The sequence below is a fragment of the Methylocystis sp. H62 genome (assembly GCF_015709515.1).
GTDB lineage: Bacteria > Pseudomonadota > Alphaproteobacteria > Rhizobiales > Beijerinckiaceae > Methylocystis.
In genome coordinates this window covers 1-52,709 of sequence record NZ_JADNQZ010000051.1, presented here as the reverse complement: position 1 = coordinate 52,709, position 52,709 = coordinate 1, and the positions used below count along the sequence as shown (strand labels likewise).

Sequence of the window (52,709 nt, the reverse complement as noted above, 5' to 3'; positions counted from 1 at the left end):
TCCGGCCGTCGAGAATATCGTCAATGAATTGCTCGGCCAGTGGCTGGAGGAGCATCCGGCCGAAGCCAAGACCATCGTTTCCAAAGTGTGCGAAGCGGCCGCTGCGCGCGAAGCGGCGCGCAAGGCGCGCGAGCTGACGCGCCGCAAGGGCGCGCTCGACGTCGCCAATCTTCCAGGCAAGCTTGCCGATTGCCAGGAACGCGATCCGGCCAAGGCCGAACTCTTCATCGTCGAGGGCGACTCCGCCGGCGGCACGGCCAAGCAGGGCCGTAATCGCGAATTCCAGGCGGTGCTGCCGCTGCGCGGCAAGATCCTCAATGTCGAGCGCGCGCGTTTCGACAAGATGCTGTCGTCCGAACAGATCGGCACGCTGATCACTGCGCTCGGCACGGGCATCGGCCGCGACGAGTTCAACGCCGATAAGCTGCGCTATCACAAGGTCATTATCATGACCGACGCCGACGTCGACGGCGCCCATATCCGCACGCTGATCCTGACCTTCTTCTATCGGCAGATGCCGGAGCTGATCGATCGCGGGCATATCTTCATCGCCCAGGCGCCGCTCTATAAGGTGATGCGCGGCAAGTCGACGCAATATCTGAAAGACGAACGCGCGCTTGAAGATTATCTGATCGAAAGTCTGCTCGACGGCGCCGTGCTGCGCACCGGCACAGAGGATCGCGCCGGCGCCGACCTGCGCCAAACGCTCGAAGATACGCGCGCGTTCCGCAACGTGATGCTGAGCCTGCATTCACGCTATGACCGCGCCGTCATCGAACAGGCGGCGATGGCCGGCGATCTGACGCCGCTGACGGATGCAGCGGACGCGAAGCGCTACGCCGACGACATCTCGCGGCGCCTCGATGCGATATCGGAGGAGACCGAACGCGGCTGGACGGGCGAGGTGCGCGACGGCGGCCAAAGTCTCGAATATGTCTTCAAGCGCACGCTGCGCGGCGTGACCCATGCGGTGACGCTCGACGCTTCGCTGTTAAATTCCAGCGAGGCGCGCAAGCTCCATGAGCGCGCCGAGAGCCTGCGCGAAATCTTCGCCGCGCCGGCGACTCTGATCCGACGCGGCGACGAGGCCCCGCTCTCCGGTCCGCTGGCGCTTTATGAAGCGATGAACTCGATCGGCCGCAAGGGCCTGATGATCCAGCGCTACAAGGGTCTCGGCGAAATGAACGCCGAACAGCTCTGGGAGACGACTCTCGACCGCGACGCGCGTTCGCTCCTGCAGGTGAAGGTGAAGGAAGCCGTGGAGGCGGACGACATTTTCGTCAAGCTGATGGGCGATGTCGTGGAGCCGAGGCGCGAATTCATTCAGGAGAACGCGCTGAACGTCGCCAATTTGGATGTGTGAGCCAAAGGCCCTCATCCTGAGGAGCGCGCAATGCGCGCGTCTCGAAGGACGAGGCCGCCTCCAGAAACCAACGAGTGTCAGCGCAGCCCTCGTGCTTCGAGACGGCGCCTTTCAGGCGCCTCCTCAGCATGAGGACTGCTTAGGCAAACGCGGCATAAGTGAAATATGCACTGTCTGTTCCAATTCACCTGCGGGCGAACCCATCGTTGTACGAGGAGTTCGCGTTTGACACTACGCGCACGACGATGACTTCGTATTTGGATTGATCGAGAGAAGTGTCGGCGCCACAAAACTGAGTAATGATGACGGCGCATAGTCCATACTTAGACCTCGGCCTCTCCGCTGATCCCGAGCTCGCCTCGGCCATCGCCGGCGAGTTGCGGCGCCAGCAGGACGGCATCGAACTGATCGCTTCCGAAAATATCGTCTCGCGGCTCGTGCTCGAAGCGCAGGGCTCGATCCTCACCAACAAGACCGTCGAGGGCCTGCCCTTTGCGCGCTATTACGGCGGCGCGCGGTTCGCCGACGCCATCGAGGCGCTCGCCGTTGAGCGCGCAAAGAAACTCTTCAACTGTCGCTTCGCCAATGTGCAGCCGCATTCGGGCTCCAACGCCAACGCCGGCGTCTTTCTCGGCCTTCTGAAGCTCGGCGATGTGATCCTGTCGATGAATGTCGCCGCCGGCGGCCATATCAGCCATGGCCATCCGGCGACGCTGACAGGACGCGATTATAGAATCGTCTCCTATGGCGTCAGCCGCGAGTCCGAACGCATCGATCTCGACGAGGTGCGCGATCTCGCGCGGCGCGAAAGACCGCGCATGATCATCGCCGGCGGCTCCGCCTATGCGCGCGCCATCGATTTCGCGTCGATGCGCGCGATCGCCGACGAGGTCGGCGCCTATCTCCTCGTCGACATGGCGCATTTCGCCGGCCTTGTCGCGACCGGCCTCTATCCCGATCCCCTGCCCCATGCGCATGTCGTGACGACGACGACATACAAATCGCTGCGCGGCGCGCGCGGCGGCATGGTTCTGTGGAACGACGAAGGCCTGAGCAGCCGGATCAACGCCGGCATATTCCCCGGCGTGCAAGGCTCGGTGCTGCTGCATGGCGTCGCCGGCAAGGCCGCATGCCTTGGCGAAGCCTTGCGGCCGGAATTTACAGCCTATAACCGCGCGGTGATCGACAATGCGCGGGCGCTGGCGCGCGTTCTTGCAGACGCCGGCCTGCGCATTGTCACGGGCGGCACGGATATGGGCCTGATGCTCGTCGATCTTGCTGCTCGCGAACTCACCGGCGATGTCGCCGCCAAGGCGCTGGAGCGCGCCGGCCTCGCCGTCAACAAGAATATGATCCCCTTCGATCCGCGTCCGCCCGAGGCGCCGTCGGGGCTGCGCCTTTCGAGCAACGCCGGCACGACGCGCGGCTTCGGCGTCGCCGAATTCGAAGCGATCGCGGGATGGATCGATCGCGTGCTGAAAAACCCGAGCGATAACGCGCTGATCGAAGCTGTCCGCAAAGATGTCGCGGCGCTCTGCGCGCAACACCCAATCTATGAAGCGCCGTGAACGCTCCCCCCGTTCGTCTCCTCGTCTGCGTCGGCCCGCGCTGCGACGCGGAGGGCAAGGGTCGCACGCTGCTCGCGTCTGTGCAGCAGTGTTTTTCGCAAGACTTTTCGCAGGAGCTGGCTTCCGGCCGTCTCGCCATTGCGACGCGCGACTGTCTGCGGCTCTGCACGCGCGATCCCGTCGTGCGGTTCGAACCGTCAGGCGACGCCCTGTCCAGTCCCTCGCTCGACGACCTGTTGCGTCTCGCCCGCGCCGCCCTTGCCGAACAAATCCCAGCGCCATCGCGACGTTACGATTAACAAAGGCTTTGCAAGTTCACTGCGCTTTTCTAGGGGGCGGTTCTACGCTAAGTTTTGCGCATCACAGAATCCGTAGGCGTGAAAGGAACAACATGCGTAAGCTCATTCCGTTCTTGCTTCTCCTGGCGTTCGCCGCGACCCCCGCCTGGGCTCAGGGCACGTCGCAGGAACGCTCCGACTGCATGGGCGACGCCTTGAGATTCTGCAGCTCCGACATTCCCTTCGTCGATGAGATCGAATCCTGCCTGAGCGAAAATGTAGCGCGACTGAGCCCCGCCTGCCGCCGTGAGTTCGGCCCGACTCAGAGCACGAAGCTGCGCGAAGAACATTTCCGTTAAGTCTGCGCCAGGCGCGTCCCTTCGCCCCCGCGCTTGATCATTGCAGCCTGCGCCGAAGGCCGGCGAGCCACCTCTTGGCTCGGCCCAGATCAATCTTTTTTGCTTCGTGCAAGCCGATCTCTTGCGCGAAGCTCCCGCCAGACCTTGCAGCCGCCGGCGTGGAGTCGCGGTCGCTTCCCGACCGGAAATATCGCGCGAAGATGCGCACGACCACGTAGAAGGTCGGCGTGAACGCGAGGCCGAACAGCGTCACGCCGAGCATGCCGAAGAACACCGCCGTGCCGATGGATTGACGCATTTCGGCGCCCGCGCCTTCGGCGACGGCGAGCGGCAGCACGCCGAGAATGAACGCCAGCGACGTCATCAGAATGGGCCGAAGACGCGTACGGGCGGCGGTGACGGCGGCGTCGAATTTGGATTGGCCGGCGTCTTCCGCCTGCTTGGCGAATTCGACGATTAGAATCGCGTTCTTCGCCGCGAGGCCGATCAGCACGACCAGCCCGATCTCGACCAATATGTTGCGATCGAGCCCCCGTGAGACGACCCCGAGCATCGCCGCGAGAATGCACATCGGCACGATGAGGATCACCGAAACCGGCAGGAGCAGGCTCTCATAAAGCGCGGCGAGCAGCAGAAAGACGAACACCACCGCCAGGCCAAACGCGATGGCGGCGGTATTCCCGGCAAGCTTCTCCTGCAGGGCGATTTCGGTCCATTCGAAGCCGAATCCTTGCGGCAGCTTCTCCGACGCGAGCTTCTCGACCGCCGCGATGCCCTGGCCCGAGGAGACGCCGCGCGCGAGATTGAGCTGCACCTCGGCGGCCGGATAGAGATTGTAGCGCGGCACGCGGAACGCCCCCGTCGCATCGCGGAAGGTGGCCACCGCGCCGATCGGCGCCATCGCGCCCGAGGCGCTGCGGGTCTTCAGATTGGCGATGTCGCGCAGCGTCAGGCGAAAGGGATCGTCCGCCTGCGCCATGACGCGGTAGGTGCGTCCAAGGACATTGAAGTCGTTGACGAAGGTCGAGCCAAGATAGACCGAAAGCGTCTCGAAAACGCGCGAGATCGGCACGCCGATGAGTTCGGCTTTCGTGCGATCGACGTCAGCGAAGATTTGCGGCGTGCGCGTGTTGAACAGCGTGAACGCCTGCGTGAATTCTCCCGACTGACCGGCCGCGCCCGCCAGCGCCCACGTCGCGCCTTCGAGCGCGGGAAGTCCACGCCCGGCGCGATCCTGCACATAGCCCTTGAGGCCGCCGCCGGTGCCGATGCCGGGCACCGACGCCGGCGCCAGCACGAAGACGAAGGCGTCGTTCAGCTTGGACAATTGGCCGTAAAGGTCGGCTTGGATCTGGGCGGAGGACAGCCCCTTCTTTGCACGTTCCTCGAAGGCCTCCAGCGTGACGAAAATCACGCCGGTGTTCGGCGCATTGGTGAATGTCGCGCCATCGAAGCCGGTGAAAACGACGGCGTCCTTCACGCCCGCACGTTTCAAAATAATGTCGGTCGCCGCGCGCATGACCTTATCCGTGCGATCGAGCGTCGCCCCGGGCGGCAATTGGAAAGCGGCGATCACATAGCCGCGATCGAGTTGCGGAATGAGGCCGGTCGGCGTTCGACGCAGCAGATCGAAGGCGAAAAAGATGAGGATCGCATAGACGGCGAGCATGACGACGCCAAGCCGCACGAGACGGCCCGTCGCCGCGCCATATGCCGTCGACACCCTGTCGAATGCAGAATTAAAGGCGTCGAAGAAGCGCCGCAGCGGCGCATGCGCCCAGCTCAGCCGATGCGTCTTCTCTTCCTCCTCCACATCATGCGGCTTCAACAACATCGCCGCCAGCGCCGGCGACAGGGTCAGCGAAACGAAGGCTGAGATCAGCGTGGCGCTCGCGATGGTGATGGCGAATTGCTTATAGAACGCGCCCTGCAAGCCGCTGATGAAGGCGGTGGGGATGAACACGCCGCAGAGCACGAGCGCGATCGCGATCAGCGCCCCGCCGACTTCGTCCATGGTCTTGTGCGCGGCTTCCTTGGGCGATAGCCCTTGCGCAAGATAGCGCTCGACATTCTCCACGACGACGATCGCGTCGTCGACGACGATGCCGATGGCGAGCACCAGGCCGAAGAGCGAGAGCGTGTTGAAGCTGAGGCCGGCCGCCTTCATCACGGCGAAGCTGCCGATCAGCGACACCGGGATCGCCGCCACGGGAATGATCGCCGCGCGCCATGTCTGCAGGAACAGGATGACGACGAGAACGACGAGAACGATCGCCTCGAGCAGCGTATGAACGACCTCATCGACCGACTGCTGGATGAACTCGGTGGGATTGTAGACGACCGTGTAATCGACGCCGGCAGGGAAATTCTTCTTGAGCCGTTCCATCTCCTGCTTGACGGCTTCGGCCGTCTGCAAGGCGTTCGAGCCGGGACGCTGAAAGATGCCGAGCGCCGTCGCAACGTCGTGGTTGAGATAGGCGTTGAGCGTATAATCCTGCGCGCCGAATTCGATGCGCGCGATATCGCGCAGATGAATCTGGCCGTCGGCGTCGGCGCGGATGACGATGTCGCCGAATTGCTCCGGCGTGCTGAGCCGTCCCAGAGTCTGCACCGAAAGCTGGAAGGCGCCCGCCGAGGCCGCCGGCGGCTGATTGACCGCGCCCGCGGCGACTTGCAGATTGGCGCCGCGCAAAGCGGCGATGACGTCGCCCGCCGTCAGATCGCGCGCTTCGACTTTCGCCGGATCGAGCCATACGCGCATCGAATAATCTCTCGCGCCAAAGAGGCGCGCGTCGCCGACCCCGTCGATTCGGGCGATGGCGTCCTTCACGTAAAGCGTCGCGTAATTTGAAATATATTGCTGGTCGCGCGAGCCGTCGGGCGACAGCAGATGGACGACCATCATCAGATCCGGCGATGCCTTCTTCACCACGACGCCGAAACGCGTCACCTCCTCCGGCAAGCGCGGATTGGCGATGGCGACGCGGTTCTGAACGAGCACCTGCGCGAGATCGATGTTGACGCCCGGCTTGAACACGACGTCGATCGACACGCGTCCGTCGCCTGTCGACTGCGACGTGATATAGAGCATGTCGTCGACGCCATTGACCTCCTGCTCGATGGGCGAGGCCACGGTCTCGGCGATCACGTCCGCCGACGCGCCGGGATAGGTTGCGCTGATATTCACCGTCGGCGGCGCGATTTCCGGATATTCGGAAACGGGAAGCGCGCCTTGCGCAATCGCGCCCGCAAGCGTCAGAAGCACGGAAAGCACCGCCGCAAAGATCGGCCGCTCGATGAAGAAGTGCGAAATGCGCATAGCGTTCCTGATCTCGACGTCTATCGGTCGCTGACCGCGACAGGCGCTTCCTTGATCTCGCCTTCCTTGGGCTGAACGGTCGCGCCGGATCGAACCATCGGATTTGCGAGCCCGCCGATCACGATCCGATCCTTCGCGTCGAGGCCGGATTGGATCACGCGCAAACCATTGTGAATGGGGCCAAGACTCACCGATTTGGCGATGACCTTGTTGTCGTCCGACACGACAAGCACGGTCTTGCTCGTCTGATCGGAGACGACGGAAGCATCGGGAATGAGCAGCGCGGAGACGTCGCCGCCGAACAGGCGCAGGCGCCCAAAGGTGCCGGGCGTCAGGAAATAGTCCTTGTTGTCGAAGACGGCCCGGCCACGGATCGTGCCGGAGCGCCGATTGAGCTGATTGTCCATGAAGTCCATGACGCCGCTGCGGGTCCACTCGGTCTCGTCGGCAAGGCGTACCGAAACGCGATTTTTGAATTCGCGCGAGTTTTCTTTCTGGCGCTCCGCTGCGCGCGCATAGCGAATGTAGTCGGCCTCGGAGGCGTCGAAGATGAAGTGGATGGGATCGAGCGTCACGATCGTCGTGAGCAAAGTCGCATCCGCCTGTCCGCCCTGAACGAGATTGCCCGAATCGACGCGACGGTCCGACACCCGCCCGGCGATCGGCGCACGGACCTGCGTCCATTCCAGATTGAGCTCCGCGTTGCGAAGTGCGGCTTCGGCGCTCAAAACCTGCGCCCTGGCGATATCATTGCTCGCTTTGCGCTGATCGACGTCGCGCGCGGTGATGGTGCGACCCTGCGTCATTTCCTGAGCGCGGGCGTAATCGCGGATCGACGCCACGGCTTGCGCCTGCGCCCGAGTGAGTTCCGCCCGCGCGCTGTCGACCGCGATCAGATACGGCCGCTGATCGATGACGAAGAGGACGTCGCCGGCTTTGACGAACTGCCCATCGGTGAAATTGATCTTCTCCAGAGCGCCGGAGACGCGCGCGCGCACCTCGACCTGCTTTAGGGCCTCGAAACGACCCGTATATTCGTCCCAGCGCGGAATCGTCCTGGCGAGTGGGCGGGAGACCACCACTTCGGGGGCTGGACCCTCTGCGCGCGCCCCCGCTGATTGGCCGAGAAACACCAATGCCGCGAGCGTTTTAAACAATGCGCTAGCGACTCTCCCGTGACCATCGCCGCCGCGCGCCGCCACAAAAGCCAACAGCATCTCACCTCCGGTTTTGACGTTCGCATTGAACCGGCCATTCTTGACCGGCGCACAGCGCAGACGACGTAAGGGCAGCGCCACCAGAAGGCAAATCGTGCTCCGCTGCGCCTCGCCCGCCCGCATTGCCAAGCTTTGCTAAAACGCGCAAACTACCGCCTCCGGACGGAGGAGCTGATAACATGCCCTTGTTCCTGGCGCAGTTTGCCTATTCTCCTGCCGCTTGGGCGACCCTCATCAAGGCGCCCCAGGATCGCGCTGCGGCTTCAGAAGCGCTTCTCAGGCACTTCGGTGGCCGCCTCATCGGCTTATATTACACGCCCGGCGCAGAATATGACGGGTTCGCGCTCTTCGAAGCGCCCGATGAAACCACCGCCGCGGCTATAGAGATCGCGGACGTCGCCGCAGGGCATCTGAGCCGCAATCGCCTCACCAGAGTATTCTCGGCTGACGAGACGAGCGCGATGCTCCTGCAGGCGGCCACGGCCCCGAACATGACGCCAAAAACGACGGCGTAGCATGCCGGCTCCATGCCTTTTCCGCAATTCAATAGGCGCTGAGCAGGTCGACTTTGGCGTTTGCAAGCACTAGGCGCCTTGCCAATAAAGCTGCAAGATTTCGCATGATCAGTTCTCCGCTTGCTGAATGGCTCTTGCGAAACGACGCATAGGCGCCGAGCGGCAATTCGAGGCACTGCACCGCCGTGTCGGCCCATACGTCTGCGCTGCGCTCGCGTTCGATGAGCGCCATCTCGCCGAATGCCATGCCCGGCGAAATCGACGCCAAACGCGCGCCGCTGCGCAATTTCACGCTGACCATGCCGCTTTGCAGAAAGAACAGCGAGGCTGCCGGATCTCCGGCGGCGATGATCCGCTCGCCGGTTTTGAAATTACGCGCAAACCCGATCGCCGCGATGTGGTCTATTTCATCCGAACACAGCCCAGCGAGCAGCGCCTGCTCACTGAGATGGGTCGTCTTGGCCAGGCCTTCGAAGCCGCCATAGCGATAGATCACTTGATCTTCGGCCCATTCGATTGCGTCGTCGAGCAGCGAAAAATGACGCAGTTTTGGCAAAACGTCGCGCTCTGCGTGGATCGCCTGCCAGAGCTGCGACGCCTTTTCAAAGCCGGCGACGATAAGGGTGACGCCGCGAGTAGCGAGGCCAGCGAGCGTCTCCGCCAGAAGTCGCGCAGCGGCGGTCGTCGCGCTCGGAACGCGTCGAAAGTCCAAAATCAGCAGCTCGCCCGGCGGCCCTTCGCCATCCAGCCTGCGCGAGACGTAGTCCATTGCGGCGAATGAGAGCGCGCCGACGAGTTCGATCACCCGAATGTCGCTTGCGCGCTCTTGAAGAATCGCCAGCTCGAAATTCTGTCGGTTGCGGCGCGAGGAAACGCCGGCTGCGTTGTAATCGCTGATGATGCAGGTGCGCACATCGTCGCTGCGATTGAGCACATGCAATCCGAAATGCGCCGACAGCGCCTCGCAGACCTTTAGACCGCGGACGCTGTTGCCATGACTGTCGAGCCGGGGCGAAAACGTGCCGAGCCCCAGTTGCGCCGGAAGGGCGGCGATGATTCCGCCGCCGACCCCGCTCTTCGCGGGAATTCCCACCCGATAGATCCACTCGCCGGCATAGTCGTACATGCCGGAGCTCGTCATCACCGATAGCGTGCGCGCCACGACGTAAGGGGAAATGATCTGCTCGCCGGTGAGCGGGTTGCGGCCGCTGTTGGCTAGCGTCGCCGCCATGACCGCCAGATCGCGCGCGGTGACGAGCACGGCGCATTGACGAAAATAGACGTCCAGAACGGCGTCGACGTCGTCGCCGAGCACCGAATAATTACGAAGCAGCCAGGCGATAGCGCGATTCCTGTCGCCGGTCGCGCGTTCCGAGGCGAACACCGCTTCGTCGACGTCGAGTTCGCGTCCGGCGAAGCGGCCGAGCGTCCGATGGATGAGGTCAAAAGCGCCATCGCCTTCATGCTGATGGATCAGCCCGGAACAGGCGATCGCTCCAGCGTTGACCATGGGATTGAACGGCTTGTTGTCGCCCGTCAGTCGAATCGAATTGAAAGCCTCGCCGCTAGGCTCGACGCCGATCACCGACTCGACGCGCTCGTGGCCAAGCGTTTCGAGGGCGAGCGCGAAGACAAAGGCCTTCGATATCGACTGAATCGTAAAAGGCGTGGAACTGTCGCCGACCTCATAGACATGTCCGTCGATCGTCGCGAGGCTGACGCCGAAATGCGCTGGGTTCGCCCTCGTCAATTCCGGAATGTAATTGGCGACCGCGCCGGAATCGTCGGCGGCGAACTGTTCATGGCAGCGGCGCAAAAAGCCGCGGAGCGGTGGATACACGGCGTCTCCAAATTTTTCTCGCCTGCGGAACTGATCCCACAGTCTGATTAATCGTCACAGCAAAGTATATGCCTGTCACTAATCTTCTCCGAACTCGGCCGATCACGCGTGATCTCCCATCGATCAACTCCGCGATACTGCAGAAGTTTTTCACAGTGGACTTTTTTAAAGACGAAGGGCGGAGCGGGCCCGTCGTTCTTGCCCGCGCGGCCGCAAATAAGGCCGAAGTCGGGAGCGCCGCCCGCTCCTCGCACGCGCCGCGCGCTGTAACCTTATTCGCAGCGGTGACGAATAGCGTCCGCAGGTTCCCCGTGAACCTGGAACGCTCGTCCTGCGAGCTGAATTTCAAGGAGATGGAAATGAACGTCAAAACCGTTTCGGGCGCCTCAATGGCCGCCGCGGCGATCGCCCTGGTTCTAAGCGGCGCGGCGCCTGCGCCGGCGCTCGCCAAAAAAATGAGCAAGTCGGTCCATTGCGCCGGAATCAATTCGTGCAAGGGAACCAGCGCCTGCAAGACCGCGAACAACGCCTGCAAGGGCATGAACTCATGCAAGGGTCAGGGGTGGGTGCCCGAAAAATCAGCAGCGGCTTGCGAGGCGAAGGGCGGCAAGGTCGCCGAGATGTAAGCCAAGCGGCGCGGACGGATACGCTTTCTTCGTCCGTTCCGCGCCGTTTTTAAATTTCCGGAGCGTCAGATTAGCGACGATCCGCTTGAAAAGAGGCCATCAGCTCGTCGCGCCTGGTCCAATGCAGGAGCGCCCGGCCGAACAGCGAGGCGATTCCCGTCAGCAGGACGACGGAACCGAACTGCCAGATGCAGACCGACACTGCCGCGTCCTGTCTGAAGGAAAGACGTAGCGCCGCCGCCGCCAAGGCCGTCGATGCGAGCGCCGCAAGTCCAATCGTCACGAATGGCGCGATGGGCGCGCCGCGCTTGACCATCGACAGGATCAACACCGCCGCCGGGATGCTGATGGCGAGAATGGCGGGCAGGCAATAAATGTCCGAATGCGAGAGGAGACCGGACACGCCGAAGGCGTCAACGTCCCTCCAGCATCCAACGACGAGCGCGCCTGCCCAGAGCAAGAAGAACAATCCGGCGGCGAGCCGCTCCCAGATCGGGCGCGCCGGACAGCCGGCGCTGAAGGCGCCCGCTGCGGCGACGACGCTCGTCAGGAACGCCGCAGCCAATTCCGTCGCGAACTGCGGGTCGGCGATCTTGGCGACAAAGTCGGGCCTCACCCCCATGACCGCCACCACGATCGCGACATAACAAAGCGAAACCGCGAACCAAACGAGCGCGCGCCACGCAGGATGCGGGAGCGGGCGTATCGGCGCGCAATTGTCGGTCAGGGTTTCGATCAGGTCTTGGTTCAACATTCGCTAGCCAATCCGCTCCAGGGCCTGCCGCATCGCTTTGATGGCTCTATGGATTCCGACTTTCAGCGCGCCAACGCTCTTCCCCGTGACCTGAGACGCTTCATCCAACGAAAGACCCTGGATCTTGATCAGTTCAATCGCCTGGCGCTGGCTAGCCGGCAGGATCGCCATGGCTCTGCGAAGCGCCTCGCGATCGTCCCTCGTCTCTTGTTCGGATTTCGCGCCGTCGCCGTCAAAGGTTTCAGGCAAAACATCGACGGTCGTTTCGTTGGCGCCGCGTGCGTAACGACTTCGCGCGGCGTCGGCGACGCGCCGCGCCGCGATGGTCATCAGCCAGGGCGTAAACGGACGCCGGCGATCGTAGGTCTGGCGCACGGTGTGAATGGACACCAGGATTTCCTGAACCACGTCTTCCGTGTCGTGCGCGTTCGGCCATTTTCGCACGACGAACCGGAGCAAAACGGGAAAGAGATCGGACAAGAGCTCGCCATACGCGGCATGATCGCCGTCCTGCGCCGACGCCATCAGCGCGCGCCAGCGGCTTTCCCGATCGTTCGACGTATCGCTCAATTCGCTCATGTCCGCTGCGAATCTGCCAGCTCTAATCAATCAAGCGTCCGCGCGCCATCTCACCCTACTCGACTTTTTCGTAGTTTTCGATGAACTCCTTCGGCTGTAACCTTTGACGCCGTCGAGACGAAATTGACCCTTGAGACGGCGAACGGTCGTCTTGAATTGCACGCCGAATACGTCAGATTTCAACCGATCGCCTTTTATGGACGAATCGGACGCAAGCAGAGGGAGATCAGGATGTCAGACAAGAAGCTTTGCGCCGCCTTTGCGATCGCCGGCGCCTTCGCGACGGCTGTCGCTCTGGCGGAAACGGCTCAGGCCGCGAACGACCAGGAAAAGTGCTTCGGCGTCTCCCTGAAGGGCAAGAATGATTGTGCGGCAGGCCCGGGAACCAGTTGCGCGGGAACGTCAAAGACCAATTATCAAGGCGACGCGTGGAAATATGTTCCCAAGGGCACGTGCACGTCTATCGTGACGCCCAAGGGCAAAGGCAGCCTCGAGCCGATTTCGCACTGAGGCCCCGGCATGGGCGCGCATTCCGCCCCCGAACATAGCCGTGAGCGCGCAGCGTCCTCGCTGCCCGCCCGCGCTGGAGTCGGTTTCAAGAGCGTGCATCTCGCCGACATCGAAGCCTCCGCGCACGATCTCGGATTTTTCGAAATCCACGCCGAGAATTACATGGGCGCCGGCGGGACTCCGCACGCGCAGCTGATGCGTTTGCGCAAAGATTCGCCGCTCTCGATCCATGGCGTCGGCCTGTCCGTCGGCGGCGCTGAGCCCCTCGACCGCGCGCATCTTCGGCGCGTGAAGAGTCTTGTCGATCGCTACGAACCGGCCGCGTTCTCCGAACATCTCGCCTGGTCGACGCAAGGCGCGCGCTTTCTCAACGACTTGCTGCCCCTGCCCTATAACGCGACGACGTTGGCGCATGTCGTCGCTCATGTAGACGAAATCCAGGAGGCGCTCGGCAGGCCGATCCTCCTCGAAAACCCAGCAGCCTATCTGCGGTTCCGATCCTCGGAGCATTCGGAGATCGACTTCCTGCACGAGGTCGTGCGCCGCACGGATTGCCGGCTGCTGCTCGACGTGACCAACGTCTATGTCAGCGCAACGAACCTCGCCTATTCGGCGGAGGACTATATCGACGCCTTCCCGATGGCCTACGTCGAAGAGATTCATCTTGCCGGATATGCCGAGGATCTCGACGAGATTGGCGACCCTCTGCTGATCGACGCGCATTGCGCGCCCGTCCCTGATGCGGTTTGGCGCCTATATCATCGCGCGCTGGCGCGACGCGGACCAGTCGCGACGCTGATCGAATGGGACAACGACGTCCCGCCCTGGCCGACCCTCTTGGCGCAAGCGACGCAAGCCGAGGCGTTCCTTGAAACGCGGCGGCGCGCTGTTGAAGATGGCTTAAGATCGAAGGCGCTTCATGACGACCTCGGCTGATTTCGATCAGAGCGCATTTGTCCGCGCGCTGCTCGACCCAGAGCTGCCGCCGCCCAACGAGGTTGAAGCAAGCCACGGCTTTGCGCCAAAGCGACGCTTCGCGGTCTATCGCAACAATGTGTGCGTCGGACTGGTCGACGCGCTGGCGGAGCGCTTTCCAATTTGCCTGCAGTTGGTCGGCGATGAATTTTTCCGCGCCATGGCGCAATGCTATGTGCGCGAACGCCTTCCGCGCACGCCGATGCGTTTCGAGTATGGCGACGCGTTTCCGGCGTTCGTTTCGGAATTTGAACCGGCGCGCGAACTTCCTTACCTTCCGGACGTCGCGCGGCTGGAATATGCCGTCGGCCAAGCCTATCACGCCGCTGACGCCGCGCCGCTGCCATTGGATTTCCTGCGCGCCCTCTCACACGAGCGACTAGACAACGCAACGGCTGTTCTGCATCCCTCAACGCATGTCGTGGCGTCCGCGTATCCAATCGTTTCGATCTGGCGGCGGCACATGTCGGACGACGAGATGACGCCAGTGGTATTGGACCACGGCGAAGAGGCGCTCGTCGTTCGTCCTGAGCTGGCGATCAGCGTGTCGCCGCTTCCTTCCGGCGGATCGGCTTTCGTGGACGCGCTCAGGAACGGAAGAACTTTCGGCGAAGCCATGAATGCGGCGACCGGCGTCGCGGCGGAATTCAAACTGATCGATTGCTTGCGCGAGCTTTTCTTGACTGGAGCCTTCGTGGCCGTCAGCGTCGCGCACTGAACTTAGAAAACGCGTTTTGGCGTGGCCGCGGCGATCATTGATGGAGCTTGAACGCAATGAATTTCATAAGAAAGATCGTGCGCTGGTTGGATGCGATCCCCTACTCTCTGATCGCCCTCTTCCTGCGCATCGTCGCCGCGCATCCGTTCTTCGTCTCCGGTCAGACGAAGATTGAAGGACCGACTCTCGGCCGCGAAATTTTCGGCCTTGATCTATCGTTCCAGATTCCGACAGCCGTGCGCAGCGCGACCTTCGCGCTGTTCGCCGACGAATATAAACTGCCGCTCATTTCGCCGACCGCCGCCGCCTATGTGGCGAGCGGCCTCGAATTCGTCCTGCCGCTGCTGCTTGTCCTTGGGCTTTTGACGCGCTTGTCGGCGTTCATTCTTTTGGTGATGACAATCGTCATCCAGATCTTCGTCTATCCCGATGCATGGTGGACCGTCCACGCCTATTGGGTGGCGATCCTCACCGTGCTGATCGCCCGTGGGCCCGGCGCGATCTCCCTCGACCATCTGCTGTTTCGAGCGTGGTCGCCGAGGCGCGCTTAAGGCGCCTCGACATAGACAACGGATCCAGTCTGCTGAGGCGCAGTATGGGCATGAGCCAAACCGGCGCCGACTCCAAAGAAGATGACCGATCCGATGATGGCTCCGACAAACGCGCTGGTAAATTTCGACATGACGTCCTCCTGTTGTTTTGTGAGGAAAACGCTACCCGTTGCAGAACCGCGCGAATGTGCGCCGTCGCACGCGCCCCTCGTGGAGAGAGGATCGTGTGGCTTCTATGCCTTCCGCAGGAATTGCCTCAGCGGCGGTTGAGCCACACGCCGAGGACCGCTCCGCCGATCGCCCCGGCGATGGCGCACGTGAATGCAACGGAAAGTCCTGCCGCGGCGACGCCCAAACCTGCGGCCAGTGCGGAGCCGATTCCGGCGAAGGCGAGCGGAGCCGTCGCGCCGCTGATGTCGTCAGAGGTCTTTGCGTCCGACATGACGTATGTCTTGACGTCTGTCTTGGCCATCTTCTGTGTCTTGGCCATTGTTCTGATCCTCGCTTGCGCTCAGGCCTTCCGCCTGATCGCGCTCGCAAGGACAGATAGGGCGCCACGCTTCGAAAGGACGAGGCGCGCGAACGCTGAAGCAGCTTAAGGAAGGGGGCTGACGACAACTGCGCGCGTGATGCGACGCCGCGCTCTAGCAAGATATTTCAATCCGACTTAAGGCGCGGCCGTCTCAGGCGCGATACGCGGCTCTTATCACCTGCGGCGTAACGGATAATCTTCGCTGTCGTAAAGCGGCCGAATCTCGCGGCCGAAGAAATGCTGTTCATCCACTTCGAGGGAGCAGCCGGCGAGCGCCTTTGGCGTAAGCTCCTCTACGGCGAAGCGAATAGCTTCGGAGGCGTGCTCGAAGCGCCGAAAATTGAGGGACTTTGAATTCGAATGGGCCGCTTTTGAAAAATAGAGGGCGGCTTCCGCTGTATATTGCTTTGCGTCCATCGAGCCCTCCAAAAAGCTACTGCATGAAGTCTTTCGCGACGAGTTCGAGAGCGGATTCTACGGCGACCCGTTCCTGCCCATCGCGTTCTCTCTTCATCCGGTACTGCAGGCCGGCGCCGGCGTCTGGCAGATGGCGGGAGATGCTGAACGAATCCGTCCCCGTCGCGGCTCCGAATTTTTGGATCACGCGAACCCCGATCGCGAATTTATGCGATGGAGAGGCGGTAAGCCTTTGCGCCGGACGCCGAAAGCTTCGGATCGTGTCGTTGTCATTGGTCATGTGGAGGCGCTCCTCGAGTGATCGTCACGAGCGCATTCAGGCGATGAGCCCGCCATGCGCTCGACTTACCGCCGTCGCTTCGCTTCGGCTTCGCGCGCCTGGAGCTTTTCAACGGTCTGCCAGGACGAATCCTTGACGACCGCCGCACCCCCGTCGCGGGGTTTGTCTTTCTTGGGCTTTTTCGCTTCGCGATTACTGCGTTGTTGGCCTTTAGCCATGTCCGCCCCTCGTATGAATGGGCCGCGCGCTCAACGTCCCCTACTGCGCAATCCTGCGCGGACGCTTGAAGAGTCTCATTCCTTCTAAAGGAACTCGCCGGCCCCGGCGATCGGCCGCGTTGCGGCCGGACCACCAGGGGCCGGGAAGATGATTAAGCTGCGACCTGCAGCTGATCGGCCGAAGACTTTCCGCTACGACGATCGATGGCGATTTCGTAGCTGAGCTTCTGGCCTTCGGCGAGGCCCATCAACCCTGCGCGCTCAACCGCGCTGATGTGGACGAATACGTCCGGGCCGCCGGACTCCGGCTGGATGAAGCCGAAGCCTTTTTGGGCGTTGAACCATTTTACGATACCGGTCTGCATTGACGTGTCCTTTCGAGAACAGCTGTCTGCGCCATGCAAGATTGCGTGGCGCTTGGGGATCGAAGTTCTGGAGAGGAAGTCAGAAGCCGACGCGCCAAGGGAGCGGAAGCAAGATCATTCGGCCGAAACTCGATGTTCAATATTTAGCGCATATGGGCGAAAATACAAGCTGTAACGCAGGAAGAACTGAGCGAAGTTGAGACCTCGGCCGGGCTTCGAGGGAAAAACATTTCGGCCCGGTTTGGGGAGTCAAGAATACATTGGGCTTCACCTTCGAGACGAAATAAGTCCAAATTAAAATTGCTTTCATCGGCCGCAGCGCCCATTTCGTAAACACCCTCCGGCTTTGCGGCAGTGAGCATAAGGCGAAGGAGCAAGGGCGATGAGCGAAAAAGTGATTCTCCCCTTTGCATCATCAGCGTGGTGGGCTGAACATCCCCGCGCCCATCTGGTCGTCGTGCATGCGATTCTGTCGCTCTCCAGCGATGATCGGACCCCAGAGGAGATCTGGCTCTCGCCGACCACAGACGAGTGGCGGATAGTTGCCGAACTTGCCGCGGACTGCTGCGATGACGGGGACTTCGCTCTGACCGGCGATAGGATGGCTTGGCGCATTCTTTCGCGAACATTTCGCGCCGACGCGCCGCCGATCACGATCTGAGCGGCGCGCCAGCGTGGATGCGGGACCTGGCGGACCGCGAAACGCCCTTTGAAGTTTGGCGCATCGACCGCGGGTGTGAATGCAGCGCGTGCCGCCGCAACTACTTGTTGACTAGGAAACGACATTCAGGCAGTTTCCTAGTCAACGGAGCGCCTGTGCCAAACGACAAGCCACCATCGGATCTCCACCACCACCTCGGCTATTGGCTTAGAGCGGTTTCCAACGCTGTATCGCAAAATTTCGCCCGGCGAGTGGAAAAGGAAGGGGTCACCGTAGCGGAATGGGTGTTTCTGAGAACGCTCTACGACGCCAACCGCATTGCGCCGTCAATGCTCGCGGAACGCATGGGCATGACCCGGGGGGCAATCTCGAAGCTCGCAGAGCGCCTCGACGAGAAGGGCCTTGTGGAGCATGAGGCAAATCCGACGGATCGGCGGGCTCAGGTGCTGGCTCTCACGGAAGCCGGCCGGGCGCTGGTCCCAGCGCTGGCGGCGATCGCGGATGCGAACGACGCCGCTTTCTTCAAGATGCTTGCGCCCGATGAGCAGCGCGCATTGAGAGCGCTGCTCATGAAAATCATATCCGAACGCAAACTGACGAAGGCGCCGATCGACTGACGTTGATCGGCGGAAGGACGCTATACACGGACGAGAAGGATGGCGCGATGCAAGCGCAGCGGATCTCTATTGCTCAAAACTGCCTGAATGCGGCCTACGATAAGACGATGGCGTTTCCCGATATCGTCGGAGCGCTGATACAAGCTGGGTTCGAGGGCTATTTCGTCGATTACCGCCGTAACGCCACGACCTATTTCCTGCCGGATGGGGATAGCGTCGTGCTCGAAAACCGCCCGTCGGACGGAGTGATTGCCGCGCAGTTCGACGGGGCGGGAGTTTCGGCTCAGGTCAAATGGGCGCAGACCAATCCGCCTGGCTACTCCTATGCCGCCTTCTGCAAGAATGTGAAGGCCTTGGGATGCGCGGGCTACATCGTGTCCTTCTCGGGCCGCCGCGTACTCTACTTTGGCCGCACCGCTGAAACGCATGTGGAGCACTTCCCGCAGTAGAATTCGAAAGCTTTTCGGGTTGCGGCGGCGTTTCGGTTTCAGTGAGCGGCGCCGATCATGTCCCTCACACGTCCTTTAAAGCCATGTGAAGCTTCCGGATGCAGCGAGCGAATTGAGCTCTGAATCGTCTCAAACTGGGGCGGCGCGCGGCGTCAGCCCGAGCCATCGTGAAACGCCGGGCAGGAAGCGCCGCGCGGTAGCTTCAAAGCCGAGAACAAGGATGAGCGACACGCCGAGGGTAGGCAGAAAAACGCCTATCGCCAAAATCAGCAAGACGAGCGCAGGCGCCAGACGCGGCGGCGTTACGAGCGCCGGCGGGGCGCCCAATGCGCCTTTCGGGCGACGCCGCAGCCACATCAGGATCGACGTCACGACGAGCGTCAGAAAAGATAAAGCCGTGAAAAGGCCGAGCAGCTGATTTACGACGCCGAACAGATGACCCTCATGCGCCGCGATTCCGACGCCGACGACTTTGTCGATGAGCGGCCTTGCCAGAGAAGTCTTCGCGCTTGATCACATCAAAGCTTTTGGGCTCGATATGCAGCGTCTCCTGAAGAGGCCGATTTTGCGACTCTGAACGTTCTACGGCGCCACGGCCGGCGGCGGCGTGGTCACGCCGCTGCACTATCTGATCGGCGCTTCCGGACGGGTCGACGCCATCGTCAACGGCAGACTGAACTTTGAAGAGCCGCGACGTCTCGCCGCCTTCTGCGCCGACTGAAACGGCGCCGTTCGGCCTTGTCGCCAAAATGCATTATCTTGGCGCGAAGATTCGGCTCTGAAGCGCCGAGGAGATCCCATGCGAGAACTTGTCGCGTCGCCCGGCAACCCGATCCCCGAGGGCGCCGCCGTTTACTCCCTGAAGACGCGGGACGGCCGGCGATTGCGCGCCGCCGCATTTCCCTGCAGCGGAAGTGCGCGTGGCACGGTGGCGCTGTTTCAGGGCCACAATGAATTCATCGAAAAATATTTCGAGACGATCGAGGACTTGCGCAGTCGCCGCCTCGACGTGGTGGCGCTCGATTGGCGCGGCCAGGCCGGCTCGGAGCGCGAACTCGCCGACTCGCGCAAGGGCCATATCGACGACTTCTCGCAATATCAGCGCGATCTGGAGGTTTTCATTTCCCAGGTGTTGAGCGACCGGCCGCAGCCCTGGTTCGCCCTGGCCCATTCGATGGGCGCGGCCATCCTGCTGGACGCGGCGCATGCAGGAAAAACGCCGTTCCAGCGCTTCGTGCTGACGGCCCCCATGATTGATCTCGCCAATCTGCGCTTTCCGCGCGCCTCACGCTGGCTCGCCGACACGCTCGACATGGGCGGACTGGGCGGCATGTACATTCCGGGCGGAACCGGCGCCTCCTTTATCGAAAAGCCCTTCAACGGCAATCTCCTGACCACGGATCCGGTTCGCTTTGAACGAAACGCGGCGATCCTCAGGGTGGCGCCGCAGCTCGCCATCGGCGATCCGACGATCGGCTGGGTCAACGCCGCCTTCCGTCTCATGAGGGGCTTCGAATCGCCCGACTATGCCCGAAGAATCCGCGCGACCATCCTGATGTTCGGCTGCGGGCGCGAGATGATCGTCTCCAACGCCGCCATCGAGCGTTTCGCTCAAAATCTCGACAGCGGCGCTCTCGCGATGGTCCCCGGCGCCAAGCATGAACTCATGATGGAGCGCGACGAGTTTCGCAGTCAGTTCTGGCGCGGCTTTGACGCTTTCATTCCGGGCGAAGCGCGCGTTTCCTAGAGCGCGTGCTCGCCGAGCAGCTTCAACGCCTGTTCGTGCAGCGCCGGGTCGCCCGCGGCGACGATGGCGCCGCCCAGCGCCGCCGCGCCGCCGTTCCAATTGGTGACGACGCCCCCCGCGCCCTCGATGATCGGAATCAGCGCGACGATGTCGTAGGGCTGCAAATTCGTCTCGATGACGAGGTCGACATGGCCGGCCGCAAGCGCGCAATAGGCGTAGCAGTCGCCGCCGTAGCGGGAAAGCCGCGCCCCGCGCTCAACGCGGTGAAAATGCTCGCGCAGCGCCGGGTCGATCAGCAGCGGCGATGTCGTCATCAGCGTCGCCTGCGCGAGCTCTGGACAGTGGCGGGTGGCGATCCTACGCGTCTCAAGAACGCCGCGCGCGCCCTCCGGCCCGCGCGCCGGCCCGCGCCAATAGGCGGCCTCGCCGTCGCCGAAGAACCGCTCTCGGGTGAACGGCTGGCTCATCAGGCCATAGCAGGGACGCCCGCGATGCGTGAGGCCGATCAGCGTGCCCCACAGCGGCAGGCCGCAGATGAAACTCTTGGTGCCGTCGATCGGATCGAGCACCCAGACATATTCAGCGTTTTCGCGCAAATGTCCGAATTCTTCGCCATAGACCCCGTGGTCGGGAAAGGTCGCCTCGATCAGCCGCCGCATGGCGAGTTCGGCGCCGCGGTCGGCTTCCGTGACGGGATCGAACGCCCCCCCATGCGCCTTGTCGTCGGCGGCGAGCGCGGTCCTGAAAAAAGGCATGATGGCTTCCGCCGAAACGTCGGCGAGGCGCTCAACGAACTTATCGAAATCAACGGCGGTCATGCCAGCTCCCAGCGGGGCGCATCGAGCGCCCGGCTATTCGGCCGCCGCCCGCCGCTCGCCGCCCAAAATCTCGCTCAAGTCTTCATGGCGCGCCACCACCGCCATGACGTCCGCAAGATCGCGGGCGACGGCGTCGAAGCGCTCGTTCTTCTGGAGCGTAGACTCGTCCATGTAAAGACCACGCGACACTTCGATCTGCAGCGCGTGCCAGCCCCCGGCGGGCTTGCCGTAATGCTCGGTGATAAAACCGCCCGCATAGGGCCGATTGCGCATGACGTGATAGCCGCGTCCGCGCAACCGATCCTCGACAATATCGACGAGTCCGGTGGAGGCGCTGGCGCCGTAGCGGTCGCCGATGACGAAGTCGATGCGCCGCTTGTCGCCCCGCGTCGAAAGCAAAGGGTCGCGCGCGCCGGTCGAAGGCATCGAATGGCAATCAATCAGCACGGCGACGCCGAAATGCGCCGCGGCGCGCTCCATCAGGCCGCGCAAGGCCGCATGGTAGGGCTTGTAGAGGCTGTCGATGCGCCGCAAGCCCTCCTCGAGCGTGAGGCGGCTTGCATAGATCTCGCGCGCGTCGGCGACCACGCGCGGGATCGTGCCCAGTCCCGCTGCGACGCGCAGCGAGCGCGTGTTGGCGAAGGACGGCAAACCGCCTTCGAAGAGCTTTGGGTCGAGTTCGTAAGGTTCGCGATTGAGATCGAGATAGGCGCGGGGAAATCGCGCCCGCAGCAGAGGCGCTCCCAGGGATGACGCCGAGGCGAAGAGATCGTCGACATAGGCGTCTTCCGAACGGCGCAGCGTCGCCGCGTCGAGCGGCGTCGCGGCGAGAAAGCGCGCAGGATAGATCCGCCCCGAATGCGGTGAGGAAAAGACCAGCGGCGAGATGAGCGCATCCGGCTCGATGATGTCGAAGGCGCGTTCAAATTCCGGTTCGCAGCAGGGCGTCGCCGTCAAATTGGTTTCGCGCCACTCGCGCATGCCGTCGTTCATTCGTTTTTCTCATTTCCGCGCCGCGACCGCCGCTGCAGATGAGCGCCGGCGTGACGGATCAGCTCAAAAAGGACGGTGCGTCGCGCTATACTGGGCGCTAAGTTAACGCGGCGCCACCCCGGTTTCACCTGAAATTTACGAAGCTCGGGCGATATGGCTAAAAACCCGCGAGGATGGCGATGAACGATAGACCGACCGCAAGAATTCTGCTTGCGGAAGACGACAACGACATGCGGCGCTTCCTGGTCAAGGCTTTGCAGCAGGCCGGTTTTTCCGTCACGTCATTCGACAACGGGCTTTCTGCCTACGATCAGCTTCGGGTCGAACCCTTCGAACTCCTGCTGACCGACATCGTCATGCCCGAGATGGACGGAATCGAACTCGCCCGCCGGGCGACCGAACTCGATCCCGACATCAAGGTCATGTTCATCACCGGCTTCGCCGCCGTGGCGCTCAACCCCGACAGTCACGCGCCGCGACAGGCGAAAATCCTTTCCAAGCCGTTCCATCTGCGCGATTTGGTCAGCGAGGTGCACAGAATGCTTGCGGCCTGAGCGCTTTAGATCACGCTGCATCCGGCTTTATCGCCCAATGCAGATCACGCGGCGCGCTCTAGGCGCAGGCTTCGCAGATCGCGGCGACATGGCGATCGTCCGTCCCGCAGCATCCGCCCAGGATGCGCAGGCCGGGATATGTCTCGCGCAATCTTCGATATCTGCGGCCGAGATCGACGGGATCGCCGGAGTCGAGCGTCTCCGATTCGTCCAGCTCGGCGTGGCTTTTTGTCGAAGCGTTGGCCTTGACGCCGAGCAGCCGACTTATCCAAGGCGCGTCCGCGGAGAGCGCCTGCTCGAAATGCGTCGGATGGGCGCAGTTGATCATGAAATAGGCAGGCGCTGCGTCGGTTTCGCGATCCACCGTCTCGACCGCGTCGCGCAAGCTCCGCCCGCCGATAAGTTTGCCGTCGGTCTCCACCGTGAAGGAAATTGAGCAGGGCATGGCGAGCGCGCGGGCGGCGCGGGCGATCCCGATCGCCTCCTCGACATAATTCAGCGTGTAGGCCGCGACCATGTCGGCGGCCGTTTGGGCGAAGGAGGCGATCTGCGGCGCGTGATAGTCTTCCGCTTCCACGGCGCTCATGCGCCCTTCGGCGTAGCCGTCGCCGCGCGGCCCGACCACGCCGGCGACGACGATCGGCGTTTGAGCCGTCTGCCAAGACCGCCGAAGCTCGTCGAGAAGCGCAATCGATGCTTCATTGATGCGCTTCAACCCTGCCGCGTCATAGCCAAGCTTCGCGCCCCAGTCGGGATTTGCGCGCCAGGTCGGACTGTCCAGCATCAAGCCGCGTCCGTGGCGCCGCGCGATCGCGAGGTAGCGTTCGTAATAGGCGCGGAGCCGCGCCCGGCCATCCTCACTGTCGAGCAGGACAAACGACGCGAAATGCGGCAACTCGACGCCCTCATGAAAGATAAGCGTCGTCTCCATGCCCCCGTCGCTGACGAAGAGACCCGGCTTCAGCTGCGGCAGATCTGCTCGGTATCTGGTCATTACCTGTATTCCTCGCTTGTGGCGCCCGGCCGCGAGGGGCCAACTTGCCCATTTGCCCGCAGTGCGTTATCAGCGCCAGCAAATTCGCTTGTTTCGAACGGCCGACCCCGCGCCGCCGCGGCGTGGGTCTTCAGTCGTTTCCATCGCAAAAAGGATGCATCGTTATGAAGAAGGACATCCACCCCGGATATCACATGATCAAGGTCGTGATGACCGACGGCACGGAATTTACGACCCGTTCCACCTGGGGTAAGGCGGGGGACACGATGCAGCTCGACATCGACCCGAAGACGCACCCGGCCTGGACGGGCGGATCGACGCAACTGCTCGACCGCGGCGGACGCTTGTCGCGCTTCAACTCCCGCTTCGGAAATCTCTCTTTCGGCAAGAAATAAAAAGAAGGCGGCGGGAGAACCGCCGCCTCAGTTGCTCGCCTGAAGGATTTTACTGGGCGAAAGCGGCCCGCAGTCTCGCGATCTGCGCTTCGACCGGACTGGACGTTGGCGCCGGCGCGGCGAGCGCTGGCTCGAGCGCATGGATCAGCCGGTCAAGGTGGATAATCCGCGCCTGCAGGCGCAGCGACTGCAGCGACAGCTCGCGCAGGCGGAGCGGCAGGCGCTGGAAGAGGTCGGGGGCCGAGGCGAGCTCCTGCTCACGAAGCTTGACGCGGTGCCGGTTGCTCGCCGCCTGATGGCGCGTCAGCTCTCCCTGATTCACCGCGCGCTGCAGCAACAGCCAGGACGCAATCTGCATCAGCCTTGTCGTCAACCGCATGCTTTCAGCCGCATAGGCGAGAGCTTCGGTCCGCGGCAGCGCCTTCGCGTCGAAACGTCCGTCGCCGTCGAGATAGGCGGCCGCCTCCTCCACGAGGCTCATTCCCTCGCGAAATAGAGCGCAAAAGCCCTCGGACCCCGCCAGTCTCTCGATGAAAGAGACCGGCTGCTTCTCCCCTACGCTGCCTTTGACTCGAGCCATACGAACGTTCACGCAAATTGGACGCGGTTGCGTCTCCGATGGCTTGAACTGTATCGCAGAGGACCGAGGGGCGCGCGCTTAGCCTTTCCTTAACCTTAACGGGCCGGCGCGGGCGCCGGACGCAAAAAGAGAGCCGCGACGGCGGCTCTCAAGGCTTCTTGACAGGGAGGCATCAAGGACGAGTGGAGAAGAAGCCACTCGGACGTCCCACTGAAGGGACGCTTTCAGGCTGCATGATAATCCTTAATTTAAGGTTAACGCGCCAAACTGCTCCTGTGTCGAGCGTTTTTGGCCGATGGAGGCGAAGCGGGCGGCAAAAGAGCTTCCCTTGCGGGGGCCGGTTAGCGCCGCTCGCCAGCATCGGCGACAAAAAGAAACGCCGACCCAATTACCGGACAACGCGCCAGTTCAACCCAACGTTCTGTCAATCAAGCCGAAAAAGGGACTGGCTCCAGGGCGAAAACTGGCGCATTTGAACAAGCCTCCGCGCGCGTCCTCGGGCGCTCGCCGCGCTCGAAAAGCGTTGAACCTCCCACAACCCTCCCCCTAGGCTCTCCTTAAATGATTCGCTCCGCCTTGATGAATGTGATGACCGCCGCCGCGCTGAAAGCTGGACGTGGCCTTAAACGCGATTTCGGGGAGGTGGAGAACCTCCAAGTATCGGTGAAGGGTCCGGGCGATTTCGTTAGCGCGGCCGACAAACGCGCCGAGAAGACTCTCTTCGACGAGCTGTCGAAGGCGCGCCCGGGCTATGGCTTCATTCTGGAGGAAGGCGGCGTCGTAGAAGGCGCCGACAAGAGCCATCGCTGGATTATCGACCCGCTCGACGGCACCTCGAATTTCCTCCATGGCGTTCCGGTCTTCGCCATCTCTATCGGCCTGGAGCGCGAGGACCGTCTCGTCGCCGGCCTCGTCTATAATCCCGCCACCGACGACATGTTCGTCGCTGAGCTGGGCCAAGGCGCCTATTTCAACAATCGCCGCATGCGCGTCGCGGCACGGCGGTCGCTCGGCGAGTCCATGGTGGCCTGCGGAATACCGCCGCTGGCGCGGGTCCGCGATCATGAATCCTTCAAGCGCGAGCTTGCAGCCGGCATGGGAAAGATCGCCAATATTCGCCGCTTGGGCGCCGCCGCGCTCGATCTCGCGATGGTCGCCTGCGGGCGTTTCGACGGCTATTGGGAGCGCGGCATCAGCTCCTGGGATGTGGCGGCGGGAATCGTTCTCGTGCGCGAAGCCGGCGGCTTCGTCAGCGACTTTTCAGGCGGCCCGGACATGCTTGGCAAGGGCGAGATCTGCGCAGGCAATGAGGCGATTCACCGCCAGCTGCTCGATCTGATGAGGAAGGCGTGAACGCCCCGACCGCACAGGCGTCGTTGAATCTGCGTTCGCGCGTCGACGACGACTGGCCCTTCATTCTCGACGTCTGGGTCGCTTCCTGGCAGGCCACCTACCCCGAAATCGACTTCGAGGCGCGCCGCGACTGGCTCCTACGCCGTATTGGGGAGTTGGAGGCGACCGGATCTGTGACGCTCTGCCTGTTTGACGCCCAGTCGACGCTTGCAGGCTTCGTCGTGATCAACCCGGCGGACGGCTGGCTCGATCAGATTTGCGTCGCTCCGGATCGATTCGGCGCAGGCCTCGGCGCGTCGCTGTTGTCGGCGGCGCGAAACGTCTCGCCAAGGCTTATCCGGCTGGACGTCAATGCGGACAACGCTCGCGCCATCCATTTTTACGAACGCGACGGATTTTCCCGCGTCGGGCGCGGCGCGAACACATTGTCCGGTCGCGAAACGGTCATGATGGAATGGCGGCCGCAGGGAGAATAACAATTCCTCGCCTGCCGGGTTTTCATCGGGCGTTCGCTCCTATAATATTATTCGCGCATTCGAGTTTCGGCCGAACGATCTTGCTCTCTCGTCTCAAGACGCGCGGCGCCTGACCTTTCCCAAGCTTCGATTGACTGAGAAGAACGCAGCGATCCGCAGCGTTCCCGCTATTTTGAAAGGAAAAGCCATGCCGACAGGCGCCGTAAAGTGGTTCAATGCACAAAAGGGCTTCGGATTCATTCAGCCGGACGCCGGCGGCCAGGACGTCTTCGTTCATATCAGCGCCGTCGAGCGTGCAGGCCTGGACAGCCTCGCCGAAGGCCAGAAGGTTTCCTACGAACTTGTCGTGGACAAGCGTAGCGGCAGGTCGTCCGCCGATAAGCTGCAGTTGCAGGACTAGACGTCGCCGTCTTGGCGCTGCTCGCCCAGATGTGCGATGCGGATCATGTTTGTCGCGCCCGGCGTGCCGAAAGGCATGCCGGCGACGATGATGACCCGGTCGCCAGGGCCGCCGAACCCCTCGCTCTCCGAATATTCGCAGGCGCGGCCCACCATATCTTCAATGTCGACCGCGTCGCGCGTCTCCAGCGCGTGCACGCCCCAGACAAGCGCCAGGCGACGCGCCGTGTCGCGCTTCGGCGTCAGCGCGAGGATCGGCGACTGCGGCCGTTCCCGGGCGATGCGCAGCGCCGTCGTTCCGGATGACGTCCAGGCGATGATCGCCTTCGAATGAAGCGTTTGCGCCACGTCGCGGGCGGCGACGGCGATGGCGTCGGCTGAGGTCGGATTGGGCAATTCCCCGCGCTGCGCATTGATGATCGAGCGGTAGATCGCGTCCGTCTCGACCTCTTCCGCGATTCGGCTCATCGTGGCGACGGCTTCGTGCGGATATTGCCCCGCTGCGCTTTCGGCGGAGAGCATGACGGCGTCCGCGCCTTCAAAGACGGCGGTGGCCACGTCAGACACTTCGGCGCGCGTCGGCAAGGGCGACAGGATCATCGACTCGAGCATCTGCGTCGCGATGACGACCGGTTTGCCCAGTCGTCGCGCCGAACGGTTGATGCGTTTTTGAAGTCCAGGGACCCGCTCGAGCGGCACTTCGACGCCAAGGTCGCCGCGCGCCACCATCAGCGCGTCGGAAACCTCGATCACCTCCTCGAGACGCGAAATCGCTTGAGGCTTCTCGATCTTCGCCATGACCATCACCCGGCCTTGCGTGATCTGCTTCACTTCAAGGACGTCTTCGGGACGCTGGACGAAGGAGATCGCAACCCAGTCGACGCGCTCTTTGAGCGCGGCGTCGAGATCAGCGCGATCCTTGTTGGTCATCGAGGTGATCGGAATTTCGGTGTCGGGCAGGCTGACGCCCTTGCGGTTCGAGAGGCGCCCGGCGACGTCGACGACGGCGTGCGCCCGCTCCGGAGACGTTTCCACGACATGCAGCCGCACCCGGCCATCGTCGATGAGAATCGAATCATTGACCTTGAGCGCCGCTAAAATCTCGGGATGCGGCAAGCGCACGCGCGTGGCGTCGCCGGGTTTGGGATCGCTGTCGAAGACGAAGACGTCGCCCTTGCGCAGATGCACCGAGCCTTCCTCGAAGGCGCCGATGCGCAGCTTCGGGCCCTGGAGATCGACGAGCACAGCGATCGCGCGCGAGATATCGTTCTCAATTTCGCGGATGATCCGAACATAGCTGGCGAGGCCGGCATGATCCGTGTGGCTCATGTTGATGCGGAAGACGTCGGCGCCGGCGCGCACGAGCCCCGCGATGACCGCTTTGTCGACCGTCGCCGGACCAAGCGTTGCGATAATTTTGACGCGCCGCGACCTTCTCATGATGAAGCCGTTCCTGAATGAGTCATTATTGCGCGGGCGCGGCGTTGGGGTCCGTGAGCTGAACCGTCCAGCTCTTCGCGTCCCGTCCCGTGTCGATTTCGAAGAATCCGGTTCGATCAAAACCGCGCGCGAAACAGTCCTCTCGGCCGTCGATGCGGAATTCCCGATCACGCGTGCACATGAACGCTTTGCCCTTCCATTCGCCGCCGCGCTCGTCCATTGCGTAGACATAGTAATATTGGGCGGCGAGCGGACCGCGCAGAAGCGTCTCGCAAACGCTCGGCCGAAGGTTCCACCAACCCTCCGACAACCAGTTGCGCCCGTCGGTATAAGCGATGGCGACGCTGATGCGCGCGCTCGTGTTGTTGCACAGACGAAAATCCGCTCGGGCCGGCCCGGCGGCGCAAAACGTTAGAGCGGCAACAAGAACGGCGCGTCGAATCATATCTTTAGCGATGCCTGAAGGGGGCTGAAGATAACTCGCTGACGCGCGCGAAAGCGGCGCAGCGGGCGGTCCTGCAAACCATGCTTGCGAGTCTTTGTCCACCCCGCGAGCTCGGAGTCTCGCCGCGCCGCCTGTCCTACGACGCTCCCTGCCCTGCAGTCCGCCGGAACAAAGCAATCGGGCTATTGTTTAGGACCCGTACGCGCTTGCGTCGTCGGGAGGCAGGAAAATGGAAAAGTCTGAAGTCATCACCACGTTGAATGAGCTTGCCGAAATCAGTCGCGACGGCGAGCAAGGGTTTTTGGCCGCGGCTGAAGACGTCGAAAATCCCACTCTAAAGACTGTGTTTCGAACGGCGGCCGCGCGCTGCGCTGAAGGCGCCAAGGAGCTCGAATCGAAGATCGTCAGCTTGGGCGGCGAGCCCTCGAAAAGCGGCTCCATGACCGGCGCGATGCACCGGGCTTGGACAAATCTGAAGGCCGCCCTGACAAGCCGCTCGGAACAGGCGGTGCTGGAGGAGGTCGAGCGCGGCGAAGACGCCGCCAAGGACGCCTATCAGCAGGCCATCGCGCAGCCTCTGCCTCCGGAGATCAGGTCGATGGTCCAGCGCCAGTATCAGGGCGTGAAGGAAAACCACGACCGCGTACGCAGCCTGCGCGACGCCGCGTAACGATCGTTCTTGGAAGTAAGTGACGCGGGCGCGTCACTTACTTTCTTGTAGCGCCCGCGCGGCGCGGAGCGCGAAATAGGTCAGAACGCCTGAGGCGCCGGCCCGCTTAAAGGCGAGCAGACTTTCGAGCATGGCGCGTTCGCCATCGATCCAGCCGTTTTGCGCTGCCGCGGTAATCATCGCGTATTCGCCCGACACCTGATAGGCGAATGTAGGCGCGCGGTAGACGTCGACGACGCGTCGCACGATGTCGAGATACGGCATTCCAGGCTTCACCATCACCATATCGGCGCCCTGCTCAAGGTCGAGACCCACTTCGCGCAGCGCTTCGTCCGAATTGGCGGGGTCCATCTGATAGGTCCGCTTGTCCCCTCGCAGCGTCTTGCTCGTGCCGATCGCGTCGCGGAACGGCCCGTAAAACGCCGACGCATATTTCGCGGCGTAGCTCATGATCTGAACATTCTCGAAACCCTCGGCGTCGAGCGCGTTGCGGATCGCTTCCACGCGTCCGTCCATCATGTCCGAGGGCGCGATGATGTCCGCGCCTGCGCGCGCCTGGGTGACCGCCTGCCGCGCCAGCACGGCGACGGTCGCGTCGTTGACAATCTCGTCGCCGACGAGAAGGCCGTCATGCCCGTGGCTCGTGTAAGGATCGAGAGCGACGTCGGTAATGATGCCGATGCCGGGTACGGCGGCCTTGATCGCTTGGCAGGCGCGGCAGACGAGATTCTCGGGATCGAGCGCCGCGCTCGCGATCTCGTCGCGCAAGTCCGGATCTGTATAGGGGAAGAGCGCAACAGCGGGCACGCCGAGCGCAGCCGCCTGTGCGACGGCTTCAACCGCCGCGTCGACCGAATACCGGAACACGCCCGGCATCGAGGATACGGGCTCGCGTCGATCCGAACCGTCGATCAAGAAGAGGGGCCAGATGAGGTCCGAGACCTCAAGCGCGTTTTCCCTGACGAGACGACGCGCCCATTCGCTCTTCCGATTCCGACGAGGGCGCTGTAGCAGGCTCAGCCGCGCTGCTGCTTCGACGGGCTTTCGTGCATCGTTCATGGCGCCTCCGCTCTCTGGGCTCGCTGACATACGCCCTTCCCCGGTCATCGCTGTCATCCGCTTTCGAGGGGAACGGACTTCAGGCTATAGAGGATGGACGGCCATTGTGCTTGCGCGAGGAAAAAACATTGAAAATCGGCTCGCGCAACTCTTCTCTGAGCCGCTTGGCGCGCGCTTTGGCGATCGCCGCCGGCGCGCTTCTCGCTGCGAGCGCATCACTTGCACAGATCAAGCCGGCGACGCCAACGCCGCCGACTCGAGCGCGCTCCGGCCCGGCGCAGCAAAAGCAAAGACCTCCCGCGCCTCAACAGGACGTGGGGCGACCGGCGGCGGGCCAGCCCCGCGCAACGCGACCTCAGAGTGTTGTACCGCTAACGCCGAGCGCGAAGCCCGCTCCGCAAACTCCGCGGCCGCCGGGCGTCGATGCGCTTTCGCCGCCGCAAGCGCCGCCTGCGGTCGATACAAGCCAGCCCCCGCCGACTCTTCCCCGCGCGCCGCGCGAGAAGATGCGGGCCTGCGCCGAGGAATGGGACAAGATGAAGCGCGAGTCGAAAGACGGTTTGCCGATGTGGCGTGATTTCGCGACGCAATGCCTGACGCGCTAGGCGCCTCTAACGGCTGACACGCGCCGGACGCGTCGCGCGCGCCGAAAATGCAGTGAGCTTTGAATGCTATCGCCCGGGATGCGTCTCACTGGACGCGCGCCCCCGGGCGATGAGTGCGTGAAGCGCTGCCGCAGTGACGCGAAAGAACGATCGCGCATGCGAGGCGCTTCGGCTTACGCGGTCACTGGCGCAGCTGGCGGGGTTGGCGTTTTCGCCTTGCGCGGCGTGCGCTTCTTCGCGGTAGCCTTGCGCGTGCTCTTCTTGGCGCTGGCCTTCTTCACAGCGCCGCGCTTTTTCGTCGCCACCTTGCGGACGCCCTTGCGGGCCGTCTTTTTCGCAGCGGTTTTTCGCGTAGCCTTGCGGGCGCCCTTCTTGGCCGTCGACTTCTTCGTCGCAGCCTTCCTTGCGGTTTTACGCGCACCTTTCTTCGCCGCAGCCTTCTTGGCCGGCTTACGCTTCATTGTAGCTCTCGCCATAATAAGTCCCCTTGATCCGAATTGCCGGAACTATGGTCCACCGACAATACGCGCAAATAGCGTAACGCGGTTAAGCAGTCGTTCAAGTGCTGCGCGGGCAGAAGTGATCAACGCAACGCATGACGAGGCATGTTGAGCGCTGTCGCGAGACAAGCAAAATGATCGCGACGCTGCTTTGCAAACGCTTCGGCGAGACTATCGCGACAGGTTTGCGCCACGCGTTTTATTAACGACGATCCGCGCGCGGATTCGGTTCGCGACATCCGCTCCGAGAAGGCCTCCAGACGTGCGGACGCACGCTTTGGCGCAAGTCGCGCCTGCTGTTCAATTACTTGATTTGCTTTCGTATCCGCGAACAGTTGCGACGCGCGCACTCTGCCCGAGATCGTCCGTGGCGCGATCTATCGGAACACGATGAAAATCTGCGGAACGCGCCTGTGCCGGTCGCGCGACTCGACGCCGGCGGAGAGACGGAGGATGCGGAGCGGCGCCGACCTCGCGCGCCTCGAAGGCGCGCGCGAGGCCGCGCATTCGGAGAGAAAAAAAAATTGTGGTCAGCGCGGTCGGATCAAAAAAAAATGGCGCGCGACAGCTCCGCCGGGAGAAGAATCGCGCAGCGCGTGTCGTGAACTGATTCGTTTTTTCGACGAACGGGCGTGCGTCAGACGCCCAACTTGCGCTTGAGCAGCTCGTTCACCGACTGCGGATTCGCCTTGCCGCCCGTCTGCTTCATCACCTGTCCGACGAACCAGCCGAGCATCGTCGGCTTCGCCTTCGCCTGCTCTACCTTGTCGGGATTGGCGGCGATGACGGCGTCGACGGCGGCTTCAATGGCGCCTGTGTCGGTCACCTGCTTCATGCCGCGCGCTTCGACGATCGCTTTGGGGTCGCCGCCTTCCGTCCAGACGATCTCGAAAAGATCCTTGGCGATCTTGCCCGAAATAACATTCTGCGAGATGAGGTCGATGATCGCGCCCAAAGCCTGCGACGACACTGGCGAGCGCGCGACGTCGAGCCCCTCCTTGTTCAGACGGCCGAACAACTCGTTGATCACCCAGTTGGCCGCAAGCTTGGCGTCGCGTCCCTTCGCCGTCTCCTCGAAATAGTCGGCGGCCGCCCGCTCCATCACAAGCACGCCGGCGTCGTACGGCGGCAGGCCGTATTGCTGGATAAAGCGCGCGCGCTTCGCGTCGGGCAGCTCCGGCAACTGCGCCCTTAGCGCGTCGACATATGGCTGGTCGAACTCGAGCGGCAGCAGATCCGGATCGGGAAAGTACCGATAATCATGCGCTTCCTCCTTGGAGCGCATCGCGCGCGTCTCTCCCCTCCCTGGATCGAAGAGCCGCGTCTCCTGGGCGATCGCGCCGCCATCTTCGAGAATGCCGATCTGTCGACGCGCCTCGACGTCGACCGCCTGGCCAATGAAGCGAATGGAGTTGACGTTCTTGATTTCGCAGCGCGTGCCGAGCGGCGCGCCGGGGCGGCGCACGGAGACATTGACGTCGGCGCGCAGCGAACCCTCTTCCATGTTGCCGTCGCAGGAGCCGATGTAGCGCAAGATCGTCCGCAACTTCGAAACATAAGCGCGCGCCTCCTCAGCCGAGCGCAGGTCGGGCTTGGAGACGATCTCCATGAGCGCGACGCCGCTGCGATTGAGATCGACGTGGCTTTCGGTCGCCGAAAGATCATGCAGCGACTTGCCGGCGTCCTGCTCGAGATGCAGACGCTCGATGCCCACGGTGATGCGCTCGCTCGGCGACACGTCGACGATCACGGCGCCTTCGCCGACGATCGGATGCTTGTACTGAGAGATCTGGTAGCCCTGCGGCAGGTCGGGATAGAAATAGTTCTTGCGGTCGAAAACCGAACGCAGGTTGATCTTGGCCTCTAAGCCGAGACCTGTGCGGATCGCCTGTTTGACGCATTCCTCGTTGATGACCGGCAGCATGCCCGGCATGGCCGCATCGACCAGGGAGACGTGATCGTTCGGCGCGCCGCCATACTCCGCGGAAGCGCCGGAGAAGAGCTTGGCGTTGCTCGTCACTTGCGCATGTATCTCCATGCCGATCACGACTTCCCAGTCGCCGGTTGCGCCGCTGATGAGCTTGTTGGGGGCCGCCTGTGTCGTCATTATCCGCCTCGCTAAACTTGCGCCTTACATATAAACCACGCTTCGCAAGAGCGGAACGGCCGGCGCGAAGCAGAGGGAAGCGGCGAGATGGCCCCGGAACGGAATTCTGAGGACAGCCGCCGAAAAGGCCTCATCGCCCGCATGCGCGGCGCACCCCGCTATGTGGGCGTTCCGTTAGGCGTCGGCCTGATCCTCGGCGGAACCATTCTCGCGCCGCTTCCCGTCTTCGGGGTGTGGATGTTTCCTTTGGGCCTTGCGATCCTCGCCCCGCACTCGCCCCACGCGCACAGGCTGTCGCGGCGTTTTCATCGGTGGTCGTTAAGGGTCCTGCGCTGGTCGATCCGCAACGGTTTCGTCCGCGTCAAGATCAAGACGCCCAGTGGCGATCATAAAGACCCATCGCGCTCCGCCGATTCTTGAGAGACGCCCTTTAGCGCGCGAGCGCCCATCAGCCGCTCTTCGTGCTGGATCGACCAGTCGATCAGCGCGCGCCACAGGGTCATCGCGACCTCGACCGACAGTCCCTCGCGACGCGCGGCGCCAAGCACATGCGCCAATACTTCGTCGACGCGCTCGGGGACATTGGCCGGAATTCCCAGCGCGGGTTTGATCCTTGCGGCCCGCTCGATCTGTTGCTGGCGCTTTGCGAGCAGCGCCACAAGCTCTTCGTCCAGCTCGTCGATCAAACGACGCACGTCGGACATTTCGTCCTGCAGCGCTTGCTGCGGGCGTTCAGCAATGTCCTTTTCAGCGCTCGGCGTCGTCATCATCAGCCCTCGCGCCACCATGGCTGCGGAAGTTCGATCTTCGGCGCCGCCCGTTCGATCGCCGCGGCGAGAGAGAACAGCGTCTCTTCGTCGAATGCTTTGCCGATGAGCTGCAACCCCAGCGGCAAGCCGTTCGCCGCGAGACCGCCCGGAACGGCGACGCCGGGAAGACCGGCCATGTTCACTGTAACGGTGAACACGTCGTTGAGATACATTTCTACGGGATCGGCCGAGCCCTTCTCTCCTTGCGCGAAGGCGGTCGAAGGCGTCGCCGGCGTCAGGACGGCGTCGACGCCGGACGCGAAGGCTTCGTCAAAGTCGCGCTTGATCAGGCTGCGGACTTTCTGCGCACGGACATAATAAGCGTCGTAATAGCCGGCGGAGAGCACATAAGTGCCGATCATGATGCGCCGCCGCACCTCCGGACCAAAGCCCGCTGCGCGCGTCTTCTCATACATTTCGCTGACGTCGCGGCCCTGCTCACGACACCCGTACCGCACGCCGTCGTAGCGCGCGAGATTGGACGAGGCTTCAGCCGGCGCGATAATGTAATATGTCGGCAAGGCGTAGCGCGTATGCGGCAGGGAGATTTCGACGATCTCCGCGCCCGCGTCCTTCAGCCAAGCGGCGCCTCTATCCCATAAAGCGGCGATCTCCGCCGACATTCCGTCGATGCGATATTCCTTCGGCACGCCGATACGGCGTCCCTTCACGGAGGCGCCGACGGCGGCTTCGTAGTCCGGCACAGGCGCGTCGACGCTGGTCGTGTCTTTCGGATCGTGGCCGGCCATCGACCTGAGCATGATCGCTGCGTCGCGCACGGTGCGCGTGATCGGACCCGCCTGATCCAGCGACGAGGCGAAGGCGACGATGCCCCAGCGCGAGCAGCGGCCGTAAGTCGGCTTGATGCCGACAGTGCCAGTGAAGGCGGCGGGCTGACGGATTGAGCCGCCTGTATCTGTCGCCGTGGCGCCAAGGCAAAGACGTGCGGCCACCGCCGACGACGAGCCCCCCGAAGAACCGCCCGGCACGATCTTGGCGTCGGGATCCGCGGCGCGGCGCCACGGCGAAACAACGGGGCCAAAGGCGCTCGTTTCATTCGACGATCCCATCGCGAATTCGTCGAGATTGAGCTTGCCGAGCGTGGCCGCGCCGTCACGCAGCAAATTCGCCGAGACTGTCGATTCATATGTCGGCGTGAAGTCATCGAGAATTCGACTCCCCGCCGTCGTGCGCACGCCTTTGGAGCAATAGAGATCCTTTATGCCGAGCGGCAGACCTTCAAGCGGTCGCGCATCGCCGCGCGCAATGCGCGCGTCGCTCTCTTGCGCCTGCGCCAGCGCGAACTCCGGCGTCTCCGTGATGAAGCAATTGAGCGCGCGCGATTTGCTGATAGCGTCGATATGCGCCTGCGCCAGTTCAACGGCGGAAAGCTGTTTGGATTTGAGCGCGTCGCGCGCCTCGGCCAATGAAAGATGCGTGGGGTCGGACATTTGTCCCTTTATATCTGAGGCCGCCGCATGCGCGGCGCCGGCGCGACAAGCGCTATTCGATCACCTTGGGCACGACGAAATAATGATCCTCCCGCAAAGGCGCGTTGGCGAGAATCTCATCGGCGATGCCGCCGTCGGTCACGACGTCGGCGCGCTTCTTCATTTGCATCGGCAAAGCGGAGGTCAACGGCTCGACGCCATCGACATCGACTTCGCTCAGCGTCTCCACGAATGCCAGGATGGCGTTGAGTTCGCCGCGCAGGCGCTCGACCTCGCTGTCTTCGATGGCGATACGCGAGAGATGGGCGATCCGGCGGACGGTCGCGGAATCAACGGACATCTAGGGCTCCGCAAGAAAGGTCTCGAAGGGGCGCTATAGCGCTTGGCCTTTCGCGGCGCAATGTTGCGAAGCGGATCGTAGAGGCAAAAAGCCGAAGCGTGGAGCCCGCTGAGTTTGCGGAAATGCGGCGGCGTGTTAGCGAAATCGCGGTGAACAAGCGCGCGACGACCCTTGAAGAACTGGTGGCGCTTCTGCCGCCTAAGGGCCGGCTGATGGGATTGGATCTCGGGACCAAAACCATCGGATTGGCGCTTTCGGACGTTGAGCGGCGGCTCGCGTCGCCACTTGATACGATCGCGCGAGCGAAGTTTTCTCAGGACGCCGCCGCCTTGCTCAAACGCGCGGCCGATTTCGATATTTGCGCGCTGGTGGTCGGGCTGCCGCTCAACATGGACGGCACGGAAGGGCCCCGCGCGCAGGCGACGCGCGCCTTCATGCGGAATCTTTCTAAGCTCGCATCCCTGCCCTTCGCCTTCTGGGACGAGCGCCTGTCGACTGCGGCGGTAACGCGCGAATTGATCGCGCAGAACGCCTCGCGCGCCAAACGCGCCGAAGTCGTCGACCGAATGGCGGCCGCCTATATCCTGCAGGGCGCGCTCGACCGTTTGAAACGTCTGTAGCCGCCTCCATCGCAGCATTACAACTTTTGATAGAATTTTGTTCTTGACTCGGGATAGGCGTAATGGAAGAAAAATACAAGAAAGTCCGATGCTTACCTTATTCATAACCTGCCTCGTGGTCCGCGGAGACTGACAGCGATGCCCCGGCCAGATGCTTCTCAAAAAGATTGCAGCAAGACCTCCGGAATGACTGCAGACAGCGCCAAAGCCAATCAGGAAGCGGCGTCAATAGCGTCATATATTGCTGATATGTCAGACGAAATGGCGAAACTCGCCAGTCGCTGCGACATGCCCATGCTCTGCTATTTTTTGAACCTCGCCCGCGCCGAGGCGGACATGCGGGCGCGTGAGCTTGGCGGCTATCCAATCGACCGCTCGGCATAATTTACAACTTATAGTTGATTACGAGGGAAACGCTGCTGGCGCCGTGACGTTGCAAGCGCCCCTCGATGTCGAGTTCGACGAGGACTCCCTGCACTTCGCGGGCGGTCAATCCAGCGACGCGGATGAGATCGTCGATCGCGATAGGCGCAGGCCCGAGCAGGGACAGGATGACCTCATGCGCGTCCCGCTGCGGCGTCTCGTCGACTCGCGTGCGCGCGTCAAGATCGGCGACGCAATCTGCTGGCGGGCTTGGCGGCAAGCGTGGCGACGAGAATCGTTTGGGAGCGGCTCTTTCTTCAAACGCCGAACCGTCGAGGCTGGCGAAAAGATCCAGTTCGTCGATCAGCGTATCCTGTCCTTCGAGAGAGTCGTCGTCAAAAAGATTCTTGCGCGGCGGGGTTCCCGCGTTCTCGGCAAGCACCGAAGTGACGTCCTCGGGACGCGCACACAACGTCGCGCCTTGGCGAATGAGATCGTTGACGCCTTCAGCGCGCGGATCCAGCGGCGAACCCGGAACGGCAAAGACCTCTCGCCCCTGCTCATTGGCGAAACGCGCCGTGATCAGCGAGCCGGAACGCCGCGCCGCCTCGACGACGATGGTCGCGCGGCTGAGCCCGGAGATGATGCGATTTCGGCGCGGAAAATCGCGGCCGCGCGGCTCCCATTCGATGGGCATTTCAGAGACGATCAGTCCCCTCTCGGCGATCTCTTCGACAAGCCGCGCATGTTCGGCCGGATAGGGTCGCGCATGGCCGCCGGCGAGCACGGCGACCGTGCCTGTTTCGAGCGTGGCGCGATGCGCGACGGCGTCGATGCCGCGCGCGAGGCCAGAGACAATGACGTAATTCTCGAGCGCGAGGCTGCGCGCGAGCCGTTCGGCGAAGGCGAGACCTGCGGCTGAAGCGTTGCGCGAGCCGACAATCGCCACGCCGTCGCGCTGCGCGGTCCAAAAAACGCCGCGCATTGCGATGAGCGGCGGCGCATCGGCGATTTCCCGCAGCAGCGGCGGATAGTCCGGATCGCCCGTGGTGGCGAAGCGAACGCCCAGCGCGCGCGCCGCCTCGATCTCGCGCAGCGCTTCCTCACGCGTGGCGATGCGGATGATCCGCCCGCGCAGGGACCGCGCCGCGAGGGACGGCAGCGCGTCCAACGCCGCGCCGGCGCCGCCGAAACGATTGATGAGCTGTCTGAACGTGCGCGGCCCGACATTTTCGCTGCGGATGAGCCTCAGCCAGTCGACGAGCTGCTCTTCGCTCAGCCGACCTGGCGACGCCTCGGTCACGCCTTCTGTCCGATGCGCGCTTCGGTGCCGGCGCGCAGACGGGCGATGTTCTCGCGATGTCTATAGAAGACGATGGCGGCCATCGCCGCCACGACAAAGGCTTCGGCTCGATGGCCGAGCGTGAAGAGGACCAATGGCGCCGTCGCGCTCGCGGTCAGCGCGCCCAGAGACGAATAACGCCACAGCGCCGCCGCCGAGAGCCAGACGGCGCAGAAAATCAGCGCCGCCGGCCAGCTGAGCCCGAAGAGCACGCCAAGAAAGGTCGCGACCCCTTTCCCGCCCCTAAACTGCAGCCAGACTGGCGCAATATGGCCGATGAACGCGGCCAGGCCGGCGATCATGCCCCCTTCGGGCGAAAGCGAGGCGCCGATGAGCACCGCCGCCGTGCCTTTCAGGCCGTCCAGCAGCAGCGTCGCGGCCGCCAGATCCTTCCGACCGGTGCGCAACACATTGGTTGCGCCGATATTGCCGGAGCCGATCGCGCGCAGGTCCGTCGTGCCCGCGACGCGCGTGAGCAGTAGACCGAAGGGGATGGAGCCCAGCAAATAGCCGATCGCAAGGGCGACGATGTCGTAAATGATGGAGTTCATCCGTGAAAACGCGATACTTCTCGACAGCGAAGGGCCTGAGGATGCTAAAGGAGGCGCTATCGCGCCGCAATAAGCGTTTTCAGTCGCGGTGAACGCCTATATTTCAGGGCGGCGGTCGATGCCTTGTGGGGGCCTTTTTTAATTGAAATCGCTCCCTCGAAGCTCCGGCGACACATGCGCGCGTCGCATTTCTGAACTCGAGGCGGTAAGAAGGCCAAAATCAGGAATCGAATGACTGAGCAACGCAGGCCGCGCCCACGGGCTTTTCGCCTCGAAGGCGACCAGACGGTCACCGCCAAGGCGACGCCGTCGACAGACGATGCCGGGACGCCGTCTATCGAGGTCGTCGAAGCGGAAGTTGACGCTTTCGCGCTTGAAGCCGCGCAGCTCGCGGACGGCATGACCGGGGATGAAGCGGCCGTTGAAGCGGCGCAGGCCGATGGCATGCTGCGCCGCTACGTTTTCTCATGGGGCGGCGTCTTTTTATCGGCGGTCAGCGGGCTTCTATCGCTGGCGCTGACGATGTGGATATGGGGGGTTGTAGAAGACTCCTTCCGCCACTCCGCCATTCTCGGGACGCTGGGCCTGGTCCTTGCCGGCCTCGCCACGGTCGCGGCCATCATCTCCCTGACGCGCGAGTTTCGCGCCATCGGCCGGCAGAATCGCATCGCCAAGCTGCACGTTGCGCTGGCCGAGGCGCACGCAAGCGATGACGGCAAAGCCGCACGCGAGCGCGTCGGCGAACTTTGCAAGCTCTATGAAGATCGTCCGGACACAGGTCGGGCCCGCGCGCTGCTCAACGACTATTTAAAGCGGATTATCGACGGACGCGATCTCATCACCCTCGCCGAGCGTAATCTCGTCGCGCCTCTGGATGAAGAAGCGCGGCGCGAAATCGCCGGCGCCGCCAAACGCGTCTCTGTCGTCACGGCGATCAGCCCGCGCGCGCTCCTCGACGTGCTTTTTGTCGTCGGCCAGGCGATCGTGCTGATGCGAAAAATCGCCGAGATTTACGGCGGCAAGCCGGGGCTGCTAGGTTTCTTCAAGCTGGCCCGCTCGGTCGGCGCGCATCTCGCCATCACCGGCGGCGTGGCGGTCGGGGACTCTATCCTTCAGCAGGCGCTCGGCCACGGCATCGCCGCACGCATTTCCGCAAAGCTCGGCGAGGGCGTATTGAATGGGCTTCTCACCGCGCGAGTCGGCCTTTCCGCCATGGCCGTCTGCCGACCGACGCCCTTCATCGCCGAGAAGCAGCCGGGCGTCAGGGACGTCGCGCCTTTCCTCTTCGGCGACAAGACCAAGAGCTGATCCGCATTGAAAGCAGCAAGCCTGAAGATCACCACCTGGAACATCAATTCCGTGCGGCTGCGCATGCCGCTCGTCGCCGAATTTCTCAAGAGCCGGGCGCCGGACGTGCTCTGCCTGCAGGAGACGAAATGTCGGGACGCCGAATTCCCGATGAAGGATCTCCATGCGCTCGGCTATGAGCATATCGCGATCAATGGCCAGAAGGGCTACCACGGCGTGGCCGTCGTTTCGAAGCGGCCTTTACGTTTCGTCGAGAAGCGCGATTTCTGCGAAAAGGGCGACGCGCGTCATATCTGCGTGGAAATCGACGCCCGGAGCGGCCCGATATCGCTGCATAATTTCTATGTGCCGGCCGGCGGCGACGAGCCAAACGTCGACATCAATCCGAAGTTTCAGCACAAGCTCGATTTTCTCGATGAGATGCGCGACTGGATCGTCACTGAAGGCGTCTCGCGCGGCCGCGTGGTGCTGGTCGGAGACCTAAATGTCGCGCCGCTCGAACATGACGTCTGGAGCCATAAGGCGCTATTGAAAGTCGTGAGCCACACCCCGGTCGAGGTCGAGAAGCTTGCCGGCGTGCTTCGGGCTGGCGCTTGGGTCGACGCCATGCGGCATTTCGTGCCGGCGGACGAAAAGCTTTATACATGGTGGAGCTACCGCGCCGCCGATTGGGAGGCGTCGAACCGGGGGCGCCGGCTTGACCATATTCTGGTGAGCGAGGCGCTTGGCGGCGGGCTGGAACGTCTAGACGTGCTGCGCGACGCGCGCAGCTGGACCCGCCCGTCCGACCACGTGCCGGTGACGATCGAACTATCGGACTGAGCGAAAACGGGGATCGGGAGGCGAGACGGCGGCATGATCGCGCGCGATCTGATGAACAGCGACTTTCCTTATGTGACGGCGGACGCGGATCTCGATTACGTCGCGAAACTTCTCGCTGAATGCGGGCTGGGCGCCGTGCCGGTCGTCGACGACGAGCTGGCGCCCATCGGAATCGTGACGCGCAGCAATCTCGAACAAATGCGCCCGCAACCCCTGCCCGACCTTGGCGCCATTCCGGGATTTCTGCTGCGCAACAGGCCCAAGCCGGTATTTCACTCGAATGGTCGCGTGTTGCGCGAAGTGATGACGTCGCCGGCGATATCGATTTCCGACTTCGCCAAAGTTCCCGACATCGCGCGAATTATGGAGAGCCATAGCCTCAAACGCATCCCCGTCGTTGAAGGGCACAAGATCATTGGCCTCGTGCTGCGCAAAGAAGTCATGGAGGCGATGGCGGGAGGCTTTACGGCGATGGCGCTGGAGGCGCATCGGCGTCGTCCGTTGATCGCCCTTCCGCAGCAAACCGGCGATCGCTGCGCCGTCGCGACGGCGCTGGAATTTCGCGAGCTCGTCGCAGCGCATGAGCGTCAGCTCGACCTCGAGCGCGTCGAACGTCGACAGACGGCGATCGAACTGCGCGAACAACGCATTCGCGATCTCGCGAGCCAGCGGCTGACAGACCCGCAATGGCGCGAGATGCTGGAGCAGGCGCGACGCAGTGCGGCGGCCGGGCTCACCGAACATGTGCTCATCCGGTTTCCGTCGCAGCTTTGCGTCGACGGCGGCCGCGCGATCAATGCGCCGGACCCCGATTGGCCAGCGACTCTGCGCGGCGAGCCAGCCGACGTCTTTCAGCGGTGGCGTAATGAACTGCACCCTCGCGGCTTTCGTATCGCCGCGCAAATCGTCGATTTCCCCGAAGGTCTTCCCGGCGACGCCGCGCTCTTCCTGATGTGGAGCGCCGCGCGCAATTGAGTGCGCGTCACCCGCCGCCGACGCCAGTGTCGGCGCGCAAAGCCGCAAGCGAAGGATAGCGCCGCGCGGCGCCATCGGTCTGCACTTCGACCGATCCGTCGGAAAACATCACATAGACGGATCCGCTGGCGATATAACGGTCGACTTCAACCGGCGGCTTTTGCGGCAGTGTGGCGGCGACAGGCTGCTGCTGATGTTGCCGCGCCGGCGCGTCTTCCACCCGATCCGCCGCCGCGTGCGCCTGCGTCGCCGGAACCTTGTCGGCGATGCGGCTCAAAACGCCGATTGCGCGTCCGATCGCGATCGTCACCACGCCGCCAGAGACCGCCGTGGCGCCGCCGATGAACAGGCTCCAACCGCGCTCGAGCTGAATGTAATCCCACCCGGACCACATGCCGTAGGCGCCGGAAAGCGCGAGCGCGAGCCCGAGAAAAATGACGCCCAGGCCGTATCGTCTCATCGTCATCCTTCAGTGATTGTCTGGGCGGGAACCTATCACAAGGCGCGCCGACCGCCATAGGAACGCAAGCCCCCGGGGAAGACGCGCGAATACTTGCACGCGCGCGCAGCGCCCGCCGCCTGAAAAATTTAAAACTATATATACGTATGTTACTGTATATAACATCAATATGTAGTGATTGAATTTATCCGCCATGCTGGCGCTGGTGTATACATTTTCATTTATTTTCAACGATCTAACAGTATTTACAAGATGCGTCATGGCGCCGCATCGTAATTCGATTGCTCAATACAAACGTCATCGTCACAGCGTCGCGTGCGGTGGAAGAGCGCCGCCGTCGGCAATCGTGGGGAGAACCGGAGATGACAAGTTTAACTGGCGTGCGCGGGCGGCTGGCTGGCGCAATGATTGCGGCCGCGGCCTTTTTCATCGCGCCATCAGCCGCTTTCGCGCATGGCGGCGTGATGCTCGAGCAAGACGAGTGCGTGCTGCGGATCGGTCCGAACACCATGCACTTCATCGGCTATCAGCGCTCGGGAGAAGAAGCGGAGTTTTGCGAGGACATCGCTAAAACCGGGCCGACCGTCATTGCGCTGACCGCGGTTTCGCCTGATCTGCGCGACATGGCGATCGGCATCCGCATTGTTAAGGATGTCGGCGAAGAGAAGGAAAAGGCCAACCTCAATGCGGTCACCGTCGCCTTTCTCGAGCCGAAGGTCTATCGCAACGGCATCATGACCTTCGAACATGACTTCAAGGATGCTGGTCGTTATGTCGGAATCGTCACGGTGCGCGATGATCTTGGCAATGAATGGGTCTCGCGCTTTCCCTTCTCGGTTGGGCTCTACACCTTCTGGGGACTGATCGAATATATCCTCTACGCCGTCGGCTTCTTTTCCCTTCTCGGCCTGATGTGGTGGATGCTGCGCGCAGGCGCAAAAAAGAAGACGCAAGCGGGCGACGCGATCGCCTAAGCAAGCGGCCCGAAGATTGCAGCATGGCTCGGTCGCCGACGAGCCATGCTTTTTTGTCGCTACAAAGCGAACATAGCTGCGCCGTTCGGGATCTCGCGATATTGCCGCACGAGGCGCGCGGGTTTAGTTAAGCGCGTGCAGCTGAGGCTGACAGGCTACGCTCGTCTAACGTATTCAGGAGAGAATTATGTCCTTCACCCTGGAAGATTTGCCTTATCCCTACGACGCTCTGCAGCCTTATCTTTCCCGCGAGTCCTTCGAATATCACCACGACAAGCATCACGCGACCTATGTCGCCAATGCAAATAATCTGGTGAAAGGCACCGAATACGAAGGCAAGCCGATCGAGGAAGTGATCGTCACCGCCTACAATCGCAACACGCCGATCTTCAATAACGTCGCCCAGCATTTCAACCATCACCACTATTGGAAGTGGATGAAGCCGAACGGCGGCGGCGCCATTCCCGGCAAGGTCGAGAAGGCGATCATCGAGTCCTTCGGCTCGGTCGACAAATTCCGCGAAGAATTCCAGAAGGAAGGCCTCGGCCAATTCGGCTCCGGCTGGGTGTGGCTCGAAGCGAAGGATGGAAAGCTCGCCATTCGCAAGACGCCGAACGCGGAAAATCCGCTCATTCATGGCGCGGCGCCGATCCTCGTCGCCGACGTCTGGGAGCATTCCTATTACATCGACTATCGCAATCGCCGCGCCGACTACTTGAAGGCGTTTCTCGACCATCTCGTCAATTGGGAACATGTCGAGGAAATGTTCGACGCGGCGTAGCGCCACTTCATTCTGCGCGGCGCGCCTAATTCGTGCGCCGCGCATTTTGCGAATTGTGAAGAAGCGCGGAGACGACAAGCAGAAGCAGCGCCGCAAAGGCGAGCACGGCCGCCACGGCATGCGAATCTTCCCATTGACGTCGCGCCGCCTCGAACGCCGCCGGCATCTTGGTCCAATTCCGCGTCGCGACATTCATGGGATAGGTCCACGTCCAGAAGATCGCCTGCGTTCCGGTGAGCGTCACGAAGGACGCGAACGAGAGGACCGCGGCAATCCGGTTGCGGCGAACGGCGATCGTATGCGCCAGCGTCGTCAGTAGTGCGAGGACGACGGCGATTCCGAAATAGGCCCAGCCGGCGTAGATCTGCTGGACAGTCATGTAGTCGGCCGGCGAAAGCGCCATCTTGTTGGCGCGTTCGAAAAAATGCGCGCCCGCCGGAATGACGCAGAGCACGACGCTCGTGATCGCGGCGATCTGCAAGCCAAAAAGCATCAGGGGCTTCCTTCGCTGCGCCGATCGTCCGCCCGGCGCGGTCAATCAGCGGCGATTTTCGGCTGCGACTCGACGACGTGCTTTAGGTCCGCGAGGCCTCGATCAAATTGCGCCCCCAGCGTCTTGTCGATGTTCAAAAACTTATACATCGCCTTGCTTATAAATTCGTGGTGGCCGGACATCGCCCAGGTGACTTCGGTGCTGTCCTCGCCCAAAGGCTTGAGATTGAATTGCACGTCGTGCTTGGCCTTGAACGGCTTTTTGAATTCGAGCTTGATGCCGACGCGCTCGCCTTGGCGGCTCTCGACGATCTCCATCTGACCGACGCCGACCTGCTTGTCGCCGGACCATGAATAGGTCGCGCCATAGCCCTGCGGCGTCCCTCCATACTCATCCTTCATATTCGGGTCGAGCTTGGCCCAGGGCGACCAGTCGGCCCAATTGTGAAAATCGTTGATGTGGCGAAAGACCACTTCCGGCGGCGCGTCGATCACGATCGAGCGGGCGATGCGGAACTTATCGGGCAAGAAGGAGATGTAGGCGATCAGCGCGCTGACGAGAGCCAGGAATAGGAGAGCGAAAAGCGTCATGGTGCAGGTCTCCGCAAGAGCGTGAGTCCGTCGACCGAACGGCCCACGGGCTCGCAATTTCGTTCCGCGCTCTCCGGACCGAGAGAGACTCCGCTCTCGCGAAGCGCTCGCTCACGCCCGCCGCCTGACGCGCTGGGCGTCAGTTTAGAGCGGCGGGCGCAATGCGCAACGCATTGTGGGTTAGATGAGGCTTCCGCAGAACGCCTGGATCTTACGGCAGGCGTCTTCGAGCAACGCGTTCGACGCGGCGTAGGACACCCGGAAATTGGGACCGACGCCGAACGCCGAGCCTTGCACCACGGCGACGCCCTGCGTTCCCAGGAGTTCCGTCACGAAGTCCTCGTCAGTTTCGATGACCTTACCGTCGGGGGTCTTACGACCGATGGCGTCGGCGCAGGAGGGAAACACGTAGAAAGCGCCTTCCGGCGTCGGGCACTTCAAATATTTGGCCTGGTTGAGCATGGAGACCACGAGGTCGCGCCGCTCCTCAAAGGCCTTGCGGAAGACCGCGAGATGGTCCTGCGGCCCTTCGAGGGCTTCGACCGCCGCCCATTGCGCGATCGAACAGGCGCCCGACGTCTGCTGGCCCTGGAGCAGGTCCATGGCCTTGATCAGGGCGCTGGGCCCTGCCGCGTAGCCGATGCGCCAGCCAGTCATGGCGTAGGCCTTGGAGACGCCGTTCATGGTGAGCGTGCGCTCCATCAGCGCCGGCTCGACCTGGGCCGGCGTGACGAATTTGAAGTCGCCGTAGACGAGGTGCTCGTAGATGTCGTCAGTGAGGACATGCACCTGCGGATGGCGCAGCAGAACGTCCGTCACCTTCTTCATTTCATCGAATGAGTACGCCGCGCCCGAAGGGTTCGACGGAGAGTTGAGCACGAGCCATTTGGTCTTGGGCGTGATGGCGCGCTCGAGCGCCTCCGGCTGGAGCTTGAAGCCGTCCTCCATCCGCGTATCGACGAAGACGGTCGTTCCGCCACAGATCGCCACCATTTCGGGGTAGCTCACCCAGTAAGGCGCCGGAACGATCACTTCGTCGCCGGGGTTGAGCGTCGCAAGAAAAGCGTTGAACAGGATGTGCTTGCCGCCGGTGGCGACGATCGTGTCCGACGCCTTGTAGTCCAAACCGTTTTCGCGCTTGAATTTTTTTGCGACAGCCTCGCGCAGCGGCGGAATTCCGAGCACCGGCGGATAACGCGTTTCGCCGCGATCGATCGCCGCTTTCGCGGCGGCGCAGATGTGCTCGGGCGTGTCGAAATCGGGTTCGCCGACGGAGAGCCCGATCACCTCCCGGCCCTGCGCCCGTAAGTCCCGGGCTTTCTGCGTGACCGCGATCGTTGCCGAGGGCTTCACGCGCGACAGGGCGTTGGCGAGGAAGGTCATTGGAGTCGAGTTCCTGCGGAGGGGATAGTGCGCCGCACCATAATTTGGGCGGCGTAGCGTCGCAATGAGATTCACGAGGCTCGCAGGGCCACATGGGTCTATTGTTGATGAAGACTTTCAATCGCCTCGCGGGGGGGAAGCGCGATCGCCGCGCTGCCGCGCCACGCGCCGGCGCGATGCTCGCCATCCTGCGTATCGGTGTTTTCTTAGGAAAAACAATCGTCTTTTATCAAATAGCCCGAATCGGCGACTCAGCTTTGGTTCAACTTGATCAAATCAATATTGCCAAGTGTTAACTCCGTTTCACGCACTTCTTAAAAATTTATAAAATTTCCGAAGAATGATGCAACTTTTTCAGCCCATCCTCGTTTCTGTCTTGAGAACGCGGCGACGCGAGTCAATCGCGCGCGGGCCTTGGGGAGAGGTCAAGCGTTACAAGGGCGAATGCGAGAGGATTAGGGAAAATGTCGCTCGTTGACAAATTTGAAGATCAGATGGAGCCCGCCTTCACGCGCAGCTTCGATAGGGATTCGGCGCGTCGCCAGTTTCGCGTTTCGCTTCTGCTGGTCGCCGCCATGGCGATGGCCGCCTTCGTGCTCGGCTTCGCCCTGCCGATCGGTTCGCCCGCCCAGAAGGCCACCCCTGTTGCGACCGACGGCGGCGTTTTCGCCGGGCGATTGGTGACGATCGACCGCTAAATCTCTTCTGCGAATTTCAATCGCGGGTAACACGGCGCGCGTCTCTCGACGCGCGCAATCTTTTTGGCGAGTACAACGCGCTGAACAAACCGGCTGCCTTTCAAGCGGCCGGTTTCTGTTTGCGCTACGTCGACGAGTCAAACGAGCCGCTTCAATCCGCGATCACTTCTTATCCATGTGATGGTGCTCGTGATGCGAGTCGCCGCCTTCCTTAGGCCCGGCGGAGTCCTGGCCATGCGACTTTTGCCAGCGCTCCATCGCTTCGGCGTCATGCGCATGGGCCGCGTCCGGCGCATCGATCGCCGCGTCAACAACCACTTCGCCGGCCTTTTCGAAGACGAGCGTCATCTCCAGGCCCCAGCCCACCTCAAGATGCTTCTTGATGTCCAAAAGCGTCACGTAAACGCCGCCAGGCGCGAGCGTGACTTTCGACTTGGGCGGCAGGACGATAGGCGTGATGAGGTCGAGCTTCTTGGGGTCGCCGTGGATCTCGGCCTTCCCGAATTTTTCTGACTTGACGGCGATCAACTTGTCCGGCGTCGCGCCGCTATTGTGCAGCATTGCATAGAACTGCGCCTTGTTGTCGCCGTCGACGGGGGCGCGAAGCCAAGGATGCTCCACTTTCAGACTGCCGACGTCGTATTCATGCGCAGCCGCGGAACCGCGCCCGGCGAAGAGCCCGAGCGCCGTCCCAGTGAGCAGAGTTCCGCCGGTCAGCAAAAAATCACGCCGCTTTAGCATCTCGCTTCTCCCTTTTGCCCGGACTTTTCTCTCGCCGGACTGCTTGGCATCATGACCAAGGACGCGCCGCTCCGATAGCCTCGCGCTCCGTTCGCGCTTGCGACAATATGGCGCGCTAATGCGAGTGCAGGCTGATCTCGATCAAGGGCTCCCGGGCGAGTTCGGCGGCGAGACCGGACAGTTTCTGAGTATTCCCCTCGTCGGGCGCGAATGTGCGGAAACGCGCCCGAATGTAGCCGGAACGATCCACCAGGAAATGCGCCTCTTCAATCTCCTCGGACGGCGTTTCATTGGGGTAGCGATTGATCACCGAATAAGCGGTCTCAACCGCCTTTGGATGAACGACTTCTCGACCTTTCGCCTCCTGCGGGCAGGCCGCGTCATAGATCGTCACCTGGTTTACGCCGGCGGCCTTGGCGGCGGCATGCGCGATCTTGACGCTTGCCGCGCGCGCCGTGGGATCGCCGTTGGACGACCCGCAGCGCGCAAAGGAGACCAGCGTTGGAACGCCGCGCAACTTGAAGAGAGACGTTGCATTCTCCTCTGGATCGATCAGCGCGAAATCCGGCGCGATCAGCCATTGAATCATCGGCTGAGCGCTCATGAAGCGCGCGCGGTTTGAATAGGACATCATCAGCAGGAAGTTGATCACGTCCCAGCGGTCGTCGACATCGAGCTGCTCGCCGAAGGCCGGCATAACGCCGCTTTGTCCGCCGTGAGTCAGCCAGTGGAAGATGTCGCCGATCGTATGGGTGCCGACATGCGGGGCCGTCAGATCGGCGGGCTGCACGAGGAGTCCTTGCTGGTTCTTGAGGTCTTTGGCGAGCGGTCCATTTCCCTCGCCCTGCGCGCCGTGGCAGCCGATGCAGTTCTCCTGAAAATGCGCGAGCCCGCGCGAAACCGATTCCGCTGTGTAGTCCTGCGTCGGATCGTCATACGTGTCGGTATAGGCCTCTGTCGCAAAGGACACGGAAAGCGAGATCAACGCTGCGGCGGAAATGGCTGGCGTTGCATAGAGACGATATTGGCGCGTCCTTGGCGTCCACCAGATCAGCGCGGCGACGACCGCAAGAACGACGGCGGCGATGCCCCACCACCAGATCGCGCTGAACATCGCTGGGTTCTGTCCCCACGTCGCGATGTAGGACAGGCGAAATGGCAACGGCCAATAGAGACTGGTTTCATGCGCGGCTGGCGTGATGACCGCGATGTAGCCGGCGATCGACAGCAGCGCGAGCGCAAAGACCGACTCGCCCGCGCCGACCTTGCTGTACCAGGCAAAATTGAATTCGCCTTCGGGTCTGCGGGTGATGTAGCGCGCCAGCGCCAACGCCGCGAGCAAGACGGCGCATAGAAAAACCAGCTTCAACGTCAGCATCCGACCATAGGGCGTCGCCAGCATATTCGGGATGCTTCCGACGTTCTCCCAGGCGATCGCAAATCCCGAGACGGCGACGATCGCCATGGCGACCTTTGCGATGAATGACCAGCGTTCGGCGAGCTGCGCCGCCAGTTCCGGCGGTTTGCCGCGCGCCGTGAACATCCACCAGACGAGACCGAGCAAGCCGCCAAGCCAAGTGAGGCCGGCGGCCGTGTGGAGAAGGAAACTCACCTGGGTCCACCGCGGCAGACCGTCGTCGATGGCGTGGCCGGTCACTGAAACAACGGCGATAAGAACCACGCCGACCCACAGCGTCACCTGATCGAGCAAATCGGAAGCGATGAAAAGGCGCGCCGCCGCGAGAGCCGCGAAGAGGAAAGCGATCAGCTGCGTCCAGATCCAGGCGTTTCCGACGCTCGTGTTGACGGTAAACTCCCAGAGCGTGTCGAATTCAATCGGACGATCGGCGGGAAAGATCGCACGCGCGGTGACATACAGCAGCGCGAAGCCGAAAACGGCGCGCACCAGCGCCAGCGCCGCGACGGCGGGTTTGAAGCGCTTCCCGTCCTCGCCGATGAGACGCGGCAGGAGCAGGAGCCCGACCGCGAGGGCCGAAGGCAAACTCAGAAGGAAGCGGATCGCCGCAAGAGAGAGATACATTTTTGTTTCGCCCGATGTTCTCTGGCGCTCATCTCTTCAGCTCGCACGAGAAGCGAGAAACGAGCCGCGCGTCGCGCAAGCGTAGCCGCGAGCCTGTCACTCGCCCATGGCGTTTACTTCGCGTCCACGGTGAATTCGTAATTTCCCTCGACGATGTGACCGTCGGTGGAGAGCACGCGGTAACGCACGATATATTTGCCGGGCGCGAGTTCCGGCGCATTGGCCGACAATTCGCGCGGCTTGTCGGGAACAGCGCTATTGCCTTGGGCCAGCACCTTACCGTCGGGCGTTTCGATGGTGATCTTCGAGTAAGGCGGTTCGACTCCGCCGCCGAACCGCAACTTGATGGTCTTTGGCGGCGCCGCGACATGCTCCTTTGAAGAAGGAGCAGCGTCGACAAGGAAAGAATGCGCGAGCGCCGAGCTCGTCCCAAAGGCGGCGACTATGACGATGGCGAAAGCCGCGGCGGCGCCGGAGAAGCCGAACCCGCCCTGACGGCGCACGCGCGCCGGCGAAGTTCTGTCAGCGTAAGTCATAGCGTCCTCCCAGAGGCCTGAGCCTCTCTTTGTTTTGAGATGTTTACGCATGTCGCCGCAATCAAGACGCAGTGGCGTCGGCGGCGTCCTTCTTCTTGCCGGCGGGATGCGTGTGCTTCCAATACACGAAAACGATGCCGGCGATGAGCACGGTCCCAGCGATCTGCGGCACCCAGGCCCACAGGGTTTCGCCGACCGTGAATTTGAATTCGGACGTCTCCTGCGTGCCGTCGGGGCGGGTCAGAGTGACGAGCCCGATATAATGGCCGTTTTCCTTGAAATCGTGCTCCAGATTGAAGGTGCCCTTGACGTATTTGGTCGCGGGACGATGAACTTCGGTCAGCGCCTCAAGATCGGTGCCCTTGGTGATCGGCGTCAGCGGATCGCGAATGATTCGCAGTTCCAGCGGCATGTCGCGAAACGACGGATTTTCGATGTCGAACACCAGAATGGTCGGTCCGGATGTCGGGATCTCGGCGCAATATTCGCTGCGCGATTTGCCGGGCTGATAGGCTGTGATGTGAATCATGTCGTAGCCGAACATGACCATGCACATATTGCCCATCGACATGGCTTCGGGGCCCGCGCCGCCCTCTGATGCGCGCAGGGGAGCCAGCAAAGCCAGCGAGAAAAGCGCGCCGAGAACTGCGGCTGCAACGCTACGCCTATTCTTCATTTCCATCCCTCGATCCATATTGATTCCCGGGCTGTCGCTCTTGTTGGCGAACGTTGCTGAGCCCTGCATCTTCTATAGCGGATTTTTGGTTCGCGGCTCGATTATTGTCCCTTGCCAGCACATCGCCGCGCGGCTGGATGCTCCTCCTACTTTTGACAAAAGCCAGAAATTGACGCGAGCAAAAACAGCGGAACGATTTGCGTCCAAAGGACGCACCGCCTTCTGGAGGCAATCGAACCGGATGACACCTCGGCTCTAGCGATCGCCTTGCGCCGGCTCTCGCCAGGCGGCGACCGAACAACTCACGAAGATCAGCGCGGCGCCAAGGGCGAAGGCGGTCGTTTCAATTCATTTGGCCGCGACGGCGCCAACTCCGCGGGCAGCCTTTTCGAACGCAGCGGCGCTTTGCGCCACGCCCGCCCGCGCATCCCTGGCGGACCGCAAGGCTTCGCGGCGCAGTCCCCAAAAGAAAACCCCCGGCTTTATGGGCCGGGGGCTTTTTAGTTCAATTCGTCAGTATCGATCAGGGCATATCGCCCGCGACGAACTTCGGAATGACCGGACCGCCGATTTCGGCCGCGAAGCGGCGACCCGTCGGCGAGAAGAACATCAAGAGGCCGCCGATCTGGCTGTCGGTGTCGTAAGCCAGGTCAGACAGACGCTCGATGTCCCAACGCGCGTCCTGCACCTTCACGGCGATTTCCTTGGTCTCGCCCGGCGCGATCGGCGTCGGGTCCGTCGACAGACCGCGGTCGGCCAACAGATAGTCCGGGAAGTCGGGCTTCGTCGTGAACACGTCAGGGTTCAGGAAGCGCAGGCCGGCCGCCGTATATTCGCCAAGGCGAAGCGGCTCGGAGGTCGTGTTCGTGACCTTGACGTTGATCGTCAGCTCACGGCCAGGAACCTTGT

General features: G+C 62.4%; 64 protein-coding genes (1 of these 64 running past the window's edge). 31 read left to right on the top strand and 33 right to left on the bottom strand.

Annotated elements, in window-relative coordinates; all coding sequences use genetic code 11:
* The 4 genes from gyrB to IYY11_RS09080 form a co-directional block, all read left to right on the top strand.
* Positions 1-1,363: the 3' portion of a DNA topoisomerase (ATP-hydrolyzing) subunit B gene (gene gyrB / locus IYY11_RS09095; RefSeq protein ID WP_196403568.1), read on the top strand. 1,085 nt of this gene lie to the left of the window's left edge; 1,363 of the gene's 2,448 nt are visible here — the last part of the coding sequence; its start codon lies beyond the left edge, outside the window; it ends in the stop codon at positions 1,361-1,363.
* Positions 1,364-1,665: 302 nt separating this feature from the next.
* Positions 1,666-2,931, top strand: a complete 1,266-nt coding sequence (gene glyA, locus IYY11_RS09090; RefSeq protein WP_196403673.1) for a serine hydroxymethyltransferase — start codon at positions 1,666-1,668, stop codon at positions 2,929-2,931.
* Positions 2,928-3,230 (top strand): (2Fe-2S) ferredoxin domain-containing protein, encoded by a 303-nt coding sequence (locus IYY11_RS09085; protein WP_196403567.1) that lies wholly within the window; start codon positions 2,928-2,930, stop codon positions 3,228-3,230. The genes glyA and IYY11_RS09085 overlap by 4 nt, the downstream gene beginning before the upstream one ends.
* Before the next feature lie 92 nt (positions 3,231-3,322).
* Entirely contained in the window at positions 3,323-3,568 is a 246-nt protein-coding gene (locus IYY11_RS09080; RefSeq protein WP_196403566.1) for a hypothetical protein, read from the top strand.
* A gap of 37 nt (positions 3,569-3,605) precedes the next feature.
* Here the strand turns inward: IYY11_RS09080 and IYY11_RS09075 are convergent, their stop codons facing one another.
* Together IYY11_RS09075 and IYY11_RS09070 are read right to left on the bottom strand one after the other, a co-directional pair.
* On the bottom strand, positions 3,606-6,887 hold the full coding sequence (locus tag IYY11_RS09075; protein WP_196403565.1) for an efflux RND transporter permease subunit: 3,282 nt from the start codon (positions 6,885-6,887) through the stop codon (positions 3,606-3,608).
* A 20-nt stretch (positions 6,888-6,907) separates the two neighbouring features.
* Positions 6,908-8,104, bottom strand: a complete 1,197-nt coding sequence (locus tag IYY11_RS09070; protein WP_196403564.1) for an efflux RND transporter periplasmic adaptor subunit — start codon at positions 8,102-8,104, stop codon at positions 6,908-6,910.
* Between the two features lie 179 nt (positions 8,105-8,283).
* Here IYY11_RS09070 and IYY11_RS09065 point away from each other — a divergent pair, with 179 nt between their 5' ends.
* On the top strand, positions 8,284-8,619 hold the full coding sequence (locus tag IYY11_RS09065) for a GYD domain-containing protein (protein WP_196403563.1): 336 nt from the start codon (positions 8,284-8,286) through the stop codon (positions 8,617-8,619).
* A 28-nt stretch (positions 8,620-8,647) separates the two neighbouring features.
* Here the strand turns inward: IYY11_RS09065 and glsA are convergent, their stop codons facing one another.
* Entirely contained in the window at positions 8,648-10,459 is a 1,812-nt protein-coding gene (gene glsA / locus IYY11_RS09060) for a glutaminase A (RefSeq protein ID WP_196403562.1), read from the bottom strand.
* Between the two features lie 359 nt (positions 10,460-10,818).
* Here glsA and IYY11_RS09055 point away from each other — a divergent pair, with 359 nt between their 5' ends.
* Positions 10,819-11,085 (top strand): hypothetical protein, encoded by a 267-nt coding sequence (locus IYY11_RS09055; protein WP_196403561.1) that lies wholly within the window; start codon positions 10,819-10,821, stop codon positions 11,083-11,085.
* Between the two features lie 70 nt (positions 11,086-11,155).
* Here the strand turns inward: IYY11_RS09055 and IYY11_RS09050 are convergent, their stop codons facing one another.
* Together IYY11_RS09050 and IYY11_RS09045 are read right to left on the bottom strand one after the other, a co-directional pair.
* Positions 11,156-11,839 carry an NrsF family protein gene (locus tag IYY11_RS09050; RefSeq protein WP_196403560.1) on the bottom strand — a complete coding sequence of 228 codons (684 nt, stop codon included), beginning with the start codon at positions 11,837-11,839 and terminating at the stop codon, positions 11,156-11,158.
* A 3-nt stretch (positions 11,840-11,842) separates the two neighbouring features.
* Complete coding sequence (locus IYY11_RS09045) at positions 11,843-12,418, bottom strand: RNA polymerase sigma factor (RefSeq protein WP_196403559.1); 576 nt, start codon at positions 12,416-12,418, stop codon at positions 11,843-11,845.
* Between the two features lie 231 nt (positions 12,419-12,649).
* On the opposite strand from IYY11_RS09045, the gene IYY11_RS09040 reads away from it, so the two are divergent.
* Genes IYY11_RS09040 through IYY11_RS09025 form a run of 4 tightly spaced genes read left to right on the top strand, consistent with a single transcriptional unit; the run spans position 12,650 to position 15,172 of the window.
* Positions 12,650-12,928 (top strand): DUF2282 domain-containing protein, encoded by a 279-nt coding sequence (locus tag IYY11_RS09040; RefSeq protein WP_124738062.1) that lies wholly within the window; start codon positions 12,650-12,652, stop codon positions 12,926-12,928.
* 9 nt (positions 12,929-12,937) lie between these two features.
* Positions 12,938-13,864 (top strand): DUF692 domain-containing protein, encoded by a 927-nt coding sequence (locus tag IYY11_RS09035; protein ID WP_196403558.1) that lies wholly within the window; start codon positions 12,938-12,940, stop codon positions 13,862-13,864.
* Positions 13,848-14,621 carry a DUF2063 domain-containing protein gene (locus tag IYY11_RS09030; RefSeq protein WP_196403557.1) on the top strand — a complete coding sequence of 258 codons (774 nt, stop codon included), beginning with the start codon at positions 13,848-13,850 and terminating at the stop codon, positions 14,619-14,621. Before IYY11_RS09035 ends, IYY11_RS09030 begins: the two co-directional genes overlap by 17 nt.
* A gap of 56 nt (positions 14,622-14,677) precedes the next feature.
* A complete protein-coding gene (locus IYY11_RS09025; RefSeq protein WP_196403556.1) occupies positions 14,678-15,172 on the top strand; it encodes a DoxX family protein in 495 nt (164 codons plus the stop codon).
* A 256-nt stretch (positions 15,173-15,428) separates the two neighbouring features.
* Here the strand turns inward: IYY11_RS09025 and IYY11_RS09020 are convergent, their stop codons facing one another.
* The 4 genes from IYY11_RS09020 to IYY11_RS09005 form a co-directional block, all read right to left on the bottom strand.
* On the bottom strand, positions 15,429-15,662 hold the full coding sequence (locus tag IYY11_RS09020) for a hypothetical protein (RefSeq protein WP_196403555.1): 234 nt from the start codon (positions 15,660-15,662) through the stop codon (positions 15,429-15,431).
* Between the two features lie 216 nt (positions 15,663-15,878).
* A complete protein-coding gene (locus IYY11_RS09015; RefSeq protein ID WP_196403554.1) occupies positions 15,879-16,121 on the bottom strand; it encodes a hypothetical protein in 243 nt (80 codons plus the stop codon).
* 16 nt (positions 16,122-16,137) lie between these two features.
* Positions 16,138-16,401 (bottom strand): hypothetical protein, encoded by a 264-nt coding sequence (locus IYY11_RS09010; protein WP_196403553.1) that lies wholly within the window; start codon positions 16,399-16,401, stop codon positions 16,138-16,140.
* 370 nt (positions 16,402-16,771) lie between these two features.
* Positions 16,772-16,984 carry a cold-shock protein gene (locus IYY11_RS09005; RefSeq protein WP_018408066.1) on the bottom strand — a complete coding sequence of 71 codons (213 nt, stop codon included), beginning with the start codon at positions 16,982-16,984 and terminating at the stop codon, positions 16,772-16,774.
* 382 nt (positions 16,985-17,366) lie between these two features.
* Here IYY11_RS09005 and IYY11_RS09000 point away from each other — a divergent pair, with 382 nt between their 5' ends.
* The 3 genes from IYY11_RS09000 (at position 17,367) to IYY11_RS08990 (ending at position 18,711) form a co-directional block, all read left to right on the top strand.
* Positions 17,367-17,645 (top strand): hypothetical protein, encoded by a 279-nt coding sequence (locus tag IYY11_RS09000; RefSeq protein ID WP_196403552.1) that lies wholly within the window; start codon positions 17,367-17,369, stop codon positions 17,643-17,645.
* Between the two features lie 155 nt (positions 17,646-17,800).
* Positions 17,801-18,262, top strand: coding sequence for a MarR family winged helix-turn-helix transcriptional regulator (locus tag IYY11_RS08995; RefSeq protein ID WP_196403551.1), 462 nt, complete (start codon positions 17,801-17,803; stop codon positions 18,260-18,262).
* A gap of 47 nt (positions 18,263-18,309) precedes the next feature.
* Complete coding sequence (locus IYY11_RS08990; RefSeq protein ID WP_196403550.1) at positions 18,310-18,711, top strand: DUF1398 domain-containing protein; 402 nt, start codon at positions 18,310-18,312, stop codon at positions 18,709-18,711.
* Between the two features lie 129 nt (positions 18,712-18,840).
* Here IYY11_RS08990 and IYY11_RS22980 read toward each other — a convergent pair whose 3' ends face one another.
* Positions 18,841-19,083: a hypothetical protein gene (locus tag IYY11_RS22980; protein ID WP_312029716.1), complete on the bottom strand. Its 243-nt coding sequence runs from the start codon at positions 19,081-19,083 to the stop codon at positions 18,841-18,843.
* A gap of 427 nt (positions 19,084-19,510) precedes the next feature.
* On the opposite strand from IYY11_RS22980, the gene IYY11_RS08980 reads away from it, so the two are divergent.
* Positions 19,511-20,458, top strand: coding sequence for an alpha/beta fold hydrolase (locus IYY11_RS08980; RefSeq protein ID WP_196403549.1), 948 nt, complete (start codon positions 19,511-19,513; stop codon positions 20,456-20,458).
* On the opposite strand, the gene hisN is transcribed toward IYY11_RS08980, so the two are convergent.
* Together hisN and IYY11_RS08970 are read right to left on the bottom strand one after the other, a co-directional pair.
* A complete protein-coding gene (gene hisN / locus IYY11_RS08975) occupies positions 20,455-21,276 on the bottom strand; it encodes a histidinol-phosphatase (RefSeq protein WP_196403548.1) in 822 nt (273 codons plus the stop codon). The genes IYY11_RS08980 and hisN overlap by 4 nt on opposite strands.
* A 33-nt stretch (positions 21,277-21,309) precedes the next feature.
* The gene (locus IYY11_RS08970) at positions 21,310-22,269 is read right to left on the bottom strand and encodes an N-formylglutamate amidohydrolase (protein WP_196403547.1); all 960 of its coding nucleotides are present in this window, start codon (positions 22,267-22,269) and stop codon (positions 21,310-21,312) included.
* Positions 22,270-22,448: 179 nt separating this feature from the next.
* On the opposite strand from IYY11_RS08970, the gene cpdR reads away from it, so the two are divergent.
* Complete coding sequence (gene cpdR / locus IYY11_RS08965) at positions 22,449-22,823, top strand: cell cycle two-component system response regulator CpdR (protein ID WP_196403546.1); 375 nt, start codon at positions 22,449-22,451, stop codon at positions 22,821-22,823.
* 58 nt (positions 22,824-22,881) lie between these two features.
* Here cpdR and IYY11_RS08960 read toward each other — a convergent pair whose 3' ends face one another.
* The gene (locus tag IYY11_RS08960) at positions 22,882-23,817 is read right to left on the bottom strand and encodes a homocysteine S-methyltransferase family protein (RefSeq protein WP_196403545.1); all 936 of its coding nucleotides are present in this window, start codon (positions 23,815-23,817) and stop codon (positions 22,882-22,884) included.
* 164 nt (positions 23,818-23,981) lie between these two features.
* On the opposite strand from IYY11_RS08960, the gene rpmE reads away from it, so the two are divergent.
* A complete protein-coding gene (gene rpmE, locus IYY11_RS08955) occupies positions 23,982-24,212 on the top strand; it encodes a 50S ribosomal protein L31 (protein ID WP_018408626.1) in 231 nt (76 codons plus the stop codon).
* Between the two features lie 49 nt (positions 24,213-24,261).
* Here the strand turns inward: rpmE and IYY11_RS08950 are convergent, their stop codons facing one another.
* The gene (locus tag IYY11_RS08950) at positions 24,262-24,792 is read right to left on the bottom strand and encodes a DUF1465 family protein (RefSeq protein WP_196403544.1); all 531 of its coding nucleotides are present in this window, start codon (positions 24,790-24,792) and stop codon (positions 24,262-24,264) included.
* 561 nt (positions 24,793-25,353) lie between these two features.
* Between IYY11_RS08950 and IYY11_RS08945 the strand changes: the two genes are divergently transcribed.
* The 3 genes from IYY11_RS08945 (at position 25,354) to IYY11_RS08935 (ending at position 27,021) form a co-directional block, all read left to right on the top strand.
* Complete coding sequence (locus tag IYY11_RS08945) at positions 25,354-26,145, top strand: inositol monophosphatase family protein (RefSeq protein WP_196403543.1); 792 nt, start codon at positions 25,354-25,356, stop codon at positions 26,143-26,145.
* On the top strand, positions 26,142-26,621 hold the full coding sequence (locus IYY11_RS08940) for an N-acetyltransferase (RefSeq protein WP_196403542.1): 480 nt from the start codon (positions 26,142-26,144) through the stop codon (positions 26,619-26,621). Before IYY11_RS08945 ends, IYY11_RS08940 begins: the two co-directional genes overlap by 4 nt.
* A 187-nt stretch (positions 26,622-26,808) precedes the next feature.
* Complete coding sequence (locus IYY11_RS08935) at positions 26,809-27,021, top strand: cold-shock protein (protein WP_014893040.1); 213 nt, start codon at positions 26,809-26,811, stop codon at positions 27,019-27,021.
* Here the strand turns inward: IYY11_RS08935 and pyk are convergent.
* Together pyk and IYY11_RS08925 are read right to left on the bottom strand one after the other, a co-directional pair.
* Entirely contained in the window at positions 27,018-28,460 is a 1,443-nt protein-coding gene (gene pyk / locus IYY11_RS08930; RefSeq protein ID WP_196392395.1) for a pyruvate kinase, read from the bottom strand. The two genes, IYY11_RS08935 and pyk, sit on opposite strands and share 4 nt — an antisense overlap.
* 25 nt (positions 28,461-28,485) lie before the next feature.
* Positions 28,486-28,905, bottom strand: coding sequence for a DUF1036 domain-containing protein (locus IYY11_RS08925; RefSeq protein WP_196403541.1), 420 nt, complete (start codon positions 28,903-28,905; stop codon positions 28,486-28,488).
* Between the two features lie 229 nt (positions 28,906-29,134).
* Here IYY11_RS08925 and IYY11_RS08920 point away from each other — a divergent pair, with 229 nt between their 5' ends.
* The gene (locus tag IYY11_RS08920; RefSeq protein WP_196392393.1) at positions 29,135-29,575 is read left to right on the top strand and encodes a PA2169 family four-helix-bundle protein; all 441 of its coding nucleotides are present in this window, start codon (positions 29,135-29,137) and stop codon (positions 29,573-29,575) included.
* 33 nt (positions 29,576-29,608) lie between these two features.
* Here the strand turns inward: IYY11_RS08920 and hemB are convergent, their stop codons facing one another.
* A complete protein-coding gene (hemB, locus tag IYY11_RS08915; RefSeq protein WP_196403540.1) occupies positions 29,609-30,634 on the bottom strand; it encodes a porphobilinogen synthase in 1,026 nt (341 codons plus the stop codon).
* Positions 30,635-30,762: 128 nt separating this feature from the next.
* Between hemB and IYY11_RS22410 the strand changes: the two genes are divergently transcribed.
* The gene (locus tag IYY11_RS22410; RefSeq protein ID WP_210331282.1) at positions 30,763-31,239 is read left to right on the top strand and encodes a hypothetical protein; all 477 of its coding nucleotides are present in this window, start codon (positions 30,763-30,765) and stop codon (positions 31,237-31,239) included.
* Between the two features lie 173 nt (positions 31,240-31,412).
* Here the strand turns inward: IYY11_RS22410 and IYY11_RS08910 are convergent, their stop codons facing one another.
* Together IYY11_RS08910 and gatB are read right to left on the bottom strand one after the other, a co-directional pair.
* Complete coding sequence (locus IYY11_RS08910) at positions 31,413-31,700, bottom strand: histone (RefSeq protein ID WP_196403539.1); 288 nt, start codon at positions 31,698-31,700, stop codon at positions 31,413-31,415.
* 676 nt (positions 31,701-32,376) lie between these two features.
* On the bottom strand, positions 32,377-33,846 hold the full coding sequence (gatB, locus tag IYY11_RS08905) for an Asp-tRNA(Asn)/Glu-tRNA(Gln) amidotransferase subunit GatB (protein WP_196403538.1): 1,470 nt from the start codon (positions 33,844-33,846) through the stop codon (positions 32,377-32,379).
* Between the two features lie 87 nt (positions 33,847-33,933).
* Here gatB and IYY11_RS08900 point away from each other — a divergent pair, with 87 nt between their 5' ends.
* The gene (locus IYY11_RS08900) at positions 33,934-34,266 is read left to right on the top strand and encodes a hypothetical protein (protein ID WP_196403537.1); all 333 of its coding nucleotides are present in this window, start codon (positions 33,934-33,936) and stop codon (positions 34,264-34,266) included.
* On the opposite strand, the gene IYY11_RS08895 is transcribed toward IYY11_RS08900, so the two are convergent.
* Genes IYY11_RS08895 through gatC form a run of 3 tightly spaced genes read right to left on the bottom strand, consistent with a single transcriptional unit; the run spans position 34,233 to position 36,446 of the window.
* Positions 34,233-34,616, bottom strand: a complete 384-nt coding sequence (locus IYY11_RS08895) for a chorismate mutase (RefSeq protein ID WP_246719807.1) — start codon at positions 34,614-34,616, stop codon at positions 34,233-34,235. The genes IYY11_RS08900 and IYY11_RS08895 overlap by 34 nt on opposite strands.
* Positions 34,616-36,106, bottom strand: a complete 1,491-nt coding sequence (gene gatA / locus IYY11_RS08890; protein WP_196403536.1) for an Asp-tRNA(Asn)/Glu-tRNA(Gln) amidotransferase subunit GatA — start codon at positions 36,104-36,106, stop codon at positions 34,616-34,618. The genes IYY11_RS08895 and gatA overlap by 1 nt, the downstream gene beginning before the upstream one ends.
* A 52-nt stretch (positions 36,107-36,158) precedes the next feature.
* Positions 36,159-36,446: an Asp-tRNA(Asn)/Glu-tRNA(Gln) amidotransferase subunit GatC gene (gene gatC / locus IYY11_RS08885; protein WP_014893028.1), complete on the bottom strand. Its 288-nt coding sequence runs from the start codon at positions 36,444-36,446 to the stop codon at positions 36,159-36,161.
* Positions 36,447-36,658: 212 nt separating this feature from the next.
* Here gatC and ruvX point away from each other — a divergent pair, with 212 nt between their 5' ends.
* A complete protein-coding gene (gene ruvX, locus IYY11_RS08880) occupies positions 36,659-37,066 on the top strand; it encodes a Holliday junction resolvase RuvX (protein ID WP_409455241.1) in 408 nt (135 codons plus the stop codon).
* Between the two features lie 186 nt (positions 37,067-37,252).
* Entirely contained in the window at positions 37,253-37,450 is a 198-nt protein-coding gene (locus tag IYY11_RS08875; RefSeq protein WP_246716578.1) for a hypothetical protein, read from the top strand.
* 1 nt (position 37,451) lies between these two features.
* Here the strand turns inward: IYY11_RS08875 and dprA are convergent, their stop codons facing one another.
* Positions 37,452-38,732: a DNA-processing protein DprA gene (gene dprA, locus IYY11_RS08870; protein WP_196403533.1), complete on the bottom strand. Its 1,281-nt coding sequence runs from the start codon at positions 38,730-38,732 to the stop codon at positions 37,452-37,454.
* Positions 38,729-39,322, bottom strand: a complete 594-nt coding sequence (plsY, locus tag IYY11_RS08865; RefSeq protein WP_196403532.1) for a glycerol-3-phosphate 1-O-acyltransferase PlsY — start codon at positions 39,320-39,322, stop codon at positions 38,729-38,731. Before plsY ends, dprA begins: the two co-directional genes overlap by 4 nt.
* Before the next feature lie 231 nt (positions 39,323-39,553).
* Between plsY and IYY11_RS08860 the strand changes: the two genes are divergently transcribed.
* The 3 genes from IYY11_RS08860 to IYY11_RS08850 are packed head-to-tail and all read left to right on the top strand — an operon-like array spanning position 39,554 to position 42,427.
* Positions 39,554-40,630: a YcjF family protein gene (locus IYY11_RS08860; RefSeq protein ID WP_196403531.1), complete on the top strand. Its 1,077-nt coding sequence runs from the start codon at positions 39,554-39,556 to the stop codon at positions 40,628-40,630.
* Between the two features lie 6 nt (positions 40,631-40,636).
* Positions 40,637-41,452, top strand: coding sequence for an exodeoxyribonuclease III (gene xth / locus IYY11_RS08855; protein ID WP_196403530.1), 816 nt, complete (start codon positions 40,637-40,639; stop codon positions 41,450-41,452).
* A 33-nt stretch (positions 41,453-41,485) separates the two neighbouring features.
* Positions 41,486-42,427, top strand: coding sequence for a CBS domain-containing protein (locus IYY11_RS08850; RefSeq protein ID WP_196403529.1), 942 nt, complete (start codon positions 41,486-41,488; stop codon positions 42,425-42,427).
* A 7-nt stretch (positions 42,428-42,434) separates the two neighbouring features.
* Here the strand turns inward: IYY11_RS08850 and IYY11_RS08845 are convergent, their stop codons facing one another.
* Positions 42,435-42,887, bottom strand: coding sequence for a hypothetical protein (locus IYY11_RS08845; RefSeq protein ID WP_246719806.1), 453 nt, complete (start codon positions 42,885-42,887; stop codon positions 42,435-42,437).
* 362 nt (positions 42,888-43,249) lie between these two features.
* Here IYY11_RS08845 and IYY11_RS08840 point away from each other — a divergent pair, with 362 nt between their 5' ends.
* Together IYY11_RS08840 and IYY11_RS08835 are read left to right on the top strand one after the other, a co-directional pair.
* Positions 43,250-43,861, top strand: coding sequence for a hypothetical protein (locus IYY11_RS08840; RefSeq protein ID WP_196403527.1), 612 nt, complete (start codon positions 43,250-43,252; stop codon positions 43,859-43,861).
* 187 nt (positions 43,862-44,048) lie between these two features.
* Complete coding sequence (locus IYY11_RS08835) at positions 44,049-44,642, top strand: superoxide dismutase (RefSeq protein ID WP_029651728.1); 594 nt, start codon at positions 44,049-44,051, stop codon at positions 44,640-44,642.
* Between the two features lie 25 nt (positions 44,643-44,667).
* On the opposite strand, the gene IYY11_RS08830 is transcribed toward IYY11_RS08835, so the two are convergent.
* The 3 genes from IYY11_RS08830 to IYY11_RS08820 all read right to left on the bottom strand — a co-directional run bounded on the left by IYY11_RS08830 (position 44,668) and on the right by IYY11_RS08820 (position 47,108).
* The gene (locus IYY11_RS08830; RefSeq protein ID WP_196403526.1) at positions 44,668-45,135 is read right to left on the bottom strand and encodes a hypothetical protein; all 468 of its coding nucleotides are present in this window, start codon (positions 45,133-45,135) and stop codon (positions 44,668-44,670) included.
* 41 nt (positions 45,136-45,176) lie between these two features.
* Complete coding sequence (locus tag IYY11_RS08825) at positions 45,177-45,725, bottom strand: SRPBCC family protein (RefSeq protein WP_196403525.1); 549 nt, start codon at positions 45,723-45,725, stop codon at positions 45,177-45,179.
* 180 nt (positions 45,726-45,905) lie between these two features.
* Positions 45,906-47,108, bottom strand: coding sequence for a pyridoxal phosphate-dependent aminotransferase (locus tag IYY11_RS08820; RefSeq protein ID WP_196403524.1), 1,203 nt, complete (start codon positions 47,106-47,108; stop codon positions 45,906-45,908).
* Between the two features lie 104 nt (positions 47,109-47,212).
* Here IYY11_RS08820 and IYY11_RS08815 point away from each other — a divergent pair, with 104 nt between their 5' ends.
* Positions 47,213-47,404 (top strand): hypothetical protein, encoded by a 192-nt coding sequence (locus IYY11_RS08815; RefSeq protein WP_196403523.1) that lies wholly within the window; start codon positions 47,213-47,215, stop codon positions 47,402-47,404.
* Between the two features lie 168 nt (positions 47,405-47,572).
* Positions 47,573-47,806: a hypothetical protein gene (locus IYY11_RS08810; protein WP_014893014.1), complete on the top strand. Its 234-nt coding sequence runs from the start codon at positions 47,573-47,575 to the stop codon at positions 47,804-47,806.
* 162 nt (positions 47,807-47,968) lie between these two features.
* Here IYY11_RS08810 and IYY11_RS08805 read toward each other — a convergent pair whose 3' ends face one another.
* The 5 genes from IYY11_RS08805 to IYY11_RS08785 form a co-directional block, all read right to left on the bottom strand.
* Complete coding sequence (locus tag IYY11_RS08805) at positions 47,969-48,547, bottom strand: copper chaperone PCu(A)C (protein WP_196403522.1); 579 nt, start codon at positions 48,545-48,547, stop codon at positions 47,969-47,971.
* 115 nt (positions 48,548-48,662) lie between these two features.
* A complete protein-coding gene (locus IYY11_RS08800) occupies positions 48,663-50,588 on the bottom strand; it encodes a c-type cytochrome (protein ID WP_196403521.1) in 1,926 nt (641 codons plus the stop codon).
* A gap of 113 nt (positions 50,589-50,701) precedes the next feature.
* Positions 50,702-51,124 (bottom strand): copper resistance CopC family protein, encoded by a 423-nt coding sequence (locus IYY11_RS08795; protein WP_196403520.1) that lies wholly within the window; start codon positions 51,122-51,124, stop codon positions 50,702-50,704.
* Between the two features lie 61 nt (positions 51,125-51,185).
* Positions 51,186-51,800, bottom strand: a complete 615-nt coding sequence (locus IYY11_RS08790; RefSeq protein ID WP_196403519.1) for a hypothetical protein — start codon at positions 51,798-51,800, stop codon at positions 51,186-51,188.
* A gap of 523 nt (positions 51,801-52,323) precedes the next feature.
* A partial coding sequence (locus IYY11_RS08785) for a methane monooxygenase/ammonia monooxygenase subunit B (protein WP_246719805.1) occupies positions 52,324-52,709 on the bottom strand: 386 nt, incomplete at its 5' end.

What these genes read in the sequence shown, in the direction of transcription:
- IYY11_RS08980 (WP_196403549.1), top strand. Translation starts at nt 19,511, where the DNA reads ATGCGAGAACTTGTCGCGTCGCCCGGCAACCCGATCCCCGAGGGCGCC.
- glyA (WP_196403673.1), top strand. Translation starts at nt 1,666, where the DNA reads ATGACGGCGCATAGTCCATACTTAGACCTCGGCCTCTCCGCTGATCCC.
- IYY11_RS08845 (WP_246719806.1), bottom strand. Translation starts at nt 42,887, where the DNA reads ATGAGACGATACGGCCTGGGCGTCATTTTTCTCGGGCTCGCGCTCGCG.
- IYY11_RS08970 (WP_196403547.1), bottom strand. Translation starts at nt 22,269, where the DNA reads ATGAACGACGGCATGCGCGAGTGGCGCGAAACCAATTTGACGGCGACG.
- IYY11_RS08875 (WP_246716578.1), top strand. Translation starts at nt 37,253, where the DNA reads ATGACTGCAGACAGCGCCAAAGCCAATCAGGAAGCGGCGTCAATAGCG.
- IYY11_RS09000 (WP_196403552.1), top strand. Translation starts at nt 17,367, where the DNA reads ATGAGCGAAAAAGTGATTCTCCCCTTTGCATCATCAGCGTGGTGGGCT.
- IYY11_RS09050 (WP_196403560.1), bottom strand. Translation starts at nt 11,839, where the DNA reads ATGTTGAACCAAGACCTGATCGAAACCCTGACCGACAATTGCGCGCCG.
- IYY11_RS08935 (WP_014893040.1), top strand. Translation starts at nt 26,809, where the DNA reads ATGCCGACAGGCGCCGTAAAGTGGTTCAATGCACAAAAGGGCTTCGGA.
- pyk (WP_196392395.1), bottom strand. Translation starts at nt 28,460, where the DNA reads ATGAGAAGGTCGCGGCGCGTCAAAATTATCGCAACGCTTGGTCCGGCG.
- IYY11_RS09070 (WP_196403564.1), bottom strand. Translation starts at nt 8,104, where the DNA reads ATGCTGTTGGCTTTTGTGGCGGCGCGCGGCGGCGATGGTCACGGGAGA.
- IYY11_RS09055 (WP_196403561.1), top strand. Translation starts at nt 10,819, where the DNA reads ATGAACGTCAAAACCGTTTCGGGCGCCTCAATGGCCGCCGCGGCGATC.
- IYY11_RS08805 (WP_196403522.1), bottom strand. Translation starts at nt 48,547, where the DNA reads ATGCTAAAGCGGCGTGATTTTTTGCTGACCGGCGGAACTCTGCTCACT.
- cpdR (WP_196403546.1), top strand. Translation starts at nt 22,449, where the DNA reads ATGAACGATAGACCGACCGCAAGAATTCTGCTTGCGGAAGACGACAAC.
- IYY11_RS08925 (WP_196403541.1), bottom strand. Translation starts at nt 28,905, where the DNA reads ATGATTCGACGCGCCGTTCTTGTTGCCGCTCTAACGTTTTGCGCCGCC.
- gatB (WP_196403538.1), bottom strand. Translation starts at nt 33,846, where the DNA reads ATGACGACACAGGCGGCCCCCAACAAGCTCATCAGCGGCGCAACCGGC.
- IYY11_RS09025 (WP_196403556.1), top strand. Translation starts at nt 14,678, where the DNA reads ATGAATTTCATAAGAAAGATCGTGCGCTGGTTGGATGCGATCCCCTAC.
- IYY11_RS09005 (WP_018408066.1), bottom strand. Translation starts at nt 16,984, where the DNA reads ATGCAGACCGGTATCGTAAAATGGTTCAACGCCCAAAAAGGCTTCGGC.
- IYY11_RS08840 (WP_196403527.1), top strand. Translation starts at nt 43,250, where the DNA reads ATGACAAGTTTAACTGGCGTGCGCGGGCGGCTGGCTGGCGCAATGATT.
- IYY11_RS08960 (WP_196403545.1), bottom strand. Translation starts at nt 23,817, where the DNA reads ATGACCAGATACCGAGCAGATCTGCCGCAGCTGAAGCCGGGTCTCTTC.
- plsY (WP_196403532.1), bottom strand. Translation starts at nt 39,322, where the DNA reads ATGAACTCCATCATTTACGACATCGTCGCCCTTGCGATCGGCTATTTG.
- IYY11_RS08860 (WP_196403531.1), top strand. Translation starts at nt 39,554, where the DNA reads ATGACTGAGCAACGCAGGCCGCGCCCACGGGCTTTTCGCCTCGAAGGC.
- IYY11_RS09065 (WP_196403563.1), top strand. Translation starts at nt 8,284, where the DNA reads ATGCCCTTGTTCCTGGCGCAGTTTGCCTATTCTCCTGCCGCTTGGGCG.
- IYY11_RS09010 (WP_196403553.1), bottom strand. Translation starts at nt 16,401, where the DNA reads ATGACCAATGACAACGACACGATCCGAAGCTTTCGGCGTCCGGCGCAA.
- IYY11_RS08790 (WP_196403519.1), bottom strand. Translation starts at nt 51,800, where the DNA reads ATGAAGAATAGGCGTAGCGTTGCAGCCGCAGTTCTCGGCGCGCTTTTC.
- IYY11_RS09015 (WP_196403554.1), bottom strand. Translation starts at nt 16,121, where the DNA reads ATGGACGCAAAGCAATATACAGCGGAAGCCGCCCTCTATTTTTCAAAA.
- gatA (WP_196403536.1), bottom strand. Translation starts at nt 36,106, where the DNA reads ATGTCCGACCCCACGCATCTTTCATTGGCCGAGGCGCGCGACGCGCTC.
- IYY11_RS09040 (WP_124738062.1), top strand. Translation starts at nt 12,650, where the DNA reads ATGTCAGACAAGAAGCTTTGCGCCGCCTTTGCGATCGCCGGCGCCTTC.
- IYY11_RS08810 (WP_014893014.1), top strand. Translation starts at nt 47,573, where the DNA reads ATGTCGCTCGTTGACAAATTTGAAGATCAGATGGAGCCCGCCTTCACG.
- IYY11_RS09020 (WP_196403555.1), bottom strand. Translation starts at nt 15,662, where the DNA reads ATGGCCAAGACACAGAAGATGGCCAAGACAGACGTCAAGACATACGTC.
- IYY11_RS09030 (WP_196403557.1), top strand. Translation starts at nt 13,848, where the DNA reads ATGACGACCTCGGCTGATTTCGATCAGAGCGCATTTGTCCGCGCGCTG.
- IYY11_RS08895 (WP_246719807.1), bottom strand. Translation starts at nt 34,616, where the DNA reads ATGATGACGACGCCGAGCGCTGAAAAGGACATTGCTGAACGCCCGCAG.
- IYY11_RS08950 (WP_196403544.1), bottom strand. Translation starts at nt 24,792, where the DNA reads ATGGCTCGAGTCAAAGGCAGCGTAGGGGAGAAGCAGCCGGTCTCTTTC.
- IYY11_RS09075 (WP_196403565.1), bottom strand. Translation starts at nt 6,887, where the DNA reads ATGCGCATTTCGCACTTCTTCATCGAGCGGCCGATCTTTGCGGCGGTG.
- IYY11_RS08920 (WP_196392393.1), top strand. Translation starts at nt 29,135, where the DNA reads ATGGAAAAGTCTGAAGTCATCACCACGTTGAATGAGCTTGCCGAAATC.
- IYY11_RS09045 (WP_196403559.1), bottom strand. Translation starts at nt 12,418, where the DNA reads ATGAGCGAATTGAGCGATACGTCGAACGATCGGGAAAGCCGCTGGCGC.
- IYY11_RS08910 (WP_196403539.1), bottom strand. Translation starts at nt 31,700, where the DNA reads ATGAAGCGTAAGCCGGCCAAGAAGGCTGCGGCGAAGAAAGGTGCGCGT.
- IYY11_RS08800 (WP_196403521.1), bottom strand. Translation starts at nt 50,588, where the DNA reads ATGTATCTCTCTCTTGCGGCGATCCGCTTCCTTCTGAGTTTGCCTTCG.
- IYY11_RS09035 (WP_196403558.1), top strand. Translation starts at nt 12,938, where the DNA reads ATGGGCGCGCATTCCGCCCCCGAACATAGCCGTGAGCGCGCAGCGTCC.
- IYY11_RS08990 (WP_196403550.1), top strand. Translation starts at nt 18,310, where the DNA reads ATGCAAGCGCAGCGGATCTCTATTGCTCAAAACTGCCTGAATGCGGCC.
- IYY11_RS08900 (WP_196403537.1), top strand. Translation starts at nt 33,934, where the DNA reads ATGGCCCCGGAACGGAATTCTGAGGACAGCCGCCGAAAAGGCCTCATC.
- hemB (WP_196403540.1), bottom strand. Translation starts at nt 30,634, where the DNA reads ATGAACGATGCACGAAAGCCCGTCGAAGCAGCAGCGCGGCTGAGCCTG.
- hisN (WP_196403548.1), bottom strand. Translation starts at nt 21,276, where the DNA reads ATGACCGCCGTTGATTTCGATAAGTTCGTTGAGCGCCTCGCCGACGTT.
- IYY11_RS08825 (WP_196403525.1), bottom strand. Translation starts at nt 45,725, where the DNA reads ATGACGCTTTTCGCTCTCCTATTCCTGGCTCTCGTCAGCGCGCTGATC.
- IYY11_RS08835 (WP_029651728.1), top strand. Translation starts at nt 44,049, where the DNA reads ATGTCCTTCACCCTGGAAGATTTGCCTTATCCCTACGACGCTCTGCAG.
- IYY11_RS09080 (WP_196403566.1), top strand. Translation starts at nt 3,323, where the DNA reads ATGCGTAAGCTCATTCCGTTCTTGCTTCTCCTGGCGTTCGCCGCGACC.
- IYY11_RS08830 (WP_196403526.1), bottom strand. Translation starts at nt 45,135, where the DNA reads ATGCTTTTTGGCTTGCAGATCGCCGCGATCACGAGCGTCGTGCTCTGC.
- rpmE (WP_018408626.1), top strand. Translation starts at nt 23,982, where the DNA reads ATGAAGAAGGACATCCACCCCGGATATCACATGATCAAGGTCGTGATG.
- IYY11_RS08850 (WP_196403529.1), top strand. Translation starts at nt 41,486, where the DNA reads ATGATCGCGCGCGATCTGATGAACAGCGACTTTCCTTATGTGACGGCG.
- ruvX (WP_409455241.1), top strand. Translation starts at nt 36,659, where the DNA reads ATGGGATTGGATCTCGGGACCAAAACCATCGGATTGGCGCTTTCGGAC.
- IYY11_RS08795 (WP_196403520.1), bottom strand. Translation starts at nt 51,124, where the DNA reads ATGACTTACGCTGACAGAACTTCGCCGGCGCGCGTGCGCCGTCAGGGC.
- IYY11_RS08820 (WP_196403524.1), bottom strand. Translation starts at nt 47,108, where the DNA reads ATGACCTTCCTCGCCAACGCCCTGTCGCGCGTGAAGCCCTCGGCAACG.
- gatC (WP_014893028.1), bottom strand. Translation starts at nt 36,446, where the DNA reads ATGTCCGTTGATTCCGCGACCGTCCGCCGGATCGCCCATCTCTCGCGT.
- IYY11_RS08945 (WP_196403543.1), top strand. Translation starts at nt 25,354, where the DNA reads ATGATTCGCTCCGCCTTGATGAATGTGATGACCGCCGCCGCGCTGAAA.